The sequence below is a fragment of the Pseudomonas sp. LBUM1643 genome (genome assembly GCF_059716215.1).
In genome coordinates, this window is sequence record NZ_CP166813.1 from 5,017,672 (window position 1) to 5,073,715 (window position 56,044).

56 protein-coding genes and 2 pseudogenes (2 of these 58 running past the window's edge) are annotated in these 56,044 nt (G+C 58.8%); 20 read left to right on the forward strand and 38 right to left on the reverse strand.

The annotated features are described in order from the left end of the window. Positions 1-1,126: the 3' portion of an inorganic phosphate transporter gene (locus ACA063_RS22575; protein ID WP_497663438.1), read on the forward strand. Its footprint begins 491 nt before the window's first position; the window shows 1,126 of its 1,617 coding nt (coding positions 492-1,617); the start codon falls outside the window, past its left edge; its stop codon occupies positions 1,124-1,126. Positions 1,127-1,289: 163 nt separating this feature from the next. On the opposite strand, the gene ACA063_RS22580 is transcribed toward ACA063_RS22575, so the two are convergent. Next, a complete protein-coding gene (locus tag ACA063_RS22580; RefSeq protein WP_497663439.1) occupies positions 1,290-1,727 on the reverse strand; it encodes a multidrug/biocide efflux PACE transporter in 438 nt (145 codons plus the stop codon). A gap of 90 nt (positions 1,728-1,817) precedes the next feature. Between ACA063_RS22580 and ACA063_RS22585 the strand changes: the two genes are divergently transcribed. Next, positions 1,818-2,672: a LysR family transcriptional regulator gene (locus ACA063_RS22585; RefSeq protein ID WP_497663440.1), complete on the forward strand. Its 855-nt coding sequence runs from the start codon at positions 1,818-1,820 to the stop codon at positions 2,670-2,672. 157 nt (positions 2,673-2,829) lie between these two features. On the opposite strand, the pseudogene ACA063_RS22590 reads toward ACA063_RS22585, so the two are convergent. Beyond that, positions 2,830-3,345: pseudogene (locus tag ACA063_RS22590) on the reverse strand (LysR substrate-binding domain-containing protein); the annotation flags it as partial. Between the two features lie 47 nt (positions 3,346-3,392). On the opposite strand from ACA063_RS22590, the gene ACA063_RS22595 reads away from it, so the two are divergent. Beyond that, positions 3,393-4,118 (forward strand): SDR family oxidoreductase, encoded by a 726-nt coding sequence (locus ACA063_RS22595; RefSeq protein ID WP_497663441.1) that lies wholly within the window; start codon positions 3,393-3,395, stop codon positions 4,116-4,118. 127 nt (positions 4,119-4,245) lie between these two features. Here ACA063_RS22595 and ACA063_RS22600 read toward each other — a convergent pair whose 3' ends face one another. The 4 genes from ACA063_RS22600 to ACA063_RS22615 all read right to left on the reverse strand — a co-directional run bounded on the left by ACA063_RS22600 (position 4,246) and on the right by ACA063_RS22615 (position 6,849). Next, complete coding sequence (locus ACA063_RS22600; RefSeq protein ID WP_497663442.1) at positions 4,246-5,481, reverse strand: RNA polymerase sigma factor; 1,236 nt, start codon at positions 5,479-5,481, stop codon at positions 4,246-4,248. Beyond that, positions 5,481-5,972 (reverse strand): SRPBCC family protein, encoded by a 492-nt coding sequence (locus ACA063_RS22605; protein ID WP_162438671.1) that lies wholly within the window; start codon positions 5,970-5,972, stop codon positions 5,481-5,483. Before ACA063_RS22605 ends, ACA063_RS22600 begins: the two co-directional genes overlap by 1 nt. A gap of 26 nt (positions 5,973-5,998) precedes the next feature. Continuing rightward, positions 5,999-6,343, reverse strand: a complete 345-nt coding sequence (locus tag ACA063_RS22610; protein WP_162438670.1) for a YciI family protein — start codon at positions 6,341-6,343, stop codon at positions 5,999-6,001. A gap of 80 nt (positions 6,344-6,423) precedes the next feature. Further along, positions 6,424-6,849, reverse strand: coding sequence for a YybH family protein (locus ACA063_RS22615; protein WP_162438669.1), 426 nt, complete (start codon positions 6,847-6,849; stop codon positions 6,424-6,426). A gap of 141 nt (positions 6,850-6,990) precedes the next feature. Between ACA063_RS22615 and ACA063_RS22620 the strand changes: the two genes are divergently transcribed. Next, positions 6,991-7,497: a GNAT family N-acetyltransferase gene (locus ACA063_RS22620; RefSeq protein WP_497663443.1), complete on the forward strand. Its 507-nt coding sequence runs from the start codon at positions 6,991-6,993 to the stop codon at positions 7,495-7,497. Then, positions 7,487-8,092, forward strand: coding sequence for a pyridoxamine 5'-phosphate oxidase family protein (locus ACA063_RS22625; RefSeq protein WP_497663444.1), 606 nt, complete (start codon positions 7,487-7,489; stop codon positions 8,090-8,092). Before ACA063_RS22620 ends, ACA063_RS22625 begins: the two co-directional genes overlap by 11 nt. Positions 8,093-8,366: 274 nt before the next feature. Here ACA063_RS22625 and ACA063_RS22630 read toward each other — a convergent pair whose 3' ends face one another. The 3 genes from ACA063_RS22630 to ACA063_RS22640 form a co-directional block, all read right to left on the reverse strand. Next, complete coding sequence (locus ACA063_RS22630; protein WP_497663445.1) at positions 8,367-8,855, reverse strand: GNAT family N-acetyltransferase; 489 nt, start codon at positions 8,853-8,855, stop codon at positions 8,367-8,369. Between the two features lie 45 nt (positions 8,856-8,900). Continuing rightward, entirely contained in the window at positions 8,901-9,386 is a 486-nt protein-coding gene (locus ACA063_RS22635; protein ID WP_497663446.1) for a GyrI-like domain-containing protein, read from the reverse strand. Between the two features lie 68 nt (positions 9,387-9,454). Beyond that, positions 9,455-10,117, reverse strand: a complete 663-nt coding sequence (locus ACA063_RS22640) for a LysE family transporter (RefSeq protein ID WP_490147600.1) — start codon at positions 10,115-10,117, stop codon at positions 9,455-9,457. A gap of 139 nt (positions 10,118-10,256) precedes the next feature. On the opposite strand from ACA063_RS22640, the gene alaC reads away from it, so the two are divergent. Beyond that, on the forward strand, positions 10,257-11,474 hold the full coding sequence (alaC, locus tag ACA063_RS22645) for an alanine transaminase (protein ID WP_497663447.1): 1,218 nt from the start codon (positions 10,257-10,259) through the stop codon (positions 11,472-11,474). A 207-nt stretch (positions 11,475-11,681) separates the two neighbouring features. On the opposite strand, the gene ACA063_RS22650 is transcribed toward alaC, so the two are convergent. Together ACA063_RS22650 and ACA063_RS22655 are read right to left on the reverse strand one after the other, a co-directional pair. Then, positions 11,682-13,034, reverse strand: coding sequence for a GntP family permease (locus ACA063_RS22650; RefSeq protein WP_497663448.1), 1,353 nt, complete (start codon positions 13,032-13,034; stop codon positions 11,682-11,684). An 82-nt stretch (positions 13,035-13,116) separates the two neighbouring features. Then, entirely contained in the window at positions 13,117-13,650 is a 534-nt protein-coding gene (locus ACA063_RS22655; RefSeq protein ID WP_497663449.1) for a gluconokinase, read from the reverse strand. A gap of 215 nt (positions 13,651-13,865) precedes the next feature. On the opposite strand from ACA063_RS22655, the gene gntR reads away from it, so the two are divergent. Beyond that, positions 13,866-14,897 carry an HTH-type transcriptional regulator GntR gene (gntR, locus tag ACA063_RS22660; RefSeq protein WP_497663450.1) on the forward strand — a complete coding sequence of 344 codons (1,032 nt, stop codon included), beginning with the start codon at positions 13,866-13,868 and terminating at the stop codon, positions 14,895-14,897. Between the two features lie 187 nt (positions 14,898-15,084). On the opposite strand, the gene ACA063_RS22665 is transcribed toward gntR, so the two are convergent. Continuing rightward, on the reverse strand, positions 15,085-15,966 hold the full coding sequence (locus ACA063_RS22665; RefSeq protein ID WP_497663451.1) for a LysR family transcriptional regulator: 882 nt from the start codon (positions 15,964-15,966) through the stop codon (positions 15,085-15,087). A gap of 130 nt (positions 15,967-16,096) precedes the next feature. Between ACA063_RS22665 and ACA063_RS22670 the strand changes: the two genes are divergently transcribed. From ACA063_RS22670 to ACA063_RS22690, 5 genes are all read left to right on the forward strand, one after another. Next, positions 16,097-16,528, forward strand: a complete 432-nt coding sequence (locus ACA063_RS22670) for a PACE efflux transporter (protein ID WP_497663452.1) — start codon at positions 16,097-16,099, stop codon at positions 16,526-16,528. Positions 16,529-16,591: 63 nt separating this feature from the next. Further along, positions 16,592-17,224, forward strand: a complete 633-nt coding sequence (locus ACA063_RS22675; RefSeq protein ID WP_490147606.1) for a glutathione S-transferase N-terminal domain-containing protein — start codon at positions 16,592-16,594, stop codon at positions 17,222-17,224. A 44-nt stretch (positions 17,225-17,268) separates the two neighbouring features. Continuing rightward, the gene (locus ACA063_RS22680) at positions 17,269-18,009 is read left to right on the forward strand and encodes an NAD-dependent epimerase/dehydratase family protein (RefSeq protein WP_497663453.1); all 741 of its coding nucleotides are present in this window, start codon (positions 17,269-17,271) and stop codon (positions 18,007-18,009) included. Positions 18,010-18,134: 125 nt separating this feature from the next. Further along, positions 18,135-19,562 (forward strand): MFS transporter, encoded by a 1,428-nt coding sequence (locus ACA063_RS22685; RefSeq protein WP_497663454.1) that lies wholly within the window; start codon positions 18,135-18,137, stop codon positions 19,560-19,562. 153 nt (positions 19,563-19,715) lie between these two features. Next, positions 19,716-20,216, forward strand: a complete 501-nt coding sequence (locus ACA063_RS22690) for a hypothetical protein (protein WP_497663455.1) — start codon at positions 19,716-19,718, stop codon at positions 20,214-20,216. A gap of 252 nt (positions 20,217-20,468) precedes the next feature. Here ACA063_RS22690 and ACA063_RS22695 read toward each other — a convergent pair whose 3' ends face one another. The 6 genes and pseudogenes from ACA063_RS22695 to ACA063_RS22720 form a co-directional block, all read right to left on the reverse strand. Continuing rightward, positions 20,469-20,927 (reverse strand): methyl-accepting chemotaxis protein, encoded by a 459-nt coding sequence (locus ACA063_RS22695; RefSeq protein WP_497666569.1) that lies wholly within the window; start codon positions 20,925-20,927, stop codon positions 20,469-20,471. 84 nt (positions 20,928-21,011) lie between these two features. Continuing rightward, positions 21,012-21,788, reverse strand: a pseudogene (locus ACA063_RS22700) (PAS domain-containing protein); the annotation flags it as partial. A 437-nt stretch (positions 21,789-22,225) separates the two neighbouring features. After that, positions 22,226-23,239, reverse strand: a complete 1,014-nt coding sequence (locus tag ACA063_RS22705; RefSeq protein ID WP_497663456.1) for an ABC transporter substrate-binding protein — start codon at positions 23,237-23,239, stop codon at positions 22,226-22,228. Continuing rightward, on the reverse strand, positions 23,236-23,769 hold the full coding sequence (locus ACA063_RS22710; protein ID WP_497663457.1) for a sigma-70 family RNA polymerase sigma factor: 534 nt from the start codon (positions 23,767-23,769) through the stop codon (positions 23,236-23,238). Before ACA063_RS22710 ends, ACA063_RS22705 begins: the two co-directional genes overlap by 4 nt. Before the next feature lie 213 nt (positions 23,770-23,982). Then, complete coding sequence (locus ACA063_RS22715) at positions 23,983-24,774, reverse strand: phosphate/phosphite/phosphonate ABC transporter substrate-binding protein (RefSeq protein ID WP_497663458.1); 792 nt, start codon at positions 24,772-24,774, stop codon at positions 23,983-23,985. Positions 24,775-24,917: 143 nt separating this feature from the next. Further along, entirely contained in the window at positions 24,918-25,859 is a 942-nt protein-coding gene (locus ACA063_RS22720) for a fatty acid desaturase (RefSeq protein WP_497666570.1), read from the reverse strand. 334 nt (positions 25,860-26,193) lie between these two features. On the opposite strand from ACA063_RS22720, the gene ACA063_RS22725 reads away from it, so the two are divergent. Next, positions 26,194-26,631 carry a GNAT family N-acetyltransferase gene (locus tag ACA063_RS22725; protein ID WP_497663459.1) on the forward strand — a complete coding sequence of 146 codons (438 nt, stop codon included), beginning with the start codon at positions 26,194-26,196 and terminating at the stop codon, positions 26,629-26,631. Between the two features lie 173 nt (positions 26,632-26,804). On the opposite strand, the gene def is transcribed toward ACA063_RS22725, so the two are convergent. The 3 genes from def to ACA063_RS22740 form a co-directional block, all read right to left on the reverse strand. Further along, positions 26,805-27,344 (reverse strand): peptide deformylase, encoded by a 540-nt coding sequence (gene def, locus ACA063_RS22730; RefSeq protein WP_497663460.1) that lies wholly within the window; start codon positions 27,342-27,344, stop codon positions 26,805-26,807. Continuing rightward, a complete protein-coding gene (locus ACA063_RS22735; RefSeq protein WP_497663461.1) occupies positions 27,344-28,297 on the reverse strand; it encodes a YihY/virulence factor BrkB family protein in 954 nt (317 codons plus the stop codon). The genes def and ACA063_RS22735 overlap by 1 nt, the downstream gene beginning before the upstream one ends. A gap of 172 nt (positions 28,298-28,469) precedes the next feature. Next, positions 28,470-28,661, reverse strand: coding sequence for a CsbD family protein (locus ACA063_RS22740; RefSeq protein WP_020798093.1), 192 nt, complete (start codon positions 28,659-28,661; stop codon positions 28,470-28,472). Between the two features lie 200 nt (positions 28,662-28,861). Here ACA063_RS22740 and ACA063_RS22745 point away from each other — a divergent pair, with 200 nt between their 5' ends. Further along, positions 28,862-29,239: a hypothetical protein gene (locus ACA063_RS22745; protein ID WP_109634211.1), complete on the forward strand. Its 378-nt coding sequence runs from the start codon at positions 28,862-28,864 to the stop codon at positions 29,237-29,239. A gap of 230 nt (positions 29,240-29,469) precedes the next feature. Here the strand turns inward: ACA063_RS22745 and fadD1 are convergent, their stop codons facing one another. Continuing rightward, positions 29,470-31,170 (reverse strand): long-chain-fatty-acid--CoA ligase FadD1, encoded by a 1,701-nt coding sequence (fadD1, locus tag ACA063_RS22750; RefSeq protein ID WP_497663462.1) that lies wholly within the window; start codon positions 31,168-31,170, stop codon positions 29,470-29,472. A gap of 384 nt (positions 31,171-31,554) precedes the next feature. Beyond that, entirely contained in the window at positions 31,555-33,243 is a 1,689-nt protein-coding gene (gene fadD2, locus ACA063_RS22755; protein ID WP_497663463.1) for a long-chain-fatty-acid--CoA ligase FadD2, read from the reverse strand. A 255-nt stretch (positions 33,244-33,498) separates the two neighbouring features. On the opposite strand from fadD2, the gene ACA063_RS22760 reads away from it, so the two are divergent. Then, the gene (locus tag ACA063_RS22760) at positions 33,499-34,443 is read left to right on the forward strand and encodes an alpha/beta hydrolase (RefSeq protein ID WP_497663464.1); all 945 of its coding nucleotides are present in this window, start codon (positions 33,499-33,501) and stop codon (positions 34,441-34,443) included. 41 nt (positions 34,444-34,484) lie between these two features. Further along, positions 34,485-34,955 (forward strand): MaoC family dehydratase, encoded by a 471-nt coding sequence (locus tag ACA063_RS22765; protein WP_162438644.1) that lies wholly within the window; start codon positions 34,485-34,487, stop codon positions 34,953-34,955. Positions 34,956-35,116: 161 nt separating this feature from the next. Here ACA063_RS22765 and ACA063_RS22770 read toward each other — a convergent pair whose 3' ends face one another. Beyond that, positions 35,117-35,584, reverse strand: a complete 468-nt coding sequence (locus ACA063_RS22770; RefSeq protein ID WP_162440223.1) for a ferritin-like domain-containing protein — start codon at positions 35,582-35,584, stop codon at positions 35,117-35,119. A 204-nt stretch (positions 35,585-35,788) separates the two neighbouring features. Here ACA063_RS22770 and ACA063_RS22775 point away from each other — a divergent pair, with 204 nt between their 5' ends. Together ACA063_RS22775 and ACA063_RS22780 are read left to right on the forward strand one after the other, a co-directional pair. Next, a complete protein-coding gene (locus tag ACA063_RS22775) occupies positions 35,789-36,025 on the forward strand; it encodes a DUF3820 family protein (protein ID WP_497663465.1) in 237 nt (78 codons plus the stop codon). A 36-nt stretch (positions 36,026-36,061) separates the two neighbouring features. Beyond that, on the forward strand, positions 36,062-37,243 hold the full coding sequence (locus ACA063_RS22780) for an aminotransferase class V-fold PLP-dependent enzyme (RefSeq protein WP_497663466.1): 1,182 nt from the start codon (positions 36,062-36,064) through the stop codon (positions 37,241-37,243). A gap of 254 nt (positions 37,244-37,497) precedes the next feature. On the opposite strand, the gene ACA063_RS22785 is transcribed toward ACA063_RS22780, so the two are convergent. From ACA063_RS22785 to zwf, 3 genes are read right to left on the reverse strand one after another with little or no spacing between them, the layout of a single operon-like run. Next, complete coding sequence (locus ACA063_RS22785; protein WP_162440220.1) at positions 37,498-38,163, reverse strand: bifunctional 4-hydroxy-2-oxoglutarate aldolase/2-dehydro-3-deoxy-phosphogluconate aldolase; 666 nt, start codon at positions 38,161-38,163, stop codon at positions 37,498-37,500. A gap of 17 nt (positions 38,164-38,180) precedes the next feature. Next, a complete protein-coding gene (pgl, locus tag ACA063_RS22790; RefSeq protein ID WP_497663467.1) occupies positions 38,181-38,894 on the reverse strand; it encodes a 6-phosphogluconolactonase in 714 nt (237 codons plus the stop codon). Continuing rightward, positions 38,881-40,350, reverse strand: coding sequence for a glucose-6-phosphate dehydrogenase (zwf, locus tag ACA063_RS22795; protein ID WP_162440218.1), 1,470 nt, complete (start codon positions 40,348-40,350; stop codon positions 38,881-38,883). Before zwf ends, pgl begins: the two co-directional genes overlap by 14 nt. 239 nt (positions 40,351-40,589) lie before the next feature. Between zwf and ACA063_RS22800 the strand changes: the two genes are divergently transcribed. Next, positions 40,590-41,450: a MurR/RpiR family transcriptional regulator gene (locus ACA063_RS22800; RefSeq protein WP_175649041.1), complete on the forward strand. Its 861-nt coding sequence runs from the start codon at positions 40,590-40,592 to the stop codon at positions 41,448-41,450. A 139-nt stretch (positions 41,451-41,589) separates the two neighbouring features. Here the strand turns inward: ACA063_RS22800 and ACA063_RS22805 are convergent, their stop codons facing one another. The 11 genes from ACA063_RS22805 to edd form a co-directional block, all read right to left on the reverse strand. Then, positions 41,590-42,444, reverse strand: coding sequence for a D-hexose-6-phosphate mutarotase (locus tag ACA063_RS22805; RefSeq protein ID WP_497663468.1), 855 nt, complete (start codon positions 42,442-42,444; stop codon positions 41,590-41,592). A 298-nt stretch (positions 42,445-42,742) separates the two neighbouring features. Next, positions 42,743-44,089, reverse strand: coding sequence for a carbohydrate porin (locus ACA063_RS22810; protein WP_497663469.1), 1,347 nt, complete (start codon positions 44,087-44,089; stop codon positions 42,743-42,745). A gap of 220 nt (positions 44,090-44,309) precedes the next feature. Beyond that, complete coding sequence (locus tag ACA063_RS22815; protein WP_497663470.1) at positions 44,310-45,470, reverse strand: ABC transporter ATP-binding protein; 1,161 nt, start codon at positions 45,468-45,470, stop codon at positions 44,310-44,312. Between the two features lie 2 nt (positions 45,471-45,472). Beyond that, positions 45,473-46,318: a carbohydrate ABC transporter permease gene (locus ACA063_RS22820; protein WP_497663471.1), complete on the reverse strand. Its 846-nt coding sequence runs from the start codon at positions 46,316-46,318 to the stop codon at positions 45,473-45,475. After that, entirely contained in the window at positions 46,311-47,219 is a 909-nt protein-coding gene (locus tag ACA063_RS22825; RefSeq protein ID WP_162440213.1) for a carbohydrate ABC transporter permease, read from the reverse strand. Before ACA063_RS22825 ends, ACA063_RS22820 begins: the two co-directional genes overlap by 8 nt. A gap of 149 nt (positions 47,220-47,368) precedes the next feature. Then, positions 47,369-48,661 (reverse strand): ABC transporter substrate-binding protein, encoded by a 1,293-nt coding sequence (locus ACA063_RS22830; RefSeq protein ID WP_497663472.1) that lies wholly within the window; start codon positions 48,659-48,661, stop codon positions 47,369-47,371. Positions 48,662-48,777: 116 nt separating this feature from the next. Continuing rightward, positions 48,778-50,037 carry a D-mannose isomerase gene (locus ACA063_RS22835; RefSeq protein WP_497663473.1) on the reverse strand — a complete coding sequence of 420 codons (1,260 nt, stop codon included), beginning with the start codon at positions 50,035-50,037 and terminating at the stop codon, positions 48,778-48,780. A gap of 271 nt (positions 50,038-50,308) precedes the next feature. Further along, a complete protein-coding gene (locus ACA063_RS22840; RefSeq protein WP_497663474.1) occupies positions 50,309-51,778 on the reverse strand; it encodes an ATP-binding protein in 1,470 nt (489 codons plus the stop codon). Continuing rightward, positions 51,768-52,499, reverse strand: a complete 732-nt coding sequence (locus ACA063_RS22845; RefSeq protein WP_008155851.1) for a response regulator — start codon at positions 52,497-52,499, stop codon at positions 51,768-51,770. The genes ACA063_RS22840 and ACA063_RS22845 overlap by 11 nt, the downstream gene beginning before the upstream one ends. A gap of 177 nt (positions 52,500-52,676) precedes the next feature. After that, positions 52,677-53,636 carry a glucokinase gene (locus ACA063_RS22850; RefSeq protein WP_497663475.1) on the reverse strand — a complete coding sequence of 320 codons (960 nt, stop codon included), beginning with the start codon at positions 53,634-53,636 and terminating at the stop codon, positions 52,677-52,679. Continuing rightward, positions 53,633-55,459, reverse strand: a complete 1,827-nt coding sequence (edd, locus tag ACA063_RS22855; protein ID WP_497663476.1) for a phosphogluconate dehydratase — start codon at positions 55,457-55,459, stop codon at positions 53,633-53,635. Before edd ends, ACA063_RS22850 begins: the two co-directional genes overlap by 4 nt. Before the next feature lie 220 nt (positions 55,460-55,679). Between edd and gap the strand changes: the two genes are divergently transcribed. Next, a protein-coding gene (gene gap, locus ACA063_RS22860) for a type I glyceraldehyde-3-phosphate dehydrogenase (protein ID WP_162440207.1) crosses the window boundary here: on the forward strand, positions 55,680-56,044 show its start. It continues 637 nt past the right edge of the window; the window shows 365 of its 1,002 coding nt (coding positions 1-365); it begins with the start codon at positions 55,680-55,682; its stop codon lies beyond the right edge, outside the window.

The window sequence follows — 56,044 nt, forward strand, 5'->3', positions numbered from 1 at the left end:
GTGGCTGGGTTTGCCGGCGTCGTCTTCGCACACCCTGATCGGTTCGATCATCGGCGTCGGCGTGGCCAACGCCCTGATGCATGGCCGCGACGGCACCAGCGGCGTGGACTGGGCGCAAGCGACCAAGATCGGTTACGCGCTGCTGCTTTCGCCTCTGGTCGGTTTTGGTTTCGCCGCGTTGCTGCTGCTGGCGTTGCGCGCCTTCGTCAAGAATCGTTCGCTGTACAAGGCCCCGAAAGGCAACACGCCGCCACCGTGGTGGATTCGCGGCCTGTTGATTCTGACCTGCACTGGCGTGTCATTTGCCCACGGTTCCAATGACGGCCAGAAAGGCATGGGCCTGATCATGCTGATTCTGGTGGGCACGTTGCCGATGGCTTATGCGCTGAACCGGACCATGCCAGCCGATCAGGCCTTGCAGTTTGCTGCGGTGGCGCAAGTGACCCAACAAGCGCTGGTACACAGCGCGCCACAGCCGGCGCCTGCCGATCCAAGGCCGATCCTGTCTGACTATGTGCGCAGCAAGGAAGTGACGCCGCAACTGATCCCCGCCCTCGCCGCCCTGACAGGCCACATCGGTAACGAAGTGAAGGGTTATGGCTCGCTGTCGAAGGTCCCGGCCGAAGCCATGGGCAACGTGCGTAACGACATGTACCTGACCAGCGAAACCATTCGCTTGATGGACAAGAACAAGGTCGGCAATTTCGACGCCGACACCGCCGGCAAGCTGCAACTGTTCAAGCAACAGATCGACAACGCCACGCGGTTTATTCCGCTGTGGGTGAAAATCGCCGTGGCCATCGCGCTGGGGTTGGGCACCATGGTCGGCTGGAAGCGCATCGTGGTGACCGTCGGCGAGAAGATCGGCAAGACCCATTTGACCTATGCACAGGGTGCTTCGGCGGAAACCGTGGCGATGCTGACGATTGGCGCCGCCGACCTGTTTGGCCTGCCCGTGTCGACCACGCATGTGCTGTCTTCGGGCGTCGCCGGGACGATGGTCGCCAATGGTGGCGGCTTGCAAATGAAGACCATCCGCAACCTGCTGATGGCCTGGGTACTGACATTGCCAGCGGCGATTTTGCTGTCGGGCAGTTTGTATTGGTTGTTCACGCAGTTGTTCTGATCAACGCAGATCCCCTGTGGGAGCAGGCTTTGTGGTGAGGGGATTTATCCCCGTTGGGTTGCGAAGCGACCCCAAAAAAAGGGACTGCTGCGAAGTCCAACGGGGCGGTGCGACGTTTCGCTGAATCCCCTCACCACAAGCCCGCTCCCACAGGGGTTTTGGGTTATGCCTCACAGGCGCGGCGCATCACTACTCGCTCACGCACCACGTCATATACCCAGTGGTAAACGTAGGTGTACGGCAGGAAAAACAGCAGTACACCGATATCCAGCACAAACGCCTGCCACAGGCTGACGTTCAGCCACCAGGCAATCAACGGCACGCCCAGCGCCACCAGCCCGCCTTCGAACAGCAGCGCATGCACCACGCGAACCCAGGCGTTATGCACAATGTTCAGGCGTTTGAGCAGCCGATCGAACAGGCCGTTGAAGATCACGTTCCAGGCCAGCGCCAGTGCTGCGATAACGATGGTGACGACGCCCATTTCCAGCATCGGTTTGTCCATGATCCACGCCAGCAGCGGGGTACAGATCAGGATGGCCAGTGTTTCGAAGCCGACGGCCTGCAGGAAACGTTCAGTGATGGATTTGTTAGTGCTCATGACCAGACTCCTCTGAGTGACTGTGGTTGCCATGATCCGGCACTACCCCGATACTTCATAATCAATAACCATCGATCAAGGCGATAGTTCATGGCCTCGCACGAAGTGTTGCTGGCGTTCGTCCAGGCAGCCACCCAAGGTTCGTTTTCCGCCGCGGCACGCAAGCTGGGTCGCAGTCAGTCGACCATCAGCGCCGCCGTGGCCAGCCTGGAAATCGATCTGAACCTGATCCTGTTTGACCGCAGTAGCCGCAAGCCCACCTTGACGCCAGCCGGACACGTCATGCTGCAGCGGGCCGAGGACATTCTGGCTGCCACCAGCCGGCTGGAAATGTCCGCCAGTCAACTGTCCGAGGGCGTCGAAGCCAAGCTCACCGTGGCGATTTCCGATACGTACCAGTCCGACCGATTCGAAGCGGCCCTGAGTGCTTTCGAGCAACGCTATCCCGACCTGGAGCTCGAATGCCTGATTGCCGAATGCGACGACCTGGTGGCGTTGGTGCAACGAGGTCGGGCGCACGTCGCGTTTGCCGAGATGCAGGATAGTTATCCGCCGGACCTGGTCAGTTCAACCGTCGAAGAGCGCACGGAAATTGCGTTGTTCGTATCCCGCGCGCACCCGTTGGCGACGCTGAGCCATATCGATCAGGAGGTGTTGCAGCAGCACCGCGAGCTGCGGCTGGCGACGATCGTCAATCCGTATGAAAGCCGTGCGAAAGGCCGCGTCTGGTCGGCGCCAAGTTACTTGATGCTGCTGGAAATGGCTCAGGGCGGATTTGGCTGGGCGCCGTTGCCCCGCTGGCTGGTGGGACGTTTCGACGCCGGGGCGTTAGTGGAGCTGAAGGTGCGCGGCTGGCCGAAACCGTTGTTTGTCGATGCATTGTGGTCACGCCTGCATCCGCCGGGACCGGCGGGGAGTTGGTTGCTGGGCAAGATGCTGGAGTAAACACAGATCTCTCTGTAGCAGCTGCCGAAGGCTGCGTCCGGCTGCGAAAAAGTCGTAATTTCTGACCACACGCTATAACTGGAACACCTCATCGCCTGATTTCACGACTGCTTCGCAGCCGGACGCAGCCTTCGGCAGCTGCTACAGGGGTGACGTTTCACGCAGCGTCGATATCTATCGGCCGATTGCTCTGAAAATACGCATGCAACCCTCGCATCATTGGCAATTCCAACGCCTGCGCCGCGTAACACAAACCCACTCGCCGGGTCGGTGCCGGCAGGTGCAGCGCGCGGGTCACCACCCGGTCATTCCCACTCACCAATGACTGCGGCAACATCGCCACACCGACCCCGGCCGCGACCATGTGCAGTGCCTGTTTCAACGAACCGGCATGCCCGGCCACCGCTTCCGGCGAACGCCCGTACAACGCCATCAAACGCTGATGGGAAGGATGCTGCGGACAGGTAATCCAGTCAACGATCGGCGTCCAGTGCTGGCCCGCCTCCCCGTTGGCCATCGGGTGCCCGACCGGCAATGCCATCACGTAGGACTCCTCCCACAACGGCAGGAACAATTCGTCCTCGCAGCACATCTCCTCCACCGCCAAGCGACCGTCGCCATGGCAACCCTCCTCCAGTGTCAGCAGCAAATGAGGTAGCGCCTGATGGGCCATGCTGCCTCACGTTTAGTTATTAGTTTTTCCAATTCCAGGAGTCAAGCATGAGCAAGCCATTGATCATCATCACCGGGGCCAGTTCCGGCATTGGAGAAGCGACTGCGCGTCTGTTGAGCGCTGCGGGTCATCCTCTGTTGCTGCTGGCCCGTCGGGTTGAGCGCCTGGAAGCGCTGGAACTGCCGAACACCCTCAGCCGTCGTGTCGACATCACCGACCGCGTATCGCTGCTCGCGGCGGTGGCCGAGGCTGAAGTGCTGTTCGGTCCCGCTGATCTGTTGATCAACAACGCCGGTGTCATGCTGTTGGGCGAGATGACTAAACAGGATCCGGCGCAGTGGGACCGAATGCTCGATGTCAACGTGAAGGGGTTGCTCAATGGCGTGCACGCGGTGGTCGCGGGCATGGTTGAGCGCAAACACGGCACGATCATCAACATCAGCTCGGTGGCCGGTCGCAAGACGTTCCCGAATCACGTTGCCTACGTCGGGACCAAGTTCGCGGTGCATGGCTTGTCCGAGAACCTGCGTGAAGAGCTGTCGCCGCACAATGTGCGGGTGATCACGATTGCGCCGGGGGCCGTGGAAACCGAGTTGCTCAGCCACACCACCGATGACGCGATCAAGACCGGTTACCAGGCCTGGAAACAGGACATGGGCGGCACGGTGTTGAGCGCAGAGGATGTGGCGGCGGCGATCAGCTATGCCTATCAGCAGCCGCAGAATGTGTGCATTCGGGAGATTGTGTTGGCGGCTACGCGTCAGCAGGCCTGAAATTTTTGGGCAGGTTTCAAGGGCCCCATCGCGGGCAAGCCCGGCTCCCACAGTTGACCGAGTTGCCAGGCGGACACGATCAAATGTGGGAGCCGGGCTTGCCCGCGATGGCGGCCCCGAGGTCGCCTCACTTTAATGCCCGCAACCGCCCTTCAAGAAACCGCCGCTCCGGCAGTTGCTGCGTCAACTCCAGCGCACGCCGATACGCCCCCCGCGCCTCCTCCGCCCTGCCCAGCTGCCGGCAAAACTCCGCCCGCGCTGAATGCGCCAGGTAATAGTCCAGCAGCTCACCGCGCTGCAGAATCCCGTCAACCAATGCCAACGCCGCCAACGGCCCATCCCGTTTGGAAATCGCTGCCGCCCGGTTTAGCTCGATCACCGGTGAAGGCACAGCGGCCAGCAATACGTCATACAAACCCACTATCTGCAGCCAGTCCGTTTCCTGAGCGCTCAGCGCCTCTGCATGCACTGCCGCAATCGCTGCTTGCAGGCAATACGGCCCGAACCGCCCCGTCGACAGCGCCCGTTCAATCAGCTCGCAACCTTCGCCGATCAGCTCGTTATTCCACAGCGCGCGGTCCTGTTCATCCAGCACAATCAGTTCGCCGTCGGCAGATGTCCTGGCCGGACGCCGGGACTCGTGCAATAGCATCAGCGCCAGCAGCCCCATCACTTCCGGCTCAGGCAGCAGTTCCATCAACAAACGACCCAGGCGAATGGCTTCGCGGGTCAGTTCTTCACGGGTCAATTCGGCGCCAATGGACGCCGAGTAACCCTCGTTGAACACCAGGTAAATCACCCGCAGCACGCTGTCCAGACGTTCGGGTAATTCCGCCAGGGTCGGTACTTGATAGGGGATTTTTGCATCTCGAATCTTGGCTTTGGCCCGAACGATGCGCTGAGCAATGGTGGTCGGTGTGGCGAGAAACGCTCGGGCGATTTCTTCCGTGGTCAGGTCGCACACTTCCCGCAGCGTCAATGGCACCTGCGAATCCGCCGCGAGTGCCGGGTGACAACAGGTGAAGATCAGGCGCAAGCGGTCGTCTTCCACGTCCTCATCACTCCAGTCCGACTGCTCCAGCGCCTCCAGCTGTGCGATCAGCAGGGGTCGCGACGCATTGAATCGCGCACGTCGGCGCAACACGTCAATGGCCTTGAAGCGACCGGTGGACACCAGCCACGTGCGTGGATTGTCTGGCACACCGTCTCGTTGCCAGCGTTCGACCGCGACGAAAAAGGCCTCGTGCAGCGCCTCTTCCGCGAGATCGAAATCACCCAGCAAGCGAATCAGTGTCGCCAGAATTCGCCGCGACTCTTCGCGGTAAACCTGCTCGACCCGAGCGCTGACCGACACGCCCGACATCAGTCCGGCATGCCTTCAGTGACCAACGTCACCAGCCTGTCCAGGCTCTGCCCCCAACCGTCCTCGAACCCCATGGCTTCGTGAGCCTGACGGTCCTCTTCGGACCAATGCATGGCGCGCGCGGAGTACAGCGTCTTGCCGTCGCGCTCTTCTAGAGTTACCTCTGCCGACATGAACGGTTTGCCCGAAGGGATCCAGCCAGGAATGAAGGCATCGGTGAACACCAGACGCTCGGGGGCGACGATTTCCAGAAACACGCCCAGGGTCGGATACTCCGAACCATCCGGTGCTCGCATCAGGGTGCGAAATTGGCCTCCGACCCACAGGTCCATTTCGCACTCGGGCGTGGTCATGCCGTGCGGGCCCCACCACTGGGCGAGCAAGGCTGGCTCGGTCCAGGCGCGGAAGACTTTGCGACGTGGCGCATCGATCAGGCGACTGATGGATAACTCGAACGGTGCAGGCTGTCGTTGAAGGAGTGTCGGACTCATGCAGGATCTCCTGTTGTCTTTGTTATTCAGGGATTCAACTGGCGAACGGGGCGCACCTCGACACAGCCCACCCGTGCCGCCGGAATATTTCCGGCGACCTGGAGGGCTTCATTAAGGTCCTTGGCATCGATCAGGTAGAAGCCGGCCAACTGCTCCTTGGTTTCGGCAAAGGGGCCGTCGGTAATCGACAGCTTGCCGTTGCGCATGCGTACGGTGGTCGCGGTCTGCACCGATTCCAGCGCCTCGGCGGCGATCATTCGCCCGCTGCCCTGGATCGACTCGGCATAGGCCATGCACTCGGCATCTTTGGGGCTCTCGGGCAGCGAATGCAGTTCGCGCTCACTGCTGTAGACCAGGCACAAATACTTCATGGGATTCTCCCGGATCGAACGGATCAACTATGGCTGCAGTTTGGCGTTTGGGTGTTTTTTCCCGACGACCAGCCTGATGATCAAGGTTGCAAGTCGAACAACGTGGCGCCGCTTTCCATGTCGAACGGGGCAGAAAAGTGTTCGTGGACGATGCGCCATTGGCCCGCGTCGCGACGATAGCCGGCTGTACCGCGCATCCAGCAGGCCTGGGTTTCACCCTTGTCATTGGTACCGCCGCAATGGGCCAGCCAATGGGCGAAAGCGATCTGTTCGCCGGTCACGATGTTGATCTGGTGAAACTCGAAAATGTGCGGGCCCGGGCACATTTCCATGCACGCCTGCCAATGCGCGCGGTAGGCGGCCTTGCCCTTGAATTGCAGGGCTTTGACCGCATCGAACGAGACGATGTCATCAGCATACAGAGCCATGACTTTATCGATATCCTTGGCGATGACGGCCTGTTGGTAGGTATCAATCAGGCTCTGGATTTCGGCGTGTGCGCTCATGAGGGTTCTCCGTGTTTATTGTTGTGAAGACACCCTTAGTCGTCTGAACCGACGCCAATTCGACACGCCAAATAAAAATAATCCACGGACACAAACTCGCTAGAATTCGAGGCTCAATTCAGTTGGAACAAGGACACTCCAGTGGCAGCCCAGCTTGTGCCTTACGAAAGCCTGAACACGCTCCAGCGCCAACAGGTCGAGGCCATCGAAGTGCATCAGGAACAAATCAGGTTCTGCGGCGACATCCACGGAGCGCTGCATTCCCTGCTGTCCAAACCCGGCCCCGGCGTCAAAGGATTTGCCCTGCTGGTCGAAGGTGTTCCCGTCGCGTTCCTGCTGCTCAAGCGCCCGCCGGTATTGCCTGCCTGGGCTAACGAACACAGCGCCACGCTGCATGCACTGCAAGTCGATCAACGGGCCCAGGGCAAAGGCTACGGCAAGGCTTGCCTGCAAGCGCTGCCGGACAGGGCGCGCCAGGCCTGGCCGGAGATCAAGGGACTGGAACTGTCGGTGGACGCGGACAATGAAGCGGCGATCGCGCTTTACGTAAAATTCGGCTGGGTCGATACCGGCGAAGCGTACAAGGGCCGTATCGGTTTTGAACGGCGCATGGGTCTGTTTTTTCAAGGAGATAATTATGCTCAATAGCATCGAAGCACTGGAGGCCATTTATGGCCAACCCCACGATCGCGCTGTGCGCAAACAAATCCCTTTCTTGAACGAAGATTATCAGGCGATGGTCCGTGCTTCCCCGCTCGTGATCATCAGCTCGGTCGGCCCGGATGGCATGGACGGTTCGCCAAGGGGTGACATGCCGGGTTTCGTGCGGATTATCGATTCGCGAACGCTGGCCATTCCGGACCGTCCGGGCAACAACCGCATCGACACCCTGCGCAATGTCGTGCTGGATTCAAGGGTGTCATTGCTGTTCATCATTCCGGGGATTGGCGAGACCTTGCGGGTTAACGGCACCGCGCAGATAAGTGCCGAGCCGGAGCTGTTGAACAGCTTCGCGGTGAACGGCAAACCCGCGCGCACAGTGATGCTGGTGACAGTGGAGACGGCGTATTTTCATTGCTCGAAGGCGATGGTGCGTTCCGATGTGTGGAACCCGCAGACCTACCTCGACCGCTCTGCCCTGCCGACTGCGGGCGCGTTTCACAAGCGTTTGAATGATGGGGAGTTCGATGCCGAGACCTATGACCGGGAAGCGCCGGCGAGGGTGCGCGACAGTCTTTACTGACACATCGGATTCACTGGATCTGCTGGATATGCTGGATATGCTGGATATGCTGGACTCACCCGATCCACTGTAGGAGCTGCCGCAGGCTGCGATCTTTTGATCTTGTTTTGAAGAGCAAGATCAAAAGATCGCAGCCTGCGGCAGCTCCTACAGGGAAATGCGATGACAACGTCAGCGGCAGCGCCGACGGGGAAACGGGATGACAACGTCAGCGGCAGCGCCGACGGGGAAACGGGATGACAACGTCAGCGGCAGCGCCGACGGGGGATTGGGTTTACAACGTCAGCACCATCTCATGCCACGCCATCCCGCCGTGATCCGACGTCGATGGCTTGACGTACGCAAACCCGAACCCGGCGTAAAACGGCACATGCCGCTCCTTGCACATCAGGTTGATGCTGACCTTGCCCATGGCCCGCATGCGCTCGATGAAATCTTCCATCAAACGCTTCGCCACACCCTGCCCCTGATAATCCGGATGAACCACCACTGACATGATCACCACATGAGGGCCTGCCGGGTCGTGGCCGATCAGTTCCTTGAACGCCTCGTCCGACATTTCCACTTCAAACGCCGCACCGGAATTGATGAAACCGGCGACAACGCCCTCCACCTCGGCGACGATGAAACCTTCGGGCCAAGTGGCAATGCGGGTCGCGATTTTTTCACGAGTCGCGGCTTCGTCGCCTTCGTAGGCGACGGTTTCGATGCTGTAGCAGCGGTCCAGGTCAGCAGGCGTGACGTGGCGAATAACAAGTGTCATGGCAACTCGAAGTCAGCGATGAAGAAGGTTGGCGATCATAAATTATTACGCCTTGAGCGGCAGCCAGATTTCCAGCACGCCGGTGTTGAGTTTCGGATTGTAGTCTTCGCTGTAACGCTCGAATTCCGGAGCGTCCGCCGCCTCGTATCCGGATTGCGGCAGCCAGGTATGCCAGATGTATTGAAAGACCTCCGGCAGTTTATCCAGCGAGCCCTTGTGCTCGAATACCGCATAGTACTGAGGTTGAACTTCGACCCAGCGATATTTCTCGGGCAGGTCATCGAGCTTGCTGATTTCGACACCGGCGATGTATTCGAAACCACCCTTGCCATCCGGATTGCAGCAGATGCCGTAGGTCACTTCGCTTTTTTGACCGGGAATCTTGCCGATCTCGGGGATGAATTGTTCCCACAGATCGGGGATGCCGCTGGCGGTTTGCTGGGTAAAACGTCCGCCAAGTCCTGCGATCAGCAGGAAATGCCCATTTTCAAAGCGAGGCTCAGCCAGATCCACGCGTGCTTGCTCGTCCATGACTCGACTCCTGGAATGAAAAAAGTGGGTTCGGCTGGGAGTATAGAAGCCAAATCCGATTCGCCAAATTACAAGGTGTGCAATTGCTCGACGGCACCGCTGCCGACAAACTCGTTGTAGCCCGATAGGATCACGTACACCGCGAAATAGCAGAAGATCGCCGCTGATGCCATGTAGGAATAGCGCAGCAATTTGTCACCCAGCAACTTGCCGCCATGGCTCGCCGCGAAGCACAGACCGGCACTCCAGAGCAGTCCGGCAAAGAAGAATCCACTCAAGAACAACGCCGAACTGACCGGGCCAGCAGCGCCGGAACGGGCGATCAAGGTGCCACCCACCGCCGCGAACCAGAGAATGGCGCTAGGGGACGACATGGCGAGGAAGATCCCGCGGAAAAACTCCTTACGATGTGAGTTCTGCCCCACCTCCGCCGTTTGTGCCAGCACCGCTTCGTGATGAATCGCCGAATAGATCATCTTCGCCGCGAAATACACCAGCAGTGCCGAACCGCCAATCCACAACACCCAGCGCACGGTTTCGTATTGCAGCAAAACCGTCATGCCCGCCAGCGCCAGCACGGCGTAAATCAGGTCGCCGACGCACGTGCCCAAGCCCAGCGCAAAGCCTTGAAAATAGCCGCGTTGCATGGCCAGGGTGATCATCGCGATATTGGCTACGCCAATGTCCAGGCACAGCGAAAGGCTCAGCAAGAAGCCACTGGTGAATTCCATCGACGGGTTTCCTTGGGAAAAATTTGTTTACAAACTCGCTGGACAGTTTGCCACAGCTGCCCTTACATTCCGCCACAGGCCACCGCAGTGGCCAGCGTCGCTCGGACGGTTCCGGGCGCTTACGTTATCCGAGGCAATAATGGCCGAACAAGGTTCGCCGCGCCGCTTTGCGCGCATAGATCGACTCCCCCCTTACGTTTTCAACATCACTGCCGAGCTGAAGATGGCCGCCCGCCGCCGTGGCGAAGACATCATTGACTTCAGCATGGGCAATCCTGACGGCCCGACGCCGCCGCACATTGTCGAAAAACTCGTCACCGTCGCTCAGCGCGAAGACACCCACGGGTATTCCACGTCCAAGGGCATTCCGCGCCTGCGTCGGGCGATTTCCAACTGGTACAAGGATCGCTACGAAGTCGATATCGACCCGGAAAACGAGGCCATCGTCACGATCGGTTCCAAGGAAGGCCTGGCTCATCTGATGCTGGCGACCCTTGATCAGGGCGACACCGTGCTGGTGCCGAACCCAAGCTACCCGATTCACATCTACGGTGCCGTGATTGCCGGCGCCCAGGTGCGGTCGGTGCCGCTGATTCCGGGTGTGGATTTCTTCGCTGAACTCGAACGCGCCATTCGAGGGTCAATCCCGAAGCCGAAAATGATGATCCTCGGCTTCCCGTCCAACCCGACGGCCCAGTGCGTGGAGCTCGATTTCTTCGAGCGAGTGATCGCACTCGCCAAGCAGTACGATGTGCTGGTCGTGCACGACCTGGCCTACGCCGACATCGTCTACGACGGCTGGAAAGCCCCGTCAATCATGCAGGTGCCGGGCGCCAAGGACATTGCGGTGGAGTTTTTCACCCTGTCCAAGAGCTACAACATGGCGGGCTGGCGTATCGGCTTCATGGTCGGCAACGCGGAACTGGTCAACGCCCTGGCGCGGATCAAGAGTTACCACGACTACGGCACGTTTACCCCGCTGCAAGTCGCGGCCATTGCGGCGCTGGAAGGCGATCAGCAGTGCGTCAAAGACATCGCCGAACAGTATCGCCAGCGTCGCAACGTGCTGGTCAAAGGCCTGCATGAACTGGGCTGGATGGTCGAAAACCCGAAAGCCTCGATGTACGTCTGGGCCAAGATTCCTGAGGCGTATGCGCACATGGGTTCGCTGGAGTTCGCCAAGAAACTGCTGGCCGAGGCCAAGGTCTGCGTCTCGCCGGGTGTGGGGTTCGGGGAGTACGGGGATGATCACGTGCGCTTCGCACTGATCGAAAACCAGGACCGGATTCGCCAGGCGGTACGCGGGATTCGCGGGATGTTCAGGGCAGATGGGTTGGTCACAAAAACCAACAACTGATAGATGCCACCTGACACTGACATTTGACACTGACACCTGCCCCTGTAGGAGCTGTCGAGAGAAACGAGGCTGCGATCTTTTGATCTTGCTTTCACCGGATAAAGATCAAAAGATCGCAGCCTCGTTTCTCTCGACAGCTCCTACAGGAGATTTAATCGCGCATAAAAAAACCGCATCGCTGCGGTTTTTTTATGTCTGGCGATACCCTTAAACGAACATCGACAACAACAGAATAAAGCTCAGCGCCACCACGGACAGGATGGTTTCCATCGCGGTCCAGGTCTTGAAGGTTTCTGCCACGGTCATGTTGAAGTACTGCTTCACCAGCCAGAAACCGGCGTCGTTGACGTGGGACAGCACCAACGAACCGGCACCGGTCGCCAGCACCAGCAGCTCACGGTTCACACCTGGAATCATCCCCACTACCGGCACCACGATGCCCGCGCCAGTGATGGTTGCCACGGTGGCAGAACCGGTTGCTATACGAATCACCGCGGCTACCAGCCAGGCCAACAGGATCGGCGAGATCTGTGCGTTGACCGCCATGTGGCCGATCACATCGCCCACGCCGCTGGTGACCAGCATCTGCTTGAAGCCACCGCCCGCGCCGATGATCAGAATGATCGCCGCCGTCGGTGCCAGGCTCGCGTCGAGCAATTTGAGAATGCGTTTGGAATCGATGCCCTGACGGTGACCGAAGGTGTACAGCGACAGCAGCAAGGCCAGCAGCAACGCCGAGATCGGGTGACCGATCATGTCCATCCACGTGCGGAAGAAGTGGCCATCCGGCAGCGCGACGTCGGCAAATGTTTTCAGCAGCATCAGGAACACCGGGAGCAGCACGGTAATCAGGGTGATGCTGAAGCTTGGCAGGTTGGTCGCTTCCGGCTCGCGAGCCAGTTGATCCACCAGTTCCTGGTTGGCATGGCCCGGGATGTACTTGGCGATGAACGTACCGAAAATCGGCCCGGCAATGATGGCGGTTGGCAGCGCCACGATCAGCCCGTACAGAATGGTTTTACCGATGTCGGCACCGAACACGCCAATGGCCAGCAACGGACCCGGGTGTGGCGGAACCAGACCGTGCACCGCCGACAGACCGGCGAGCAGCGGGATACCGATCTTGATGATCGACACGCCGGTACGCCGCGCAACGATGAACACCAGCGGAATCAACAGCACGAATCCGATTTCGAAGAACAGCGGAATGCCGACCAGGAAGGCGGCGAACATCATCGCCCACTGCACCTTGTCCTTGCCGAACGCACGAATCAGGGTCTGGGCAATCTGATCCGCCCCGCCCGACTCCGCCATCATTTTGCCGAGCATCGTGCCCAGCGCCAGGATGATCCCGACGAAACCGAGCACCCCACCGAAGCCGTCCTGGAACGCCTTGATGATGGTGCCGATCGGCATACCGGAGGTCAGGCCGAGGAATGCTGCGGCGATAATCAGGGCAATGAACGGGTGAAACTTGAACTTGGTGATCAGGACGATTAGCCCGATCACCGTCACCACTGCATCGAGCAGCAGGAACGTCTCGTGGGACATGCCAAACATTAGGGGTGTCTCCTGGTTGTTGTTGTTATTAAAGCGGGTAATTCGCAAGCCATCAGGACAGGGCTATCTTTTTGAGCAAAACTCATACGGCGAGTTTCAGGCCGTGTTCGAGCCACCAGCGGTGCGCTTGAACGGCCAACTCATCGACGCTGTGAATGGAAGCGTCCAGTGCCAGGGTCAGAGGCTCGCCCTTGGGCGACTCGAGTGTGGCGAACTGGCTGTCGATCAGGGTCGAGGGCATGAAGTGGCCGGGCCGATGAGACACACGCTCGGCGGCAACTTCAGGCGTTAACTCGAGGAACACGAAACCCAGGCCCGGCAAGGCACTGCGCAACACTTCGCGATAACTGTGTTTGAGAGCCGAGCAGGTCAACACCGGGCGTTCGCCCTTGGCATCGACGCGGCGCAACTCGACGCACAGGCTGTCGAGCCAGCCGGCACGGTCTAGATCGTTCAGGGGGATACCCGCGCTCATCTTTTCGATGTTGGCGGCAGGGTGGAAAGTATCGCCTTCAATGGCAGTCGCGCCGCTGAGCTGGCACAACGCTTCACTGACGCAAGTTTTGCCGCAACCGGCAACACCCATGATGACCAGGGCGGTGATGGGATGATTCATGTAACACCTCAGCGCGCAGACAGCGCTACCTTTGTCAGTTAGGACACTCGACTAAAAGTAGAAGTTGCCGACGCCTTCTTGTCATTTTTGTGGGTTGCAGCATTTTCGTTCCCAACGCCGAAAAGCGAGGTTCAGGCAAAACTCGCTTACGCATTTGCAGCTGCTTCGGGACAGCGCTACCTTAGTGCCTCGAATTTTGTTTGGCAAGCCGTCCGATGATCTCCTCTAAAAACGATAAAAATACGCGCACCACTGGCCGCCCTACCCTGAACGAAGTCGCCCGGCTGGCCGGCGTCAGCCCGATCACGGCCTCCCGCGCCTTGCGAGGAGTCAGTACCGTGGCCACCGAACTGGTGGAAAAAGTCCAGAAAGCCGCCCTCGAACTCAACTACGTGGTCAACCCTGCCGCCCGTGCGCTGGCCTCTGCCCAGGGCCATTCGGTGGTGGTGCTGGTGCCGTCGCTGTCCAACCTGTTGTTCATCGATACGCTGGAAGCCATTCATCAGGTTTTGCGCCCCAAGGGCTTCGAAGTGCTGATCGGCAACTTCCACTACTCCCGCGACGAAGAAGAAAACCTGCTGCGCAACTACATGGCGTATCAGCCTCGCGGCTTGCTGCTGACCGGTTTCGACCGCACCGAAAGCTCGCGACGGATGATCGAAGCCAGCAACATTCCGTGCGTGTACATGATGGAACTGGACAGTGCGGCCGGCTTGAACTGCGTGGGCTTTTCGCAACTCGCGGCGGGCGAAACCGCGGCGCAACATTTGCTGTCCCGCGGCCGCAAGCGCCTGGCCTACATCGGCGCGCAGCTGGATCAACGCACCTTGCTGCGCGGTGAAGGCTTCCGCAAAGCGCTGCAAAAGGCTGGCCTTTACGACCCGGATCTGGAGATCCTGACCCCTCGAGCGTCGTCTGTCGGGTTGGGCGGGGAGTTGTTTCTGCAACTGATGGCCAGTCACCCGGATGTCGATGCGATTTTCTTCGGCAACGACGACCTGGCTCAGGGTGCGCTGCTGGAGGCGATGCGCTGCGGGATCAAGATCCCCGAACAAGTGGCGATCCTCGGCTTCAACGACCTGCCGGCTTCGGCCCACATGGTCCCGCGCCTGAGCAGCATCAGCACGCCGCGCGAGGCCATTGGCCGTCGTTCGGCAGAGTTGATGCTGACCTTGCTGGCCGGCAACACGGTGGCCAAACCGGTGCAGGACATGGGGTTTGAATTGAAGGTGCGCGAGAGTACGTAGTGTCTTCGTAGGAGCTGAGCTGCGTAGGAGCTGCGTAGGAGCTGTCGAGTGAAACGAGGCTGCGATCTTTTGATTTTGTTTTTTAAAGTGCAAGATCAAAAGATCGCAGCCTCGTTTCACTCGGCAGCTCCTACAGGGATAGGGGCGGATCCAGGGTCAGGCGTCTGGTGGCAGGAGTCATCAGTCGTCAGGACTTCGCGTTCGCCAAGCGCTCCACAAACGCCAACGCGCCCTTCTGCAACGGCTGACTCTTGAGCCATACCGCATGCACCGGCAGCACCAACCCGTTCTCGATGTTGCGAAAACTCAGGCGCTTGAGCCGCCCCGCGTCGAGCAATGGCTGGACCACTGACAACGGAAAATTCCCCCACCCCAAGCCGGCCTCGACCATGTCCAGCGCCATCGCCAGTGTGTCGGTGCGCCAGCAGGATTCGGCCACCAATGGCCGTGTATCGCTGATCGGCAAGTCGCGGCTGGCGACGATGATTTGCCGCACGTTCACCAAATCCTCCAGATACAGATCCTGCCCCTGGAACAGCGGATTGTCCGCCGAGAGCGTGGCGATCATCCGTTCCGTGCCGACAAACTGGAAACGTTCAAGCACGTTCATGCTCAACCCGGCGAAGGCCAGGCAAACGCTGACCCTGCCGCTGTGCAACATGGCCAACACATCATCCTGCGGTGCGCTGAGCACTTCGATTTCCAGCAGCGGGTGTCGTTCGGTGATGACCTTGATCGCCGCCATCAGTCGACGCTTGTCGATGTCTGCCACCACGCCAATCGACAACTTGCTTTCCAGGCCCAACGACAACTCAATGGCATGCACCTGCAACTGCTTGAGCTGCTCGGCGATCAGGCGTGCATGGGGCATCAGCGCATGGGCCATGGCAGTCGGTACCGGTTCCCGATGGCTACGATCGAACAGCAAGTAACCCAATTCTGCTTCGAGGTTGGCGATGCCCATGCTCACCGCCGACGGCACTTTGCCCAACGCGCGAGCGGCGGCAGAAAACGAGCCGCGCTCGATCACCGCGAGAAACAGTTCGATGCTGTCACTGTTGAAATTCATTACTCTTCCTATCAATAAAACTGAAAGCTTCTGACTTTTTCTGTCAATACCATTGAAGCTATCTTGCGCCGCCTCTGCCAGTCAGTCTTCAGAAAACTGGCATCACGTTGTCCGAAAGAGGCCGTCCCCCATGCAAGGTGTTAAACGCAAACTAGTTTATGTATCGCTGTACGAAATCATCGGCATGACCTTCTCGGCGCTAGGCCTGGCCTTATTGTCCGGCACATCTCCCGGGAGCACTGGCCCGCTGGCCGTGGTCATTACCACCATCGCCGTGACCTGGAATTTCATTTACACATCGCTTTTCGAACGCTGGGAAAGCCGTCAGTCTTCGCGCACCCGCACGGTTAAACGACGCATCGCCCATGCGGTGGGATTTCAACTAACCTTGATAGTGTTTCTGATCCCGCTGATTGCCTGGTGGATGAACATCAGCCTGGTACAAGCCTTCCTGCTGGATCTGGCATTGATCCTCTTCATTCCCTGCTACACCTTCGCGTTCAACTGGCTGTTTGACCGTACGTTTGGTTTGCCAGCCTCGGCGTTACCGGACCCGGCCTGAGTCGCATCTTGGCCGACACGCTGTTAGATTCCTGAAGCGTCGAATCGCTAAAGGAGTAGCTCAATGGAACACGCACTGAAAATTCTCGGTAAAGCATCCTCGATCAACGTCAGAAAAGTCCTGTGGACCTGCGACGAATTGAGCGTTTCCTACGAACGCGAGGACTGGGGCAGCGGTTTCGCATCGACCCACAGCCCCGAGTTCATCAAGCTCAACCCCAACGCCCAGGTGCCGGTGATCATTGATGACGCCGGCGTGTTATGGGAGTCCAACACCATCTGCCGCTACCTGGTCGGCAAACACCACCACACCGATCTGCTGCCCACCGAGCCTGCCGCTCGCGCCCGGGTCGAACAGTGGATGGACTGGCAGGCCACCGAGCTCAACCCCTCCTGGAGTTATGCGTTCACGGCGCTGGTGCGCAAGGATCCGGAATATCAGGACCCGCACCGTCTAGCCGTCGGCGTGCGCGGCTGGAACCAGAAGATGGCCATCCTCGAACAGCAGCTCAAGGCAACCGGTGCTTATGTCGCCGGTCCTCACTTCACCTTGGCCGACATCGTCGTCGGTCTTTCAGTCAACCGCTGGCTGATGACACCGATCGATCGCCCCGACTACCCCGCCGTCGACGAATACTTTCAACGGCTGGCCCAACGTCCCGGATTTCTGAAACATGGCTGCAATGGCTTGCCCTAGCGCACCCGAAACACCCTTCTGTACCGACTTGAAAAGAGAGACACATGAACGGACTCAACGTACTGCTGACCGGTGCCTGCGGCAGAATCGGCAAAACCTTTTTTGAAGCCTCGAAAGACCGCTACAACTTTGTCCTGACGGATCGCATTGAACCCGACTTCGCAGTCGACGCTCCTCATCGTTTCCTGCGCCTGGACCTGGCTGACGCTTCAGCCGTAGGCAATGCCCTGGAAGGCATCGAAGTAATCGTGCACCTGGCCGGCATCCCGCACGCCACCGCATCGTTCGATGAGTTGCTGCCCAACAACATTCTCGCCACCACCTACCTGTTCGAAGCCGCCGTCGCCGCCGGGTGCAAGCGGCTGGTGTTCGCCAGCAGTGCGCAAACCATCGAAGGCTATCCGGTGGATCGGCAAATCACGCCGGGCATGCAGGTGATGCCGGCCAATCTCTACGGCGTCAGCAAGTGCTATGGCGAGGCGTTGTGTGGGTACTACGCCGCCAAACGCGGGCTTTCGACCATCGCCCTGCGCATCGGCGCTTTCGAATTCCCCGACCGCCATGAACTGACCAATGCCCGTGATCTGAGTGCCTGGCTCAGCCCTCGAGATGCGGTGCAATTGCTGCAACGCTCGGTGGAAGTTGAAGGTGTGCAACACCTGATTGCCCATGGCATCTCCAACAACCGCTTCAAGCGGCTGGACCTCAGCGAAACGACGCGAGTGCTTGGCTATGAGCCGGTGGATGACGCGTTTCAACAGTTCGACATCCCCATTGCGCCATAAATCGCCAAGACGAGTACTGTTCTTGCAATAAATCAGCGAATTCTTGTGTAAATGCGCCGGGATTCGCATACACCTGATTCCGATAGCAGGCTAAGCTTCTCCATCAACAAAAATTGGATCAGCATATGTCTGCGCGCACCCTCGCCTCCTTCAGCCAAGCGGACGGTATCGATCCCGTCCACGCCGCTCAAATCTCCGCTCGCATCGACCGTCTGCCTGCCGTTTCAACGATCTGGAAACTGGTGGCGCTGCTTTCTATCGGTGGTTTTTTCGAGCTGTACGATCTTTTCCAGACGGCCTACATCAGCCCGGGCCTGATTCGCGATGGCATCTTCGCGACAGGCAGTCAGGGCGTGTTCGGTTTTTCCGATCAGGCAGCGTTTGCCTCGGCGACCTTCCTCGGGTTGTTTCTTGGCGCAAGCCTGCTGAGTCCACTGGCGGACCGCTTCGGTCGCCGCGCGATCTTCACCTTTGCCTTGATCTGGTACACCGTCGCGACAGTCGCGATGGGGGTTCAGAGTTCGGCCCTGGGGATTATCTGCATGCGCTTTCTGGTGGGCATTGGGCTGGGCATCGAACTGGTGACCATCGACGCGTATCTCTCGGAACTGGTCCCCAAACGCATGCGCAGTTCCGCGTTTGCCTTCGCGTTTTTCGTGCAGTTCCTGTCGGTGCCAGCGGTGGCATTGATGTCGTGGTGGCTGGTGCCGCAAGCGCCCTTCGGTGTCTCGGGCTGGCGTTGGGTGGTGTTGGCGAGCGCAGTGTTTGCCTTGTTTATCTGGTGGCTGCGTTCGCGCTTGCCGGAGTCTCCGCGCTGGCTGGCCCAGCACGGTCGATTCGACGAGGCCGGCAAGATTCTCGATGACATCGAAGCGCGTTGCGTGAAGGATCAAGGCAAGGCGCTGGACGAGCCGGAACCGGCTGAGGTGGACGTTCAAGGCAAAGGTCGTTTCGCCGATATCTGGCAGCCCCCGTTTCGTCGCCGGGCTCTGATGCTGATTGTGTTCCATGTGTTTCAAGCCATCGGTTTCTTCGGCTTTGGCAACTGGCTGCCGGCGTTGCTGTCCGGGCAAGGGGTGAGTGTGACCCACAGCCTGATGTATGCCTTCATCATTACCCTCGCCTACCCGCTCGGGCCTTTGCTGTTCGTGAAGTTCGCCAACCGTTTTGAAAACAAATGGCAGATCGTCGGTTCAGCGCTGGGCGCGATGACGTTCGGTACGCTGTTCGCGTGGCAAACCAGTGCGTTCGGCCTGATTTTCTGTGGGGTGATGATCACCTTCTGTAATGCCTGGTTGAGCTTCAGTTATCACTCTTATCAAAGCGAACTGTTCCCCACCAACATCCGCGCCCGTGCGGTCGGGTTCTGTTATTCGTTCAGTCGATTGTCGACGGTATTCAGCAGCCTGCTGATCGGGATATTTCTCGAGCACTTCGGCACGCCTGGCGTGTTGGCGTTCATCGTCAGCAGCATGCTGATCGTAATGATCACTATCGGCTGGTTCGGCCCACGGACCCGCAACCTGGCACTGGAAAACATTGCCCATCGTTGACCGCAACGCGGACGAGGGATGCCGCCAAGCGGCAACCGGCCTCCGCCTTCGTTGCACGGCATCGCGCTGGCCCCTTGAAAACAAGGGGCTCGGCTGACGGCATGCAAATTGCTCCTACCGTTGGATCAGCCATTACCTGCAGGTTTATCCATCATGTTGGTCAGTGCAAAACAGACACACATCGTTCAACCCCCGCAACGCACGGACATGGACCCTACGACGGCGGCCGCCAGCGCGCTGTACAGCGGGTTGATCCAGAACGTCCAGAACAATGCCGTTACGCCCACCGCGCAGGCCAGCGACACCAGCAAGATCAGCGACAACGTCAATGAAGCGTTCGCGAAAACCCGCATCAACCTGCAAGCGACCGACGCGTCGACAGTACCTGCGTCGAGCGATAGCACGGCCATGAGCGACTTCAAGGACTACATGAGCAAGACGCCGGAACAGCGTCTGCGCGACAGCCTTTTGAAAGAGATGGGGCTGACGGAAGAGGAGGTGAAAGCCATGCCACCGGAGCAGCAAAAGGCGATCGGCGAAGCGCTTGCACAGCGCATGGAAGACCGGATGAAACTGGCGAAAACCGAGACCGCCGATAGCAGTGCCGACAAGGACGATGGCCAAGTGGTAGACAAGTTCCTGGCCGCGCTTTGAATGCGCACGTAAAAGCCCTGTAGACGCCTGCAAGACCCCTGTAAGATTCCTGTAAGACCCCTGTAGGAGCTGTCGAGTGAAACGAGGCTGCGATCTTTTGATCTTGTTATTTCCAAACAAAGATCAAGATCAAAAGATCGCAGCCTCGTTTCACTCGACAGCTCCTACAGGGATCAGGGGATCTGAGAATCTGGGGTCACGAATCCGCATTCAGAGTTCAGGAATCAGGGGGCATAGCTCGCGTCTCGGGGTTCAATTCAACTGCAACGTCGAGTTGAACTGGCTGATCGCATCCACCACATGCCGCGAGCCTTGTTGGATCTCCAGGATCACCTCGCCCGCCTCGTTCGCCAGTTCAACGCCAAGCCCGGTACGGCTCAAGCTCGATTGCATGCTCGTGACCGCACTCAGCGACAGGTCGTGGTTCCTGCGCACCACCTCGACAATCTCCAGTGTCGCCTGACTGGTTCGCGCCGCGAGGCTGCGGACTTCGTCGGCCACCACCGCAAACCCGCGCCCGTGTTCGCCTGCCCGAGCCGCCTCGATGGCGGCGTTGAGTGCCAACAGATTGGTTTGATCGGCAATTCCGCGAATGGTCTGGACGATGGTGCCGATGATGTCGGACTGCTTGCTGACCGCATCAATACTCAGGGCGGCTTCGTTCAAATCGCGGGAAATGTCCTGGATGATCTGCACGGTTTGTTGCACCACCTGCGATCCCTTCTGTGCGCAGGCATCGTTTTGAACTGACGTGCTGTGGGCCGACTCTGCGGCGGTTTGCAAGGTCGTGACCTGTTGGGTGATGTCACTGGCAAACTTGACCACTTTGTACAACCGGCCCTTGGCGTCGAACAACGGGTTGTAGGAAGCTTCCAGAAACACCGTATGACCGTACTTGTCTTTGCGCTCGAAACGGTGCGAGTGATATTCGCCACGGTTGAGTGAGGCCCAGAACGCCTTATACGTTTGCGAATCACTTTCGCTGCGATGGCAAAACAGGCTGTGGTGCTGCCCCACTACTTCGTTGAGCGAGTAGTGCATGGTTTTCAGAAAGTTTTCATTGGCCGTGATGACCTTGCCATCCGGGGTGAATTCGATGACCGCCATGGAGCGGCCGATGGCGGCGAGCAGGCTGTCGTTCTCGTGTTCCTTGTTGATTCGATCGGTGATGTCAGAGGCCACTTTCATCACGCTCTTAACCTGGCGATCGGCATCGAGTACCGGCATGTAACTGGCTTCGAGCCAGACCTCTTTGCCCCTTTTGTCCAAGCGTGAAAAAGTGCCGATCACCGGTTCGCCACGTGCAAGGTCGCGCCACAATTTTGCGTATTCCTCGCTCCGATAAAACGCCTCTTCGCAGAAAATCCTGTGGTGTTTGCCGCGCACTTCTTCAACGCTGTAACCCATGACGCTGCAGAAGTTGTCGTTGGCGTCTATCACTACGCCTTCAGGGGTGAACTCGATGATCGCCATTGAACGGCTGATAGCAGCCAACTTGCTGTTGGCTTCAGTCAATGCGCAGCTGAAGCGTTCGATTTCCAGCAAATCAGACTTGTGATGTAGGTTAAACATGGTTGTATCACCCTAAGCGCGGTCTTTTGAATGAAGAAAGTTCAACGGTCTTTCAACGTATCCACCACAACGTTCCATGGAACAGGCACACGCATCCCCCAAAAAGGAAGGAAGTGTCAGGTGATAAATGATGTTCAATCGGAGAGTCCTGACTGCAACGCTCTTATCAAGACATCCTTCTCTTGATAGCCCCGGACAGGGCCAACCCTGATGTTTTCATGGGTAACTCCTTCTACGTAAAGACTCCTTGCTGGCTAGCGTCAGCATAGACAGCCCTTATCGTGAATCAAGGCCACTAGTCGGCCAGCATCCGGGACAAAATCGATTCAGCTGGATAAGGCATCGGGGGGAATGAGAATGGCTATTAACGATCAACAGAAAAGACAACGCGAGCAGGGTTGCTCGCGTCTGTGGTGCACTGTTTCAACCTGCAGCACTTACAATTTCGCGGTCACCCGAGTGGCAACGTCTGCGGGCACCCAGCCTTTCCAGATTTGCGGTTGATCGCGCAAAAAGGCCTCGGCGACCTGACGCGGTGCCTGGCGTTTTTCGCTCATCTGGCCAAGGGTCTGGTTGAGCAGATCAATGGGCAGGTCGACCTTTTCAAAGAAGGCTACCAGGTCCGGATACTGCGCCTTGAACGGCGCCGACACACCAATGGCCAAACTGGCCGGCATCGACCGCGTGCCTTTTGGGTTTGGGTTCTTCGCATCGGCCAGGGTCTTCCAGGCTTCGGCGTCGAACGGTGGCTCTTCGAGCTTCACCAACTTGAAGCGGCCCAGCAACGGTGTTGGCGACCAGTAGTAAAACAGCACCGGTTTGCCGCGTCGGATCGATGAAGCCACTTCCGCATCCAGCGCCGCGCCGGAACCGGTGCGGAAGTTGACGAAGCTGTCGGTCAGGTCATACGCCTTGAGCTTCTGGCTGTTGACGATCTCCGAGGTCCAGCCGGTCGGACTGTTGAGGAAGCGCCCACGGCCTGGGTCTTCAGGATCGCGGAACACCTCTTTATAGCGCGCCAGATCGGCCACTGATTTCAGCTCCGGCGCCAGTGGTTTGATGCCGCGCTCGGGGTCACCCTTGATCACGTATTCCGGCACCCACCACCCTTCTGTCGCCCCTTTGACCGTATCGCCCAACCCGAACACCTTGCCCTCGGCTGATGCCTTGACCCACGCCGGACTGCGCCCGGCCCATTCCTCGCCGATCACCTGAATGTCGTTCCTGGCCAATGCCGCTTCGAGGCTGACCGTGCTGCCCGGCAGGGTGTCAGTCGGGTAGCCGTAGCCTTTTTCGACAATCAATCGCAGGATTTCGGTGATCAGGCTACCGCTCTCCCACGTGATGTCGCCAAAGTGAATGGGCGTATTTTTTTCGGCGGCAGGCGCTTGCGCTGATAAAAGGCTCAGGGCCAGCAACGAACTGCCGAGCAGGGTTTTGATCGATCTCATGCGGACCTCAGGTTCAGGGGTTGGTTGGCACTGTGTCGGGCACACAACGCCTTGGTACGCGTCATGTAGTCGCTGACCGAGCGCTGGGAAATACCCAGTTCGGCAGCGATCTGCGGGTAAGTCAGGCCATCGACTCGCGACAACAGGAAGGTCTTCCGGACCTTTCCCGGCAGACGTTCGAGGGTGCGGTCGAGGCCTTGCAGCGCCTGGCTTAATTGCGTCAGCTCTTCAGGCGAATTCGCGTACGGGGGATCGAAATTTTGCGATTGATCACGGTGCTGGCGCTCCAGATCACGCCGGCGCCAGAGTTGGTAGACCAAGCGTTGAGCAATAGTTGTGAGTAACGCCCGAGGCTCGCGAATCGGCGTCAGGCCAGGGGATTCGAGTAACTGCGTGAAGGTTTCCGCGGCGATGTCTTCGACGCTGGAACTGGGGCCCATGTATTGACGCAGCCGTGTGCACAGCCAGGGGTAATGGGCGCGGAACAATCCGCCCACGGCATTGCGATGGTAAAGGTCGGTGCCGGACATAAAGGGCTCCAAGGGTTAGGGTCGCTGAATGTCCGGCTGTCCGGTGGCGCGATCCTAGCAAGGAGCCTTATTCATTAATAATACTTAAAAGGCATTTTTATATTCAATTAAAGAATATAAGAATTAAAAGATCGCAGCCTGCGGCAGCTCCTTCAGGATGTACGTCGATCCCAATGCAGAAGCTGCCGCAGGCTGCGATCTTTTGATCTTGTCCTAACCCAAACGCCCAAACCCCAAACGCTCTGCCTCCTGCTGATAATCAAGCACAACCTGATAGTCGCTTTCGGTCGCCGGCAGAATTTCGTGCAGCCCCAACAACTCAGCCACATCAGGCAATTCCCGGAGCGACGTGTTCATGACCTGACGCAGTCCCTCGGCCTGCTCATCAGTGATGGACGCGGCGGTGATATAGGGCAATGTCGGACTGGCTGCACTGCGCGCAATGACGTGCAGACCGGCCACTTCGTGCGCAGCGTGGCGGGCCAGATAGGCGAATGTGACGCTGTCGATTGCCGCCAGGTCCGCTTGATCTTCGCGCAGCCACCGCAGGCTCTCGCGGTGGCTGCCGCTGATGCTGACACTGCCGAAGAATTGCCCGTCGGTGTGCAGCGGCGCCAGGCGGTGCCGCAGCAAGTTCATGCCGCTGTTGGAGTCTTCACCGTTGATCACGCCTCGACTGTCGCGAAACGCTGGCAAGGTACGCCGTAGATCATCGACACGCCCCAGCAGCAGGCTGCAATGGTTGCCGCCATTGCTGTCCGGCAGTTCATAACGCGGACGACCGAGCACTCGAACCTGGCCGCGCAATGCAGTCATCAGCGGATAGCCGCAGGTTTGGGTCAGCAACAAATCCGGGGACAACCACAGGTCCATCAACGACAGCCCTTCAGCATCGCGACGGGTGGCGCCCAAACGCTGCAGGATCCCTTTAAGCCAGCGCTCGTTGGCCTGACGGATGGGTTCGGGGGCGACGTACATCAGTAATTCAGCGAAGTGGTTTGTCATCGAAATACTCTAATACAACGACATTCAAATGTGGGAGCGAGCTTGCTCGCGATGACTATTTCTCATCCAGCACACCTGTTGACTGATCCAACCCCATCGCGAGCAAGCTCGCTCCCACAGGGGGGTGGTGTCGCTGATGAAAATCAATGAAATGGATGCCGCGGGCTGTCTATCGCCCTGACTCCGTGCTGCCGAATCAACTGACCATAGCCCTGCACCAGGAACCCGCCACTGCGCGCGAGCCATTGAGTGCGGCGAGCGTGGTAGGCGCGGGGCAAGTCGTACCAGGGCAGGCCTGGCAAGTCGTGATGCACCAGATGCAGATTGAGGTTCAGGAACAGCCAGCGCCATGGCCAGGCGGCTTCGTTGATCACGGTACGTTGCTCGGGGGCGGCATGAGGACGGTGCTCGTAGTACGAGCGGATCATCGCGACCGACAGCGCCGGCACACTGATCAGCAGCAGGTAATGCCACACCGGCAACACGCTGTAGCGGGCGATAAACACCAGCATCAGGAGGGTGAGCGCGCCATGGGTCAGCCACATCAACCAGGCTTGTCGATCTCCGGTTCTCAGCCGCTGCAGTTCTTCCCGGGCGAGGTCCAGCAACGCCAGCGGTGCGCCGACGATGAAACGTCCAAGCACGGTTTTGTTCAGCCAGTGCAGGGATTGTTTGAGTCGAGAACTGTGGGCCCAATGCTCGCGGGTCAGGTAACGGCTTTCCGGATCGCGACCGGGCAAGGTCAGGTTTTCGTCGCGGTGATGCAACAAATGGCTGTCGCGATACAGGGTGTAGGGATACCAGACGGCGAAGGGGGCGTAGCCGAGGATTTTGTTCAGTGTCGGCCAGCGGGTCGGATGGCCGTGCAGCAGTTCGTGTTGCACCGAAAGCCAGAGCACCACCAGCGGGATCAACAGCACCGTGCTCCACCAAAGGCCCAATCGGTCACTGGCCAGAACGATGCCGAACCAGCCCCCATACACGCCAATCAATAGCAACCAGGTCGGCCACTCAGTACGCGCGGTCAGGCGTTGGCGCAGGTTGTCGATTTCTTCACGGTGGGCGTTGTCGAAGTAGTGAGGCATGGCGTTGCTCAGATCGAGGATCAATCCCCTTCTGTGCATGAGCGCAGGGTTTTCTTGCAGATTATTTGGTGGGTTAGACAGGCAGCAGGAGCCCGAGGGCCGGGCTCCCTTGTCGCGGGATCAATGGCCGAACACATCCACCTTCTTGGCCTTCTTGTCCGCGCGCTTTTCATCGGCGGTTTTTGCCGGTTTTTTCTTCGCTGCTTTCTTTGAATCCATGCCTTTGGCCATGATACGTACTCCACTCATACGGGATGTGGGATCAGGTATACACCTATCGCCGCACGCATGTTCTTTTATAATCGCCCGTTTTACGTATCGACAGACCAACCCTATGCCCGACACCCAGTACACCTTGCTCGACGAGCCGTTGTGGCCACTGATGAACAAGTTTTATCGCGCTCATCAATCGTCGATGAAAGCCGTTCGCGACGCACAACTCTGGGTTGCCAGGCGCGAAGGGATCGTCGGCGCGCTGTGCCTGCGACCGGTGGCGGACGGGCATTGGTTGACCGGGTTGTTCGTTGATCCGGCCTGCCGCGAACAGGGCATCGCCGCGACGCTGATCGCCCACGCGATCAAGGACGCTGAAGGTCCGGTGTGGTTGTTTTGTCATCCGGACTTGCGTGAGTTTTACGAACGGCGCGGATTTGCTTTTGATCCGCCACTGCCCTATTCCATGGCTGAACGCCTGAGCCGCTACGCACGCAGCAAGCCGATGATTGCCATGGGCTTAGAACCGTTGGTGAGGTCGTCCATCGATAATGTGTGATCGGTCGCTGAGGGGCAGTTCTTTAAGCTGGGTGCGAAACCGTTATTACCGGATGACATTGCGGTTTATTAAGCCCGGAAACTGAAGCAATTCTGAAGACTTGCAAAGCTCAAATGTGGGAGCCGGGCAAGCCCGGCTCCCACAGATTTATCAGAGGATTCAAAAATCTTGGGTTAATCGTCAGCGTTCGGATCAAGCTCCGGGAACATCACTTCGGTAAACCCGAATTGGGTGAAATCCGTGATGCGCGACGGGTACAGCCGCCCGATCAGGTGATCGCACTCATGCTGCACGACCCGTGCGTGAAAGCCTGAAGCAATGCGCAGGATCGGCTGCCCCTTGGGGTCGACACCTTCGTAGCGAATATCCCGATAACGATCCACCGCACCGCGCAGCCCCGGCACCGACAGGCAACCTTCGAAACCCTCTTCCAGCATCGGGCTCAGCGGAGTTATCAGTGGATTGATCAGAATCGTCTGCGGCACGGCTTCGGCGTCCGGATAGCGTTCGCTGTGTTCGAAACCGAAGATCACCAATTGCAGGTCGACGCCGATCTGCGGCGCAGCCAGGCCGACACCACCAACGCTTTCCATGGTCTGGAACATATCGTCGATCAGTTGCCACAGCTCAGGGCTGTCGAACATTTCAGCCGGAACCGGCGGGGCGATGCGCAGCAAGCGCTCATCACCCATTTTAAGAATTTCACGGATCATTAGATGGCTTCGTCAGTGGGCGACTTGATCGAGTGGTCCCGACCCAGTCCGGAAACGTGTTGTTTAGGCTCGTGGTCCAGCTCGCCAGGGACCTTCTCACCTGGGTCCTTGCCTTCGGTGGACATGTGCTCGATCACTGCATTCATTTCTGCGCCGAGCAATAGTACCGCCGCCGAAATATAGAAATAGAGCAGCAACACGATGATCGCACCGATACTGCCGTACATGGCGTTGTAGTTGGCGAATTCCTTGACGTACAGGCCGAAGCCCACGGAGGCCAGAATCCACACCACGACCGCCAGCACGGACCCCGGCGTGATGAAGCGAAACTCCTGCTTAACGTCGGGCATGACGTAGTAAATCAGCGCCACTGCCACCATCAGCAGAATCACCACCACCGGCCAGCGGACGATTGTCCACAAGGTAACGATGAAGTCTTCGAGGCCGACCTGCGCGGCGATCCAACCCATGAGTTGCGGTCCCAACACCATCAAGGCAGCGGCCACCAACAGCATGCCGGCGATGCCAATGGTGTAGATGATCGACAGGGGAAAACGCTTCCAGACCGGGCGACCTTCCACCACATCGTAGGCCGCGTTCATCGCGCTCATCATCAAGCGCACGCCGGCCGAGGCGGTCCATAACGCAATCACGATACCGACCGACAGCAACCCGCCTTTGGACTGCTGAAGCTGGTCGATCACCGGGTTTACCTGCTCCAGAGCCTGGGGCGGCAACACCAGTTCCGACTGCAGGCGCAGCCAGGAAAAAAAGTCCGGCAGGTGCAGGAAACCGATCAGCGCGATCAGGAACAGGATGAAGGGGAATAACGAGAACAACATCTGATAGGCCAGTGCCGAAGCGTAAGTCGACATCTCGTCGTCAACGAACTCAGTAACCGTGCGCACCATCACGCGATGGATGGGCAGACCTTTCATGTCCGGGAAAATCATTAGCGTCTCCTTTCGCCGCAAAATTGGGTTGAAGTCGAGGCGACTCAGGGGCCGTTTTCTACATCAAAGTAGCCTACTTGGCGACTTTGAAACAATTTCTGTGCTCAAGTTCAAGCTGACACAAAAACGGCCATCCGTGGATGGCCGTTCGTAAAGCACGTCATGGCCTGGATCAGGCCTTGTCGACACCTTTCTTTACCGCGTCTTTGGCTTTGCCAACCGCTTGTTGAGCTTCGCCTTTTTTCTCCTGCACGACGCCTTCAGCACGCATTTTGTCGTTGCCGGTGGCCTTGCCGACGCCTTGCTTGACGTTGCCAGCGGCTTCGTTGGCCATGCCTTTTACTTTATCGCCAGTGCTGCTCATGGTGTTTCTCCTGTGAACAATTGAACGAGAAAAGTCGTTACACAAAGATTGACCGGAGGCGTTTGCAGGGAGTTTCATTTATTTTCAGCAGGACATTTCATCGATCGACGCAGGTTGGGCTTTATGTTTGCCGACCAACCCCCGAGAATGCGCAACGTATTCAGGCTCAGGCGCTGAAGATCCAATCCCGTAGGAATGTTATGAAACTCGATAAAAAGCAGGCCATTGCCCGCAGAAACCAGGAACTCGGCGGTGCTGTGCTTGGCGTCAACAACTGCCATTTCACCGAATTGAACCGTAACCGCAACATCTGGTGGTTCGATATTCCGGTAGCGCGCCTGGCCATTGGTCAGTACGAATGGGTGCACCTGCTGATGCACACGCCGGACACCGACGAACTGCTGCACCTGAAAGTGCCGACGGTGTTCCTGCGCGAAAAGCTTGAAGGGCTGGTGGTGCGCAATGAAGGCAAGCGCAAGGCGGCGTTGAGCCTGGAACTGAGTGCGGACAAGGATTCGTACTTGCAGGACATGCGTCCGGCGGGCACCAACGTGAACTTCGCGCCGTTCCGCCTGTAACACCACACATCCCCTGTGGCGAGGGGATTTATCCCCGTTGGGCTGCGAAGCAGCCCCAATAGCTGCAACCGGGGTGTACCCGGCACGCTGCGTACGCTGGTTTTACGACTGCTGCGCAGCCGAACGGGGCGGTGCGACGGTCGCTAAATCCCCTCGCCACAGGTTGCAGCCGCTAAACTTACAAACATGCGCAACAAAAAAAACCCCGCATCGGCGGGGTTTTTTGTGGGTTACGCGGTGGCTTTCTTCGTGTTGATTTTTTTCAGTTCTTCATCCCGCAATTCACGCCGCAGGATCTTGCCGACGTTGGTGGTCGGCAGTGCGTCGCGGAACTCGACGGAACGTGGGACCTTGTAGCCCGTCACGTTCGCACGCATGTGCTCCATGACCTGCTCTTTCGTCAGGGTCACGCCCGGTTTGGCAACGATGAAGATCTTGATCGCCTCGCCCGACTTCTCGTCCGGGATGCCAATGGCTGCGCACTGCAGCACGCCTGGCAAGGTCGCAAGCACGTCTTCCAGCTCGTTCGGGTACACGTTGAAACCAGAGACCAGGATCATGTCTTTCTTGCGATCGACGATACGCATGTAGCCATCGGGCTGGATCAGCGCGATATCACCGGTTTTCAGCCAGCCTTCGCTGTCGAGGATTTCGTCGGTGGCATCCTGGCGCTGCCAATAGCCCTTCATGACCTGCGGACCTTTGACGCACAGCTCACCGATTTCGCCCAGCGGCTGTTCGACGCCCGCATCATTGATGATCTTGCACAGCGTCGACGGAACCGGAATGCCGATGGTCCCGATCTGGATGTGCTGGATCGGATTGACCGTCGCCACCGGGCTGGTTTCGGTCATGCCGTAACCTTCGCAGATGGAGCAACCGGTGACCGCTTTCCAGCGTTCAGCGGCGGCCAATTGCAGGGCCATGCCGCCCGACAGGGTGACTTTCAGCGCGGAGAAATCCAGCTTGCGGAAGCCTTCGTTGTTGCACAGGGCAACGAACAAGGTGTTCAGGCCGACAAAGCCGCTGAACTTCCACTTCGACAGTTCCTTGACCATCGCCGGCAAGTCGCGCGGGTTGCTGATCAGGATGTTGTGGTTGCCGATCAGCATCATCGCCATGCAATGAAAGGTGAAGGCATAGATGTGGTACAGCGGCAAAGGCGTGATCAGGATCTCGCAACCTTCGTTCAGGTTGGAACCCATCAGCGCCTTGCATTGCAACATGTTCGCCACGAGGTTGCGGTGGGTCAGCATCGCGCCCTTCGCAACCCCGGTGGTGCCGCCGGTGTACTGCAGGACCGCCACATCGCCGCTGGCCGGGTTGGCTTCAACCACTGGCTGGCCGTGGCCCTTGCTCAGCACGTCATTGAACTTGACGGCTTTGGGCAAGTGGTACGCCGGCACCATCTTCTTCACGTACTTGATGACGCTGTTGATCAGCAGGCGCTTGAGCGGCGGCAACAGATCGGCCACTTCGGTGACGATCACGTGCTTGACGCCGGTTTTCGGCACCACGGTCTGGGCCAGGTGCGCCATGTTCGCCAGGCAAACCAGGGCCTTGGCGCCAGAATCGTTGAATTGGTGTTCCATTTCCCGCGCGGTGTACAGCGGGTTGGTGTTGACCACGATCAGCCCGGCACGAATCGCCCCGAAGACGGCGACCGGGTACTGTAAAACGTTGGGCAGCTGCACGGCGATTCGATCGCCCGGCTGCAAGTCGGTATGCTGTTGCAGGTAAGCGGCAAAGGCACCGGACAATTCGTACAGTTCACCGTAGGTGATTGTCTTGCCCAGGTTGCTGAATGCCGGTTTATCGGCGAAGCGTTGGCAGGACTGCTTGAGCACTGCCTGAATATTCGGATACTCGTCCGGATTGATGTCGGCAGCAATCCCGGCAGGGTATTTATCCTTCCAGAAGTCTTCGATCATGGAAGCCCACTCCTCAGCAACGCGAATTCATCACCGCATTTGATGCGATTATTATTGGTGTTTGTTTATTGGTGAGTCTGGCTTTTTTCAAGGCCGAGAAGTCACAAAGCGCGCCGAGAGTAGCAGCTTTGCCAAGGGTCGACTAGAGCCAAAAGCGGCCTCTACGGTCACGTTAGTGACTCATGAATATACAATAGTCAGTTTTAGAGCAAAAATTCTATACCGCTGTAAAAGGCCCCGTGAAATAGGGCTTTGGCCTCGTTAAAAGCATCGCGGGCAAGCCCGCTCCCACAGGTTCGATGTTGTTCACAAAAGGGTGAACGACGCGAAACCTGTGGGAGCGTGGCTTGCCCGCGATCCGCGCAGAGCGCGGCCATTCACCGATCAGGCGATATCTCGCAACTCCCGCCGCAAAATCTTGCCCACCGGCGTCATCGGCAACGAATCACGCAACACAATATGCTTGGGCACTTTGTACGCTGTGAAATTTTCCTTGCAGTAAGCCTTCAGCTCTTCAAGGCTGACACCGGATTCGCGGGCCACCACGAACAACTTCACCGCCTCCCCCGAACGCTCGTCAGGCACGCCGATCACCGCGCAATTGGCAACTTTGGGGTGAGCCATCACCACGTCTTCGATCTCGTTCGGGTACACGTTGAAGCCCGAGACGATGATCATGTCTTTCTTGCGGTCGACAATGCGCACGAATCCGTCCGGATCGATCACCGCGATGTCTCCCGACTTGAACCAGCCCTCGGTATCCAGCACTTCGGCCGTTGCCTCCGGTTTCTGCCAGTAGCCCTTCATGATCTGCGGGCCCTTGATGCACAACTCGCCACGCTCGCCCAAAGGCTGCTCGACGCCGTCATCGTTGATGACTTTGAGCGTGGTGCCCGGCACCGGCAGGCCCACCGTGCCGATGCGGGATTTGTCGCCGTACGGGTTGGTGCAGGCGACTGGCGACGTTTCGGTCAGGCCATAGCCTTCGGTGATGCGGCAACCGGTCAGTTTTTCCCAGCGTTCAGCAGTGGCCTTGACCAGCGCGGTGCCGCCGGAGTTGGTCAGCTTGAGGCTGGAGAAGTCCAGGGTCTTGAAGTCCGGGTGATCCATCAGCGCGACGAACAGCGTGTTGAGCCCCAGCAGCGCCGAGAAGCGCCAGTTCTGCAGCTCCTTGATGAAACCTTTGATGTCCCGGGGATTGGTGATCAGCACGTTGTGGTTGCCGGTGACCATCATGCACATGCAATTCGCCGTGAATGCATAGATGTGGTACAGCGGCAGCGGCGCAATCATCACCTCCTGCCCTTCGCGCAACAGCGGCTGACCGTCAGTGCCAAACTGCCCCAGACATGCGCGCGCCTGCTGCATGTTCGCCACCAGATTGCCGTGGGTCAGCATGGCGCCCTTGGCAAGGCCCGTCGTGCCGCCGGTGTATTGCAGCACGGCGATGTCGTCGAGGCCGGCGTTCAGCGGCTTGATGCCCTGCCCTTTGCCCATGCGCAGCGCACTCTTGAAGGAAATGGCTTGCGGCAACGAATAGGCCGGGACCATTTTCTTGACCTTGCTGACCACGGTGTTGATCAACCAGCCCTTGGCGGCGGGCAACATGTCGCCCATCTTCGCTTCGATCAGGTACTGGATGTCGGTGTCCGGCAGCACTTCCTGGACCTTCTGTCCGAACATGTTCAGGTAGACCAGCGCCCGGGCACCGGAATCCTTGAACTGATGACGCATCTCCCGCGCGGTGTACAGCGGGTTGGTGTTGACCACGATGAGGCCGGCGCGCAAAGCGCCGAACACGGCAATCGGGTATTGCAGAACGTTGGGCATCTGCACCGCAATGCGATCGCCCGGCACCAGGTCGGTGTGGGCTTGCAGGTAGCCGGCGAACGCGGCGCTGTAGCGTTCCAGTTCGGCGTAGGTCAGGGTCACGCCCATGTTGCTGAATGCCGGGCGGTCAGCAAATTTCTTGCAGGAACGCTCGAACACCTCGATCACCGACTTGTAGGCACCCAGATCAATGTCGAGGGGCACGCCGGCCGGGCGTTTGTCATTCCAGAAATCAGGTTGCATTGTTCTTGTCCTCTTTACCTGAACCTATCCGGGCCGCTGTTCTGTCATTTGTAAAACAAAAGGCAGAAGGCGGAGCTTCACGGACACTAGCAGTTATGGCCTATCAGGCAAATACGCGAGCGACTCTCATTGACCGTGTGAATCTTGATTCCGTGGTCCGGCCTGATCAGCCTGATCAGACGGCAAGCGCGCGATGCGCTATACAATGCATCGGAGCTGTTTTCCACCTGGCAGCCCCATAGCAAAGGAATCGCCATGATCCACGACACTTTCTGGCTGACCGCGAGTGACCGCAGCCGCCTTTACGTCAATCAGTGGCTGCCCGCTGCCCCGTTGAAAGCAGTCATCCTGCTGGCACACGGCATGGCGGAACACAGTGGTCGCTACGCCCGTCTGGCGCAAAAACTCTGCGATCAGGGCTACGGCGTCTACGCCCCGGACCTGCGTGGACATGGCAAAACTGCCGAAAACGGGACGCTCGGTTTCTTCGCCGACGACGACGGTTGGTGCAAGGTAGTTGGAGATCTCGCCAGCCTTAACCAGCACATCGGCCAACAGCATGCAGGCGTACCGATCGTATTGCTCGGCCACAGCATGGGCAGCTACATCGCCCAGGCCTATCTGCTGCATCACAGTGCCAGCCTGCATGGCGCAATCCTTAGCGGTTCAAATTTCCAGCCCTTGGCGCTTTATCGTGCTGCGCGGCAAATTGCTCGTCTCGAACGCCTGCGGCAGGGGCCGAAGGGGCGCAGCGCGCTGATTGAATGGCTGACATTCGGTTCGTTCAACAAACCCTTCAAACCCGTGCGTACGCCGTTCGACTGGCTCAGTCGTGATCCGGCTGAGGTCGATCTGTATGCCGCCGATCCGCTTTGCGGCTTTCGTTGCACCAACCAACTGTGGATCGATTTGCTCGGCGGCTTGCAGCAAATCAGCAAAGCGTCCAATCTCACGCAAATTGATCCGGGCCTGCCGCTGTTAGTGATTGGCGGCGAATGTGATCCGGTGAGCGAAGGTAAGCGTCTGAAAGATCTGGCTAACGCACTGCGCGAGGCCGGCAGCCAGAATCTGCAGCTGACGATCTACCCACAGGCTCGGCATGAACTGTTTAACGAGAGCAACCGCGATGAAGTGATCAACGACGTGTTGAACTGGATCGCGCTGGCATTGGCGCACCGCCGGCCACTGAGGTCGGAATAGTTTTTTGTACATTTATTTATTCGTGACAGGAATTGAAACAGATGACCCAGGTTACCAACACCCCGTACGAAGCGCTCGAAGTCGGCCAGACTGCCAGCTACAGCAAATTGGTCGAAGAGCGCGATATCCAGCTGTTCGCCGCCATGTCTGGCGACCATAACCCGGTCCATCTGGACGCCGAATTCGCCGCAGGCACGATGTTCAAGGAGCGTATCGCCCACGGTATGTTCAGCGGTGCGCTGATCAGTGCCGCCGTGGCCTGTGAGCTGCCTGGGCCAGGCACTATCTATATCGGCCAGCAGATGAGCTTTCAAAAGCCGGTGAAAATTGGCGACACGCTGACCGTGCGCCTGGAAATCCTCGAGAAACTGCCGAAGTTTCGTGTGCGCATTGCGACCCGCGTTTTCAACCAGCGTGATGAGTTGGTAGTGGATGGCGAAGCTGAGATTCTGGCACCGCGCAAACAGCAGACAGTGACGCTACCTACCCTGCCGGCCATCAGCATCGGCTGATACCGTTAAAGCCTTTCAAGAAGTTTTAAAGTGAACAAGCATGTGTGGCGAGGGAGCTTGCTCCCGCCGGGTCGCGAAGCGCCCCTCCAAAAGAGGGACTGCTGCGCAGTCCAGCGGGAGCAGGCTCCCTCGCCACAGTTACAGCTGTATCGGCAAGGCGCTTACGAACGGGCGCGAGCCTGATTACGCAGGGCTTTCACCTGGTCATGATTGCGTTGCACGCCGTGGTACTGACGTTCAACCAGATCACGAATACCGACCAGGTTGTGCTTGTTGATTTTTTCGATGGCTTCTTTGTAAGCCTTCAGTGCATGGTCTTCCCCGCGCTCGGCTTCGTTCAACACGGCTTCTTCATCCTTGCCGGTGAACATCGACTTCACGTCTACCCAACGGCGGTGCAGGTCACCACTCACACTGGTAGAGGTTTCCGGATCGCCACCCATCGAACGCACGGCAGACTGCAGTTCAGCAGCAGCGGTTGCACAATCGGCAGAACGAGTCACGAAGAGGGTTTTGAGTTCTGGGTGCTTGATGTCTTCGGCGCAAGTCTTGAACCCTTCCTGACCGTCTTTGCAGGTTTCGATCAGGTCGTTGAGTACAGAGATGGCTTCTTTATTCATGTCGGTCATTTTTCAATTCCTTGCGGGTTGATGAAAGATGCAATAGCTATTGCACCCTGCATGCCAGCTTTGGATTGATAAATTATTCGTTATTTATCAATAACTTATCTTTTAACAATAAATCGGTATCCGCTTGTTTTGCATGATCTGTCATTTGGCCTGCATGCAGAATGCCTGTATTTTCCAGACTGACTGAATCAAGACGACCTATCGATGAACCCGGAAAAGCTCGAACTGTTGGTTACCCGCGAAATGCCCTTCGGCAAATACAAAGGCCGAATCATTGCCGACCTGCCCGGCCAATACCTGAGCTGGTTCGCACGTGAAGGTTTTCCTCACGGAGAATTGGGCGGTTTGCTGGCCTTGATGCAGGAAATCGATCACAACGGTCTATCGGACCTGCTCGAACCGCTGCGCGCCAAACACGGCAGACCCGCTCCGCGCCACTGATCTGGCAACCCTGACCACCGCCCTATCGAGAAGCCCATGCCCGATAACACGCTGCGCGCCCGTGATGAAGCATTCTGGCAAACCTTTGCCGACCGCTACGCTGTCGAACCTGGCCCGATAAACCTGGAAAACGGTTACTTCGGTCGCATGTCGCGCACGGTCGTCGAGGAGTATCAGCGCAACATCGAGTTGATCAATCGCAGCAACTCGGTGCACGTGCGTCGGCGGTTTGAACAGGGCGAGAGCCTGGACATTCGCGCCCAGCTTGCCGAGATGGTGGGTGTGCGCGCGCAGACCATCGCCCTTACTCGTAACGCAACAGATGGCCTGCAGTCGCTGATCCGCAACTACAACCGCCTGCAGCCGGGTGATCAGGTTCTGATCAGCGACCTGGAATACGACACCGTCAAAGGCGCCATGCGTTGGCTGGCGCGCCATCGCGGTGTTGAAGTCATCGAGATTGACCACCCTCACCCGGCCACCTTTGACAATCTACTGGCCAGCTATCGCGAGGCGTTCGCGCGCCATCCAAGACTTAAACTGATGGCCCTGACGCACGTCACCCATCGCACCGGTCTGGTCATGCCTGTACAGGCCATTGCCGCCGCAGCCAAGGAACACGGGATCGACGTGATCCTCGATGGCGCTCATGCACTCGGGCAGATTGCGTTCGATCTCGAAGCGCTGGGTATCGCCTTCGCGGGCTTCAACCTGCACAAATGGATCGGTGCGCCGCTGACGCTGGGCTTTATGTACATCGCCGAGCAGCGTCTGGCCGATATCGACCCGGACATGGGCGAGATGCATTTCCCGATCAACGATATTCGCGCACGTACGTCCTACAGCACGCCCAACATCCCCGCACTGATGACACTGCCGCTGGTGTTCGAAGAGCACCAGTCCATGGGCGGTTCCCCGGCGAAGGGGTCGCGGTTGAATTACCTGCGCAACCAGTGGGTGAAGGCCGTGCGCGACCTGCCCGGTATCGAAGTCATGACCCCGGATGATCCCCGCCTGTACTGCGGCATCACCGCGATGCGCTTCACCCGGCACACCGATCAGCAGGTCATGGCCGAGCGGCTGCTCAATGAGTACAACCTGTTTACGGTGGTGCGTACCGGCGCGGCGTGCGGGCCTTGTATCCGGATTACACCGGGCCTTACCACGACGGCAGCGGAGATGGCGTTGCTGGTCCGGGCGCTGGATGAATTGCGTTAATGTCTGTCGGGGACCACCTCTGTAGCAGCTGGCGAAGCCTGCGTCCGGCTGCGCAGCAGTCGTAATCCAGTGCACGCAGTGTGTCAGGTAAATCCTACATTCTGGTTTTACGGCTGCTACGCAGCCGAACGCAGGCTTCGCCAGCTGCTACAAAAAGCGTGTAGGCAGCCTCAATATTCAAGGCAAAAAAAAACGGTGCACCGACCAAGCGCACCGTAAAGCCGTAGAACACACAACGAAGTGTTTGGGATCGATCAGTCCAGCAGCGCCAAAGCCTCGGCGGTGCATTCCTGAATGCGGGCCCAGTCGCCGTTCTTGATCCACTCAGGATCAAGCATCCAGCTACCGCCCACGCACATCACGTTTTTCAACGCCATGTAGCTCTTGATGTTGGCCGGGCTGACGCCGCCAGTCGGGCAGAATTTCACTTCGCCGAACGGGCCACCCAAGGCCTTGATGGCCGCGACACCGCCGCTGACTTCCGCCGGGAACAGCTTGAAGCGGCGATAACCCAGGCCGTAGCCTTCCATGATGCCCGAGGCATTGCTGATACCGGGCAACAGCGGAATCGGGCTGTCGACACTGGCTTCGAGCAAATCACGGGTGATGCCTGGCGTGACGATGAACTGCGAACCGGCCGCTTCGGCCGCCGCCAGCATGCTGCGATCCAGCACGGTACCGGCACCGGTCACCAGCTCCGGACGCTGCTCGCGCAGAATCTGGATGGCTTTGAGGCCGAACTGCGAACGCAGGGTCACTTCCAGGGCGGTCAGGCCACCGGCAGCCAGGGCATCGGCCAGCGGCAGAACATCCTGTTCGCGAGCGATGGTAATCACCGGCAGGATCCGCGCTTTGGCGCAGAGGCTGTCTATCAGGGCAACTTTGTCCGCCATGGAAAGGGTCGGGGAAGTGTTTTTCATAGCGGCTGATCCTTGGCTCATGGGCACCAGTAAATCTCTAACGTAGGTTGCAGAAACGCGCGAATCGGCATGGCGGCGACATCGTCACCGGCCAATGCGGCACTGAGGGTGGTCAGCTTGGACTGACCGGAAATCGATAGAACAGTGTTCTTGGCCGAAGCCAGCAATGCACGACTCATGGTCAGGCGTTGATGCGGAACAGTCGGCGCCAGCATCGGATAGCAACGACGTGTGCCGTCGACTTTCAGTGCGTCGCCCAGGTTCGGGCTGTTGGGGAATAGCGAGGCGGTGTGGCCGTCGTCGCCCATGCCCAGAATCAGCACGTCGATCGGTGGCAGCTCGGCGAGCAAGCGATCGGCCTGCTCGGCGGCCAGTTCAAGGTTGGCCGTGGCGCTGTATAGGCTCAGAAACTTCGCCTTCGCCGCCGGTCCTTGCAACAGATAACGCTTGAGCAAACCGGCATTACTGTCGGCATGTTCCACCGGCACCCAGCGCTCGTCGGCCAGGGTCACTACAACCTTGGACCAGTCCAGTTGCTGTTTGGCCAGGTGCTGGAAAAACGCCACCGGGCTGCGCCCACCCGAGACCACCAATGTGGCGGTGCCAGTGGCATCGATGGCTTCGCTCAGCTGCCTGGCGACGGTCAGTGCCAGGCCTTCAGCCAGCAACACCGGGCTCTTGAACTCATGAGCGCTGACGCCCTGAGGCAGTTTCAATTTAGATATCGCCATACCACGACCTCCCATCCCGCGTGATCAGTGCAATGGAACTCATCGGTCCCCAGGACCCGGCCGCGTACGGCTTGGGCGCATCACCGGATTTTTTCCACCCGGCGATCAACTGGTCGCACCACTTCCACGCGGCTTCGATTTCATCTTTACGGACAAACAGGTTCTGATTGCCGCGCATCACTTCCAGCAATAACCGCTCGTAGGCATCGGGGATCCGCGCGCTGCGATAGGTGTCGGAAAAATTCAGCTGCAACGGACCGCTGCGCAGCTGCATGCCCTTGTCCAGGCCTTGTTCTTTGGTCATCACACGCAAGGAAATACCTTCGTCCGGTTGCAGGCGGATGATCAGTTTGTTGCTGATCTGCAGGCGCTGTTCCGGGGCGAAGATGTAGTGGGACGGTTCCTTGAAGTGGATGACGATCTGCGAGAGCTTTTGCGGCATACGCTTGCCCGTGCGCAGGTAAAACGGCACACCGGCCCATCGCCAGTTGCGGATATCGGCACGCAGCGCGACGAACGTTTCGGTGTCGCTCTGGGTGTTGGAATTCGGTTCTTCCAGATAGCCCGGTACCGGTTTGCCTTCGCTGTAGCCGGCGATGTACTGACCGCGCACTACCTGAGTGGTCAGGCCTTCCGGACTGATCGGCGCCAGCGCCTTGAGCACTTTGACTTTCTCATCGCGGATGCTGTCGGCGGACAGGTCGGCCGGCGGGTCCATGGCGATCAGGCAGAGCAGCTGCAACAGGTGGTTCTGGATCATGTCCCGCAGCTGACCGGCCTTGTCGAAATAACCCCAGCGACCCTCGATTCCCACCTTTTCGGCCACGGTGATTTCCACGTGGGAGATGTAGTTCTGGTTCCACTGGGTTTCGAACAGGCTGTTGGCGAAGCGCAGGGCGATGAGGTTCTGGACCGTTTCTTTGCCCAGGTAGTGGTCGATGCGGTAGGTGCGGTTCTCCGGGAAGAACTGCGCCACGGCGTCGTTGACCTTGCGCGAGGATTCCAGGTCCGAGCCAATGGGCTTTTCCAGCACGACGCGGGTGTTTTCGGCCAGGCCGACCCTTGCCAGGTTCTCGCAGATCGCGCCATAGACAGCGGCCGGCGTGGCGAAATAAGCAATCACTCGTTGCGCGGTGCCGGCCTGTTCGGCCAGGGCGACGTAATCGTCAGCCTTGAGGAAGTCGACGTGCAAGTAGCTCAAACGGGCAAGGAAGCGTTCGACGACGGTTTCGTCCAGCTCTGCGGCACCGACATATCGGCGCAGTTCGGTGGCGATGAGCGCCAGGTGCTCCTGCTCGCTGCCGGGCTCACGGGCCAGGGCGATAATGCGTGTGTCCTCGTGCAACAGGCCTGCGCCATCGAGCTGATAGAGCGCTGGAAACAGCTTGCGCAAGGCCAGATCGCCGAGGGCGCCGAACAAGGCAAAGGTGCACGGTTCAACCGTAATCGAAGGCATGATGTTTGTTCTTTTATCAAGTTAAGCTACAAATACCTTTTTTTAAGGTATCGCTCAAGAGAAAATGTAGTAATAACCACAACATTTTCGCAAAATGTGGATTCCGAGTGGTGGTCGGTCGGAGCCATCAGTAGGATAGGCCACCGTGACCGGCCCGATCAAAGTCCCAATTTGCATAGCCGGGGCCCTAATTTGCATTGCTCTCTTGTTTGCGGAGCTAAGGAATCAATATGGACCGCGTGCGAAATTTACTGGAGCAGATCCAGAATCGCCTTGAAGACCTGAACAAGGCCGAACGCAAAGTTGCCGAAGTGATTCTGCTCAATCCACAGCAGGCCACCCGCTTCAGCATCGCCGCCCTCGCCCAGGCCTCAAAGGTCAGCGAGCCGACGGTCAACCGTTTCTGCCGTTCGTTCGGTGTCAGCGGCTACCCCGAACTCAAGCTTCAATTGGCCCAGAGCCTGGCCAGCGGCGCGGCGTACGTCAGCCGCGCAGTCGAGGCGGATGATAATCCAGAGGCCTATACCAAGAAGATCTTCGGCAGTGCCATCGCCTCTCTGGACAGCGCGTTGCAGGCCCTGGACCCGAACTTGATCAGTCGCGCCGTCGACCTGTTGATTCAGGCCCGGCAAATCCACTTCTTCGGCCTCGGCGCCTCGGCCCCGGTGGCACTCGATGCGCAGCACAAGTTCTTCCGTTTCAACCTGGCTGTCACCGCCCATGCCGACGTGCTGATGCAGCGCATGATTGCGTCCGTGGCGCACACCGGTGAGTTGTTTGTGATCATTTCCTACACTGGCCGCACTCGCGAGCTGGTGGAAGTGGCACGCATCGCCCGGGAAAACGGCGCTTCGGTATTGGGTCTGACGGCGGAGGGATCGCCATTGGCCAAGGCCAGCACCCTGAGCCTGAACATTCCGCTGCCGGAAGACACGGACATCTATATGCCGATGACGTCACGGATCATTCAGTTGACCGTACTGGATGTGCTGGCAACCGGCATGACATTGCGCCGCGGCGTGGATTTCCAGCCGCATCTGCGCAAGATCAAAGAGAGCTTGAATGCGAGCCGGTATCCGGTGGGTGACGAGTTCAACTAGGGCATTTTGTTAAAAGATCGCAGCCTCGAAAAGATCGCAGCCTCGTTTCACTCGACAGCTCCTACACACCTCTACACGGGATAGCGTGAACCTGTAGGAGCTGTCGAGTGAAACGAGGCTGCGATCTTTTGATCTTGCTTTAGATCCCAACCCGCGCCTGCAAACTCAGATGAGCTTTCTGCCCCGGCGCCAGGCTCCGGCTTTCACCGCCACCGCTCGCGGCCTCAACGCAGACAAACTCGCAGACTTCATTCCAGCTCACCCCCAGCAACGGCCGCGTCCCGGGATGCCAGACCACCGTGTCCGCATCGTCGCCCGTGTCGATACACAATTCCCGCTGCCAGGCATGATCCTTGAGCTGCAATTCGCCGTCGTGCTGGAACACCCGCTGACAACCGCCCTCCACCCGCAATTCACCTTCCTGCTGGCAAACCTGGCGACTCAACTGATCGTAACCGTGTGCCCCGTCGAGACCAGACAGCGCTACCTCACCCACATCACCAATACGCCAGTACGCGTGCAAAGCCTGGCTCAACTGGCACGGCAGGCTGTCCTGATGTTCGGTGCTCAGACGCAGATTCATGCGCTCACCGAGGTGCGCATGCAAATCCACCTGCCAATCGCATAACTGCAGCTGCCAGTGCAGGTGCACGCCCTGTTCATCGGCGCTGCTGTCGAGCAGCTTCCAGTCAAGCAGCCGGGCCCAACCATGGGACGGCCAGGCGTTTTCGCTCGGGTGGCGGCCGTACCATGGCCAGCACACCGGGACACCGCCGCGAATCGCCCCCACGTGCGGCCACTTCGCTGCACACCAGAGCCAGGGTTTCTGCCCCTTCGGCTGGAAGTGCAACAGCTGCGCCCCCTGACGGCTGAACACCGCCTGGCACAACGGATGGTCGATCACCAACACGTCGCGCATCTGATAGCGCTCCCACGCGAACACCGGACGTTCGCGCAAGGATTTGAAGAAGCGTTGTAGCGGATGCTCATGCATGTGCCGCGGTCCTGGAAATCATGGGGTGTACTCAACAATCTAAACAGTCTTGCATACTGCTTTTGTGGCGAGGGAGTTTACTCCCGCTGGGGTGCGAAGCAGCCCCAAAACCAGCCATCGCAGTTTTTCAGGCAAACCGCGTTCACCGGGTTTACGACTGCTTCGCACCCGAGCGGGAGCAAGCTCCCTCGCCACAATTTCGTCAGACATGACATTCCCTGTCAGCCCCCAAAAAAAAGCGGACAGCCTTGGCTGTCCGCAAATATGCGCACATAGAGAGGAGCTTATCGCAACAGCGTTAGAACACCGACTGAATTTTCAGGCCGGCCACCAGCGCGTTATCCACTTCATCCACACCGCCCGGGTGAGTGATGTATTGCAGGTTCGGACGCACGGTCAACCAGTTGGTCACGTGGAAGCCGTAGTTGATCTCGTAGTTGTATTCGGTGTTACGCAGTGGTGCGAACAATGGGTCCTGATAGTCAGTGACGTTGTTGGAAGCGTTGACCAACTCGGCGTTTTTCTTCACGTCATCGTTGACGTGGATACGCGCGGCACCGATACCGACGTCATCTTTCGGACGCGCATCGAACGGGCCCTTGTACACAAACATCAGCGACTGGTAGTTGTCGACGATGTTGGTGTCCTTGTCGTGGAAAGTAGCGTTCGCGGCGATGTTCAGACCACGCGTCGCGTCACCGTTGTGGCTGGTGAGTTGTTGCTGCGCAACGAACCAGTAGCCGGACTTGCTGCTGTGGCTGCGATAAGCGTTGCCGCTGGTGGCGGCATTATTGCCATTGTCGTCTTCAAGAACGTCATCGGCCTTGGCCGTGCTCTTGTAGTAACCGACACGGTATTCGCCAGGCAGTTTGTTCGGGTTCGGCAGCCAGACCAGTTCAACCGGCAAGACGGTGCCCGCAGTGCCACTGCCGCTGAGCTTGAAGCCGTTACCGTGTTCCAGCTGCGACGGGTTCTGGTTGTACGCACCGATCTGCGCATAGAACTCAGGCGAGATGTTCCACTTCAGGCGGATCGCCGCCTGGCTGACCGGCCAGTTGTACCAGATGTTGGTGGCCCAGTTACCCACTTGGGAGCCGCAGAACGCCAGGTTCTGGAACTCGCATGGGAAGGTGTTGAAGTCTTCACCTTCGCCGAAGTAACCGGCTTTCACGTCGAGCTGGTTATCGAAGAACTGGTGCTTGATCCACAACTGGGTCAGTCGGACCATATGACCACGGCCGTAGACTTCCTGGGAGGAACTCAAGGTCCCCGCGCGCGGGTCGCCGACACGGTCATTGGAGATGTTTTCACCATTACGGTTGGTGAGCTGGATCTTGGCCTGGGTGTTGTCCCAGCCCATCAGTTTTTGCAGGTCCAGTGCCACGCCCAGGCCAAACTGGTCGGAGTATCGCGCCGTCTTGTCGTTGTTGTAGCCGCCGTGAAGGTTGCCGCCGACTTCACCGACGTAGTCCATTTTGATGTCGACGCCCTGCTCGATCAGCCGGGTCCGCTCGCCACCCCAATCACCGGTCATCCATTCGGAGTCGGCGCTAAACGCGTCAGCCGCGTGCACGCTACCGGCCAGCATCATTGCCGCAACGGCTGACAACTGGCAGACAAGCTGAGCGTTGTTGTTCTTCTTCATCCCTACATCCTCGTTTTATTGTTATTAACTGTTTTTATCTAACGCGGTTTACATAAGTCGCGCCGGGCGACAGGCCGCCCGACACAGGTTCCCTTGTAAGCGCTGGCATTTGTGGAAGCTGGCCTGCCGGCGATGCAAACGACTCGGTTTAATGTCGAACCGATTTGATGCTATCGCTGGCAGGCCAGCTCCCACACAACCGCATTCCCACCCTTGATCTTCAGCGGCCTTTGAACTGGGTCACGTTGCCCGCATGGGTTTCCGCTTTTGGCACGCCGGCCACGCCCAGCCGCTCCCCGGTCTTGGCATCGAACAGCAGCACTTTCGACGGATCGAATTGCAGGGTCAGAGTCTCGCCCACAGCCGGCGCAACATCCGGCGCCAGGCGGCAGCAGACTTTGGTGTCGTTGAGATTCACGAATACCAGCGTGTCCGGACCGGTCGGTTCGGTGACCTGTACTTCGGCGCGGATGGTCGGCAGCGCGTTCGGCTCGTTACCCGCCAGTACGATCTGCTCCGGACGCAGACCGAGGATCACTTCACGATCTTCCAGGCCAGCGTCCTGCATGCCCAACGGCAACTCGCAACGGGCCTGGCCACTGTCGAGCAGCGCCACCAGACGGCCTTCCTTGCGCTGCAAACGCAGGGGGATGAAGTTCATCGGCGGCGAACCGATGAAGCTCGCCACGAACAGGTTGGCCGGATTGTTGTAGATATCTTTCGGCGTGCCGAATTGCTGGATGATCCCGTCCTTCATCACCGCCACTTTGTCACCCAGGGTCATCGCTTCGATCTGGTCGTGGGTCACGTAGACCGTGGTGGTTTTCAGGCGCTGGTGCATCAGTTTCATTTCGGTGCGCATCTCGACGCGCAGCTTGGCGTCGAGGTTGGACAGCGGTTCATCGAACAGGTAGATCTTCGGCCGCCGCGCCAGGGCACGGCCCATCGCCACGCGCTGTTGCTGACCGCCGGAGAGTTGGCCCGGCTTGCGATTGAGCAGGTGCTCGATCTGCAGCAGCTTGGACACGCGCGCCACTTCGGCGTCGATGTCGGCGGCCGGCATTTTGCGAATCTTCAAACCGAAGGCGATGTTCTCGCGCACGCTCATGGTCGGGTACAGCGCATAGGACTGGAACACCATGGCGATGTCGCGATCTTTCGGGCTCATGCCGCTGACGTCCTGGTCATCGATCATGATTGCGCCGCCGGTGATGCTCTCGAGGCCGGCGATGCAATTCATGAGCGTCGACTTGCCGCAACCCGAAGGCCCGACCAGGATCAGGAACTCGCCGTCCTTGATCGACAGATCGATGTCCTTGAGGGTGTCCGGCAAGCCCGGGCCATAAGTCTTGTTTACATTGCGAAGTTCGAGCGTAGCCATGATTACCCCTTGACTGCGCCGGCCGTCAGCCCGCGCACGAAATACTTGCCTGCGACCACATAGACCAGCAGGGTCGGCAGCCCGGCGATCATCGCCGCCGCCATATCAACGTTGTATTCCTTGGCCCCGGTACTGGTGTTGACCAAGTTGTTCAGCGCTACCGTGATGGGTTGCGAATCACCGCTGGAGAACACCACACCGAACAGGAAGTCGTTCCAGATCTGGGTGAACTGCCAGATCAGGCAGACCATGATGATCGGCGTGGACATCGGCAGGATGATCAGGCGGAAGATGGTGAAGAAACCCGCGCCATCCAGCCGCGCCGCTTTCACCAACGCATCGGGAACGCTGACGTAGTAGTTGCGGAAAAACAGCGTGGTGAACGCCAGGCCGTAGACCACGTGCACGAACACCAGGCCGGTGGTGGTGCTGGCCAGGCCCATCTTCCCTAGTGTGAACGAGGCTGGCAGCAGGACGGTCTGGAACGGCAGGAAACAACCGAACAGCAACAGGCCGAAGAACAACTGCGAGCCACGGAAGCGCCACATCGACAACACATAGCCGTTCAACGCACCAATCGCGGTGGAGATCAGCACCGCCGGAACGGTGATCTTGATCGAGTTCCAGAAATACCCGTCGACTGTGGCCCAGGCCTTGATCCAGCCAATGCCGGTGACCACGGTCGGCCAGCTCAGCAGGTTGCCGGTATTGATGTCTTCCGGCGTCTTGAAACTGGTCAGCAGCATGACCACCAGCGGTATCAGGTACAGAAATACCGCAAGGATCAGCACCGCGTAGATCGCGATGCGACTCAGGCTGATGGAAGGTTTGGCAGCGAAACTAGTCATGACGCTTGGTCCTCAGCTCGGAGTACAGGTAAGGCACGATGATTGCGAGAATCGCACCGAGCATCAGAATCGCACTGGCCGAGCCCATGCCCATCTGCCCGCGGCTGAAGGTGAAGGAATACATGAACATCGCAGGCAAATCGGAGGAGTAACCCGGGCCGCCGGCCGTCATGGCCGCCACCAGGTCGAAGCTCTTGATCGCGATGTGAGCCAGGATCATCACGGCGCTGAAGAACACCGGACGCAGGCTCGGCAGCACTACTTTCAGGTAGATGCGCGGCATGCTCGCGCCATCGATTTGAGCGGCACGGATGATCGATTGATCAACGCCACGCAAGCCGGCGAGGAACATCGCCATGATGAAGCCCGAGGCTTGCCACACTGCGGCGATCACCAGGCAATACACCACGCGATCCGGGTCGACCAGCCAGTCCAGGCGAAAGCCTTCCCAGCCCCAGTCACGCAACAATTTGTCCAGGCCCATGCCCGGGTTGAGCAGCCACTTCCACGCGGTACCGGTGACGATCATCGAGAGCGCCATCGGGTACAGGTAAATGGTGCGAATGAAGCCTTCGCGACGAATGCGCTGGTCGAGGAACACCGCCAGCAGCACACCGATCACCAGGGTGATACCAATGAACATGCCGCCGAACACCGCCAGGTTCTTGCTTGCTACCCACCAACGGTCGTTGTCGAACAGCCGCTGGTATTGCGCCAGGCCTGCCCATTTGTAGGTTGGCAGGAAGGTCGAACTGGTGAACGAGAGAACGAACGTCCAGAGGATGTAGCCATAGAAGCCCACCAGGACGATGAACATGCTCGGCGCCAGCACCAGTTTGGGGAGCCAGCGCTGCAATGCATCGAACGGCGAGGCTTTGCTGAACACAGCAACAGAACTCATGGGAAGATCCAGTACGTAGAGAAAGGATTACTTGAGGAACGCTTCCCCTTGTAGGAGTGAGCCTGCTCGCGATGACGGTGTATCAGTCGCTCAATCGTTGACTGACAGATTGCAATCGCGAGCAGGCTCACTCCTACAGGGGCCAAGCATTACTTGGCAGCCTTGACGGCCGTGCCGAGTTGCTTGGCAGCCGTGGCCGGATCGGCTTTCGGATCGTTGATGAAGTTGGTCACGACATCAAAGAACGCACCCTGTACCGCCAGCGAGGTCGCCATGTTGTGCGCCATACTCGGTTGCAGGCCGCCGGACTTGGCGTCTGCCAGGAAATCCTTGGCGGCGGTCTGGGCGCAGGCGTCAAAACCGTACTTGCCCATGTCGTTCAACATGTCGATTCGAACCGGAATCGAACCTTTGTTGATGCTGAAGACTTTCTGGAAGTTTTCACCCAGCACGATCTTGGCAATGTCCTGCTGAGCGGCCGCAGTGCCCGCGTCTTTCTGCTTGAACACGGCCAGGGAGTCGATGTTGTAGGTGAACGCCTTGTCGGTGCCCGGGAAGGCTACGCACTCGTAGTCCTTGCCAGCGATTTTCTTGGCTGCGGTCCATTCACTCTTGGCCCAGTCACCCATGATCTGCATGCCGGCCTTGCCGTTGATGACCTTGGCCGCTTCCAGGTTCCAGTCCTGGCCCTTGCCGTCGGCGTCCATGTAGGTCGAAACTTTCTTCAGTTCGGTCAGCGCCTTGACCATTTCCGGACCGGTCAGGGTGGCGTTGTCGAGGTCGACCAGGGCTTTCTTGTAACCGTCGACACCCATGACCGAAAGCACTACCGCTTCGAACACAGTGCTGTCCTGCCAAGGCTGGCCGCCGTGGGCAAGCGCGATGAAGCCCGCAGCCTTGAGCTTGTCGCCCGCTGCGTAGAATTCTTCGAGCGTGGTAGGTGCCTTGTCGATGCCGGCTTTCTTGAAGACTTCCGGATTGATCCACAGCCAGTTGACGCGGTGAATGTTCACCGGCACGGCCACGTAGTCACCTTCGTACTTCACGGTATCGGAGACTTTCTTGTCGAGCAGGCTGTCCCACTTTTCCGATTTGGCAGCGTCTTTCAATACGTCGGTGTCGAGCAGGCCGGTGGACGCCCATTCCTGGATGTCCGGGCCTTTGATCTGCGCGACACCTGGCGGGTTACCGGCTACGGCGCGGCTTTTCAGTACGGTCATGGCAGTAGCGCCGCCACCGCCGGCGACTGCGCCGTCTTTCCAGGTGAAGCCGTCTTTTTCGACTTGGGCCTTGAGTACATCGACCGCTGCTTTTTCACCACCCGACGTCCACCAGTGAACAACTTCCACCGAACCTTTGGCATCGGCGGCAAGAGCACTGAGAGGAAGCGCAGACAGGGAGGCAAGAGAAATGAGCGTAGCGAGGCGAGAAATCGCGTTCATCTAGAAGTACCTTTCTTGTTGTTATGCATGCAAGTCTGGTGCTTGCGCTGCACGGATTTTAAACAGGAGTCATCCCCTCGCAGGTAACGAAGGGACGTGCGAATGTCACCACATGGTTACACAGGAGCGCTCTGGGATAACTGCTTCAGAGCGGTCGCCATGCTCGGCGCCAAGGGCAGGCGCGGGATCAACACCGCCTGCCAAGCGTGATACAGGTCGGGTTTACCGGCCCAGATGTCGGCACTCGGGCGGTTTTGCGGGTCGAGTTCGTGGTGCCAGCTGCCCTGTTCACGGTCGATGAAATGACTGTCACAAAAGTCCCAGAACAGCCGGTACCAGGTTTCGTATTGCGCCTCGAAGGTGCGTTTGAGCAGTGCGCTGGCCGCCGCGCTGGCTTCGCAATGCGTCCAGTGCAGTCGATGACGAACCACCGCGCGATTGTCCCAGTCGAGGGTGTAGACAATGCCCGGTGCACCGTCGACCTCCCAACCCGACAGGCAGTTTCGGTCGAAGAGCTTCTGCGCATCGGTGGCCAGCCAACCCGGTGTGAGCATACCGGCCTGAACCCGCGCAGCTTCGAGGTGCAACAATAACCGCGCCCATTCGAAACCGTGGCCCGGCGTTGTGCCGTAAGGGCGGAAACCATCGGCGCGATTGTCGTGGTTGTAATCGCGCAACGGCTGCCAGTCGCGGTCGAAATGCTCGACCACGCGGTAATCGTTGGCCGCCGCGTGACCGTGAATGACACGCTCGACGATGCGTTGGGCGCGGCACAGCCAGCGGTTGTCTTCGGTGACATCGGCCAAGGCAAGGAATGCTTCGGTGGCGTGCATGTTGCTGTTGGCACCGCGATAACGTTCTTCTTCGCCCCAGTCACGGCTGAAGGATTCGCGCATGGCGCCCTCCTCCTCGCTCCAGAAATGTTCGTCGATGATGTCGATCGCATCATCAAGCAAGGCTTGGGCGCCGGGATGCTGGGCGACGACTGCGGAACTCGCCGCCAATGCGACAAAAGCATGCAGATACGCAGCCTTGCCGGTGTTGCCATCCCGATGATGTGCGACCGCAAACCAGCCCCCGTGCTCGGCATCACGCAACGGGCCACTGAGGGCTTTTACGCCGTGATCCACCAACTCTGCATAGCCCGGCAAGCCCTGGATATGAGCCATGGCGAAACTGTGGGTCATGCGTGCGGTGTTCATGGTTTCGGCGCGGGCATCAGCCGCGAGACAGCCTTTGTCATCGAGGTTGCCAAAGCCTTCGGGGAGTCTGGACGCCTTGGCAAACGCCAGCAGACGCAAGCCTTCGGCAGCGAGCCATTGATGATGGGCAGGTGCATTCAGCCAGCTGCTGAAGGCGGGTTGGAAGCTGTGCATGGGGTGCCTTTTTTGTTGTTATGACTGGGGGCAGTCTAAACAACGGGCGGGGACGGGCTTGTAACGAAGGGGGCGAGTTATGTCACCATGTGGTGACATTACTTTCCCTAGGATGGAAAAATGATTACTCGTGGCGAGGGGATTTATCCCCGTTGGGCTGCGAAGCGGCCCCAGAAAATAGGGCCTGCTGCGCAGTCCAACGGGGATAAATCCCCTCGCCACAAAGATGCAATAACTTCAGGACGAGATGCAATAACTACAGGACCGTGTGTCAATCGACCGGACGAGGCAACTGCAACGTCACCCGCAACCCACCTTCCCGCAGGTTCTGCAAACTGACTTCCCCGCCATGGCTATGGGCAATGTTGCGCGCAATCCCCAACCCCAGCCCATAACCCTGCTGCTGTCCCGCCAACCGAAAGTGCGGTTCGAAAACCTGCTCCAGCCGCTGCTCCGGAACGCCTGGCCCCTCATCATCGACATGCAGGATAAACGCACTTTCATCGTCATCGATGTGCAAATGCGCGTTCTGCCCGTACTTCAACGCGTTGTCGATCAGGTTGCCAATGCAGCGCTTGAGCGCCAACGGTTTGCCGGGATACGCCGCCAGCGCCCGTCCATGCTGAGTGACCCGGCCATTGCCGTTGGGCGCCAGATACGGTTCGACGAGGCAATCGAGTACATGGTTGAGGTCTACCGGCTCGATGTTTTCGTGAATGTCCGTGTCTTTCACGCATTGCAGCGCGCCTTTGACCAATAGCTCCAGCTCGTCGAGATCACGGCCGAACTTGGCTTGCAGCTTCTCGTCTTCAAGCAATTCAACCCGCAGCCGCAACCGGGTAATCGGCGTGCGCAAGTCATGGGAAATCGCGCTGAACAACTGGCTGCGCTCGGTCAGGTAACGGCTGATGCGTTCACGCATGGCATTGAAGGCGCGGCCCACCTCGACCACTTCACTGCCACCGCCCTCTGCCACGGGCTCGACTTCCGCCCCCAGCGACATGTCCCGCGCCGCTCGTGCAAGACGCTTGAGCGGACGGCTCTGCCAGTGCACCAGCAGGCCAATGAACAACAGCAGAAAACCGCTGGTGAGCACGATGAACCAGACCTGTTGCGCCGGCAGGCCCTGCTCTTCAAGGCTGGTGTAGGGCTCGGGCAACAACGAGGCGATGTACAGCCACTCGCCCGGCGCCATCTGGATCTGCGTGACCAGTACCGGCGGGTTTACCGGTTCCAGGGTCAACGCGTAATGCGCCCAGGAACGCGGCAACTCATCCAGTTTCAACCCACTGTTGAAGATTCGCAGGTCTTCGGGGCTGACGAAGGTCACCGAGATATCAGTGTCGTGGCCCAGGGACTGGCGCAGCACTTCATCCACCGCTTTGAGCACGGCTTCCTTGCGCGGGGTGATCGGCAGCACTTCCATGCCCAGCGGTTTGTCGTTGAGAGTCACGACGAAGCGGGTGCCGCCCATGCTGCGCAACTGGTCGAGCACCAGTGGCCGGAACGCCACCGGCAACGAGCGAAAGTAACTGACACTGGCGGTCATCGAATGCGCGAGGCTACGAGCACTGGTGACCAGGCCTTCGAGCTGAGTGGCGCGCAATTGCGACACCCAGATCACGCTCGACAACGTTTGAGCGAACAGCACCGCCAACAGGGTCAGCAGCAACATCCGCCCGAGCAGCGAACGTGGCACCGGGACACGGGCGGCCAGTTTACGGAAGAACTCAGTGACCATTGCTGGCAACCACGTTGGCTGCCAGTTGGTAACCGCTGCCGCGCACGGTACGGATCAGTCGAGGAGGTTTTTCGGTGTCACGCAGGCGTTGCCGCAGACGGCTGACCGCCATGTCGACGATGCGATCGAGCGGCATCAGGTCGCGCCCCCGGGTGGCATTGCCGATGGTGTCGCGGTCGAGGATTTCCTGAGGGTGATCGAGGAACAGTTTCAGCAACGCGAAATCAGCGCCGGAGAGGATCACTTCTTCACCGTCGATGTGGAACAGCCGATGGCTGACCATGTCCAGCCGCCAGTCATCGAACGCCAGCACTTCACTGCCGGAGCGTTCCTGACCGAACTGCGCACGGCGCAACAATGCCTTGATGCGTGCTTGCAATTCACGGGGGCTGAAGGGTTTTCCAAGGTAGTCGTCAGCGCCCAGTTCGAGGCCGATCACGCGGTCGGCTTCGTCGGAACTGGCGGTGAGCATGATGATCGGCACCTGCGCCTGGCGCGGGTGCTGGCGAATCCAGCGGCACAGACTGAAACCGTCTTCGTCCGGGAGCATCACGTCGAGGATCACCAGATCGCTCGGGGCCTCGTTCATGGCCTGGCGAAAGCCAGCACCGTCGGGCGTGGTACGCACCTGGAACCCGGCGCGGGTCAGGTAAGTGTCCAGCAACTCGCGTATCTCTTGATCGTCATCGACCAACAAAATCGACTTGTTGACTGAGCTCACGGGGCGGCGTCCTTGTTGTTTGAATGGGGCGGATTATGCCTTAAGCACCGATTTCACAAACACCAAAAAACCAATGTAGGAGTGAGCCTGCTCGCGATAACGGTATGCCAGTCAACACAAATGTTGCCGGTAAAACCGCAATCGCGAGCAGGCTCACTCCTACATTTTGATCGCATTTCAGGCCGGAATGGATTGATCCAGCGCCACACCCGCGCCAACAAGCCCGGAATACGGCGCCGTCACCAGCCACACCGGAATGCCTTTGAAATAATCGCTCATGCACCCCTTGTCGGCGAAGCACCGGGCAAATCCGCTTTCAATGAAGAAATCGGCAAACCGTGGTATCACCCCGCCCACGATGTACACGCCGCCCCGCCCACCGGTGGTGAGGACGTTGTTGCCGGCCACGCGGCCGAGCCAGCAGCAGAACTGTTCAAGCACTTCCAGCGCAATCGGGTCGCCCGCCAACCCGGCCGCGGTGATCGCCTCCGGTGTTTCGAGCACCGCTTCATGGCCGTCCACCGCACAAATCGCCCGGTAAACACGCGGTAAACCGCTGCCGCTCAACGCCGTTTCAGCGCTGACATGCCCGATCTCATTGAAGATGTGCTGCCATAGCTGGGTTTCCCGCAGACTGCTCAAAGGCAAATCAACGTGACCGCCCTCTCCCGGCAAGGCAGCAAAACGGCCCTCTCCCAGGTCCAGCAAGGTGCCAACGCCCAGGCCGGTGCCCGGACCAATGACCACCGCAGGCCGCAATGGCTCGGGCGTCCCTTCGCACACGACTCGAAACTCTTCCGGCTGCAAACGGGTCATGCCCAGCGCCATAGCGGAGAAGTCATTCACCAGCAGTAGCTGATCCACCTGCAAAGTCTTGCAGAACCCCTCGCGGCTCAGGCGCCAGTGATTGTTGGTGAACTTGAATTCATCGCCGCTCACCGGGCCGGCGACCGACAGGCACACCGAACCGATCGAACCCGGCTTCAGCCCCAGCCCACCGAGGTAGACGCCAATGGCCTCTTCCGGACTGGAGTGGTCCGCGGTCGGCAGCACCTGGATCGATTCCAGCTGCTGGTTTTTCCACAACGCAAAACGCGCGTTGGTTCCTCCGATGTCACCGACCAAAGCCAGTTTCAATTAAGCGTCTCCAGGGCAGAAGTAAAGGCGCTGGCGCCCTGCTCCGCCGAGCTGAAGGCCATGCGCATGAAACCAAACAATTCGCGACCGCTGCCGATGTTATTGCCCAGAAGGCCCTTGGCCGGTTCGCGTTTGGCGAATTCGTCGGCGTCTACCTTAAGCTCAAGAGTGCCTTTGACGCCATCGACGCGGATGATATCGCCCTCTTGCACCCTCGCCAAAGCGCCGCCCACATAGGCTTCGGGGCTGACGTGAATAGCTGCCGGGATTTTCCCCGAGGCGCCGGACATGCGCCCATCAGTCACCAGCGCGACTTTGAAGCCTCGGTCCTGCAACACACCGAGGAACGGCGTCATCTTGTGCAGTTCCGGCATGCCATTGGAGCGCGGCCCCTGGAAGCGCATCACGGCGACAAAATCTTTCTCCAGCAAACCTGCCTTGAAAGCATCGGCCAGGTCCTGCTGATCCTGGAACACCATTGCCGGTGCTTCAACGATCTGGTTTTCCAGCGCTACGGCGGAGACTTTCATCACGCCACGTCCGAGGTTGCCTTCCATCACACGCAAGCCGCCCTCCGCCGAAAACGCACGTGCCACCGGACGCAGAATCTCTTCGTCGAGGCTGTCAGTCGGGCCTTCGCGCCAGACCAGCTCGCCGTTATCGAGGAACGGTTCCACGGTGTAGCGGCTCAGGCCGTGGCCGAGCACAGTGTTGACGTTTTCGTGCAGCAACCCGGCGTCCAGCAGCTCGCGGATCAGGAACGACATGCCGCCCGCCGCCTGGAAGTGGTTGATGTCGGCTTTGCCGTTCGGGTAAACGTGGCTCAGGGTCGGTACCACCTCGGAGAGGTCGGCCATGTCTTGCCAGGTCAGTTGAATACCCGCGGCCATGGCGATCGCCGGCATGTGCAGGGTGTGGTTGGTCGAACCGCCCGTGGCGTGCAGCGCCACGATCGAGTTGACCAGCGAACGCTCATCGACGATTTCGCCGATGGGCATGAAATCGCCATTTTGCTTGGTCAGTCGGGTGACTTGGTGGGCGGCTTCACGGGTCAGCGCATCGCGCAGCGGCGTGTTCGGGTTGACGAAAGAAGCGCCCGGCAGGTGCAGGCCCATGACTTCCATCAGCAGCTGGTTGGTGTTGGCGGTGCCGTAGAACGTGCACGTGCCAGGGCTGTGGTAGGACTTCATCTCCGATTCCAGCAGCTCTTCGCGAGTTGCCTTGCCTTCGGCGTAGCGCTGGCGCACATCCGCTTTCTGCTTGTTGGAAATGCCCGAGACCATTGGCCCGCCCGGTACGAAGATCGTCGGCAGATGACCAAAACGCAGCGCGCCCATCATCAGGCCCGGCACGATCTTGTCGCAGATGCCCAGCATCAGCGCGCCGTCGAACATGTTGTGCGACAGCGCCACGGCCGTCGACATCGCAATCACTTCACGGCTCGGCAGGCTCAGTTCCATGCCTGGCTCGCCCTGGGTCACGCCATCGCACATGGCCGGTGTGCCGCCCGCGAACTGGCCGACCGAGCCGATTTCGCGCAGGGCCCTTTTGATCTGTTCAGGGAAGACTTCGTATGGCTGATGCGCCGACAGCATGTCGTTATATGACGAAACAATTGCAATGTTTGCGGAGTTCATCATCCGCAAGCTGTTCTTGTCGTCGGTGCCGCAACCGGCGACGCCGTGGGCGAAGTTGGCGCATTGCAGCTTGCCGCGCATCGGACCGTCGCTGGCCGCACCGCGAATCAGTGCAAGGTAGGCCTCACGCGTGGCGCGGCTACGGGCGATAAGCCGTTCGGTGACCTCAAGGACGCGGGGATGCATGTGTAGAACTCCAGGCTAACGGATGTGGCGACCTGATTGTCTATGCTGAACAAGCACCGCTGTGATTGGGATGACAGGCGGTTTTCTTGATCATTCGGACCAGTTGATTCAGGTCACTCGTTGTAGATTGAACAAAATATTGCCATTAAAAAGGCTTGTTTTCTATTTTTATGCGAATAATCTTGTAATTCCAACAACAAAACGACGGCGGCCCATTTAAATGACTCTACGAATTGCTATCAATGGTTTTGGCCGGATTGGCCGCAACGTCCTTCGTGCACTGTATACCCAAGGCTATCGTCAGGATCTGCAGATCGTCGCCATCAACGACTTGGGTGACAGCTCGATCAACGCGCATTTGCTCAAGTACGACACTGTTCACGGCACGTTCGACGCCGATGTTCAGCATGACCAGGAAAGCCTGACCGTCAACGGCGACCGTATTGCTGTCAGTGCCATTCGCAATCCGGCGGACCTGCCTTGGGCAGCTGAAAAAATTGATGTGGTGTTCGAATGCACCGGTCTTTTCACCGACCGGGCCAAAGCCGCCGCGCATATTACGGCCGGCGCGCGCAAAGTCATCAT

Bases quoted from the DNA above. Each gene is read 5' to 3' on its own strand.
- ACA063_RS22580 (WP_497663439.1), bottom strand. From the start codon at position 1,727: ATGAGCACTAACAAATCCATCACTGAACGTTTCCTGCAGGCCGTCGGC.
- ACA063_RS22585 (WP_497663440.1), top strand. From the start codon at position 1,818: ATGGCCTCGCACGAAGTGTTGCTGGCGTTCGTCCAGGCAGCCACCCAA.
- ACA063_RS22595 (WP_497663441.1), top strand. From the start codon at position 3,393: ATGAGCAAGCCATTGATCATCATCACCGGGGCCAGTTCCGGCATTGGA.
- ACA063_RS22600 (WP_497663442.1), bottom strand. From the start codon at position 5,481: ATGTCGGGCGTGTCGGTCAGCGCTCGGGTCGAGCAGGTTTACCGCGAA.
- ACA063_RS22605 (WP_162438671.1), bottom strand. From the start codon at position 5,972: ATGAGTCCGACACTCCTTCAACGACAGCCTGCACCGTTCGAGTTATCC.
- ACA063_RS22610 (WP_162438670.1), bottom strand. From the start codon at position 6,343: ATGAAGTATTTGTGCCTGGTCTACAGCAGTGAGCGCGAACTGCATTCG.
- ACA063_RS22615 (WP_162438669.1), bottom strand. From the start codon at position 6,849: ATGAGCGCACACGCCGAAATCCAGAGCCTGATTGATACCTACCAACAG.
- ACA063_RS22625 (WP_497663444.1), top strand. From the start codon at position 7,487: ATGCTCAATAGCATCGAAGCACTGGAGGCCATTTATGGCCAACCCCAC.
- ACA063_RS22630 (WP_497663445.1), bottom strand. From the start codon at position 8,855: ATGACACTTGTTATTCGCCACGTCACGCCTGCTGACCTGGACCGCTGC.
- ACA063_RS22635 (WP_497663446.1), bottom strand. From the start codon at position 9,386: ATGGACGAGCAAGCACGCGTGGATCTGGCTGAGCCTCGCTTTGAAAAT.
- ACA063_RS22640 (WP_490147600.1), bottom strand. From the start codon at position 10,117: ATGGAATTCACCAGTGGCTTCTTGCTGAGCCTTTCGCTGTGCCTGGAC.
- alaC (WP_497663447.1), top strand. From the start codon at position 10,257: ATGGCCGAACAAGGTTCGCCGCGCCGCTTTGCGCGCATAGATCGACTC.
- ACA063_RS22650 (WP_497663448.1), bottom strand. From the start codon at position 13,034: ATGTTTGGCATGTCCCACGAGACGTTCCTGCTGCTCGATGCAGTGGTG.
- ACA063_RS22655 (WP_497663449.1), bottom strand. From the start codon at position 13,650: ATGAATCATCCCATCACCGCCCTGGTCATCATGGGTGTTGCCGGTTGC.
- gntR (WP_497663450.1), top strand. From the start codon at position 13,866: ATGATCTCCTCTAAAAACGATAAAAATACGCGCACCACTGGCCGCCCT.
- ACA063_RS22665 (WP_497663451.1), bottom strand. From the start codon at position 15,966: ATGAATTTCAACAGTGACAGCATCGAACTGTTTCTCGCGGTGATCGAG.
- ACA063_RS22670 (WP_497663452.1), top strand. From the start codon at position 16,097: ATGCAAGGTGTTAAACGCAAACTAGTTTATGTATCGCTGTACGAAATC.
- ACA063_RS22675 (WP_490147606.1), top strand. From the start codon at position 16,592: ATGGAACACGCACTGAAAATTCTCGGTAAAGCATCCTCGATCAACGTC.
- ACA063_RS22680 (WP_497663453.1), top strand. From the start codon at position 17,269: ATGAACGGACTCAACGTACTGCTGACCGGTGCCTGCGGCAGAATCGGC.
- ACA063_RS22685 (WP_497663454.1), top strand. From the start codon at position 18,135: ATGTCTGCGCGCACCCTCGCCTCCTTCAGCCAAGCGGACGGTATCGAT.
- ACA063_RS22690 (WP_497663455.1), top strand. From the start codon at position 19,716: ATGTTGGTCAGTGCAAAACAGACACACATCGTTCAACCCCCGCAACGC.
- ACA063_RS22705 (WP_497663456.1), bottom strand. From the start codon at position 23,239: ATGAGATCGATCAAAACCCTGCTCGGCAGTTCGTTGCTGGCCCTGAGC.
- ACA063_RS22710 (WP_497663457.1), bottom strand. From the start codon at position 23,769: ATGTCCGGCACCGACCTTTACCATCGCAATGCCGTGGGCGGATTGTTC.
- ACA063_RS22715 (WP_497663458.1), bottom strand. From the start codon at position 24,774: ATGACAAACCACTTCGCTGAATTACTGATGTACGTCGCCCCCGAACCC.
- ACA063_RS22720 (WP_497666570.1), bottom strand. From the start codon at position 25,859: ATGCCTCACTACTTCGACAACGCCCACCGTGAAGAAATCGACAACCTG.
- ACA063_RS22725 (WP_497663459.1), top strand. From the start codon at position 26,194: ATGCCCGACACCCAGTACACCTTGCTCGACGAGCCGTTGTGGCCACTG.
- def (WP_497663460.1), bottom strand. From the start codon at position 27,344: ATGATCCGTGAAATTCTTAAAATGGGTGATGAGCGCTTGCTGCGCATC.
- ACA063_RS22735 (WP_497663461.1), bottom strand. From the start codon at position 28,297: ATGATTTTCCCGGACATGAAAGGTCTGCCCATCCATCGCGTGATGGTG.
- ACA063_RS22740 (WP_020798093.1), bottom strand. From the start codon at position 28,661: ATGAGCAGCACTGGCGATAAAGTAAAAGGCATGGCCAACGAAGCCGCT.
- ACA063_RS22745 (WP_109634211.1), top strand. From the start codon at position 28,862: ATGAAACTCGATAAAAAGCAGGCCATTGCCCGCAGAAACCAGGAACTC.
- fadD1 (WP_497663462.1), bottom strand. From the start codon at position 31,170: ATGATCGAAGACTTCTGGAAGGATAAATACCCTGCCGGGATTGCTGCC.
- fadD2 (WP_497663463.1), bottom strand. From the start codon at position 33,243: ATGCAACCTGATTTCTGGAATGACAAACGCCCGGCCGGCGTGCCCCTC.
- ACA063_RS22760 (WP_497663464.1), top strand. From the start codon at position 33,499: ATGATCCACGACACTTTCTGGCTGACCGCGAGTGACCGCAGCCGCCTT.
- ACA063_RS22765 (WP_162438644.1), top strand. From the start codon at position 34,485: ATGACCCAGGTTACCAACACCCCGTACGAAGCGCTCGAAGTCGGCCAG.
- ACA063_RS22770 (WP_162440223.1), bottom strand. From the start codon at position 35,584: ATGACCGACATGAATAAAGAAGCCATCTCTGTACTCAACGACCTGATC.
- ACA063_RS22775 (WP_497663465.1), top strand. From the start codon at position 35,789: ATGAACCCGGAAAAGCTCGAACTGTTGGTTACCCGCGAAATGCCCTTC.
- ACA063_RS22780 (WP_497663466.1), top strand. From the start codon at position 36,062: ATGCCCGATAACACGCTGCGCGCCCGTGATGAAGCATTCTGGCAAACC.
- ACA063_RS22785 (WP_162440220.1), bottom strand. From the start codon at position 38,163: ATGAAAAACACTTCCCCGACCCTTTCCATGGCGGACAAAGTTGCCCTG.
- pgl (WP_497663467.1), bottom strand. From the start codon at position 38,894: ATGGCGATATCTAAATTGAAACTGCCTCAGGGCGTCAGCGCTCATGAG.
- zwf (WP_162440218.1), bottom strand. From the start codon at position 40,350: ATGCCTTCGATTACGGTTGAACCGTGCACCTTTGCCTTGTTCGGCGCC.
- ACA063_RS22805 (WP_497663468.1), bottom strand. From the start codon at position 42,444: ATGCATGAGCATCCGCTACAACGCTTCTTCAAATCCTTGCGCGAACGT.
- ACA063_RS22810 (WP_497663469.1), bottom strand. From the start codon at position 44,089: ATGAAGAAGAACAACAACGCTCAGCTTGTCTGCCAGTTGTCAGCCGTT.
- ACA063_RS22815 (WP_497663470.1), bottom strand. From the start codon at position 45,470: ATGGCTACGCTCGAACTTCGCAATGTAAACAAGACTTATGGCCCGGGC.
- ACA063_RS22820 (WP_497663471.1), bottom strand. From the start codon at position 46,318: ATGACTAGTTTCGCTGCCAAACCTTCCATCAGCCTGAGTCGCATCGCG.
- ACA063_RS22825 (WP_162440213.1), bottom strand. From the start codon at position 47,219: ATGAGTTCTGTTGCTGTGTTCAGCAAAGCCTCGCCGTTCGATGCATTG.
- ACA063_RS22830 (WP_497663472.1), bottom strand. From the start codon at position 48,661: ATGAACGCGATTTCTCGCCTCGCTACGCTCATTTCTCTTGCCTCCCTG.
- ACA063_RS22835 (WP_497663473.1), bottom strand. From the start codon at position 50,037: ATGCACAGCTTCCAACCCGCCTTCAGCAGCTGGCTGAATGCACCTGCC.
- ACA063_RS22840 (WP_497663474.1), bottom strand. From the start codon at position 51,778: ATGGTCACTGAGTTCTTCCGTAAACTGGCCGCCCGTGTCCCGGTGCCA.
- edd (WP_497663476.1), bottom strand. From the start codon at position 55,459: ATGCATCCCCGCGTCCTTGAGGTCACCGAACGGCTTATCGCCCGTAGC.